This is a genomic window from Streptomyces sp. NPDC006393 (assembly GCF_040628575.1).
Taxonomy (GTDB): domain Bacteria; phylum Actinomycetota; class Actinomycetes; order Streptomycetales; family Streptomycetaceae; genus Streptomyces.
The window spans coordinates 1-45,129 of record NZ_JBEXZD010000063.1; the positions used below are offsets into that span (position 1 = coordinate 1).

Here is a 45,129-nt window from a genome sequence, read left to right on the forward strand (position 1 = left end):
CCAGTTTATGAACCTAGGGACTGGTGATGTGTGGTGTGCTGTTCCGAGACCCCGGCGGGGACTCCGTCCCCTGCACCCCTGCCCCCTGCGTGCCCGAGGGCCGGTCGCCCCTTGGCGGCCGGCCCTCTGATCGTGCGGTGGGTTTCTCAGCGCAGGGCCCGCAGGGCCTTGTCCGCTCCCTTCGCGCCCAGTTTCACGAAGACCGGGGTGGTGCCCAGGGGCGTGGCGTAGGACGTGAGGGTCCTGCCGCCGTGGACGGCTCGGCCGTGGGCCACGTCGTACCAGGTGCCCGGGGGCAGGTGGATGCTTCTGGTGGGGGCGTCGGTGAGCTGGGGGGCCGCCAGGACGGCCGGGCCCAGCATCCACTCGTCGGTGATCGTGTAGGCGGGCTTGTCCTCCGGGAAGTCGAAGAACAGGGGGCGCATGATCGGGTCGCCGGTCCTCAGGGTCTGCTGGACCTGGTCCCAGATGTACGGGGCGAGGCGGGCGTGGCGGGCGATGGCCTCGCGGTAGAGGGCGATCGTCTCCTCGTCGTACACCACCTTCTGGCCCGTTCTGGGGTCGATCGTGTCCACGGGGGACGTGGAGGCGTACATCAGCGGCATCAGGGCGGCCGACTGCGCCCAGCGGACCAGGACCTGCTTCGTCGGCGCGGGCTGGGCGCTGGAGCCGCCGATCATGTCGGTGGTGACGAAGGGATAGCCGATGGTGGAGATGGCGAGGTTCTGGGTGACGGAGGCGCGCAGGGAGTTCCAGCCGGTGCCCTTGTCGACCTGGCGGGTGACGAACCCGGCCTGGTGCGCGGCGCTGTCCCAGTGGACGCGGATGCCCACGCCCTGGAGGTCGTAGGTGTCGGCGAGTTGGGCGCCCAGGCGCTGGTAGTCCGTGGGCTTGTAGCCCTCGTGCGGGGCGCACTTCTCGTCGAAGAAGCGGGTGTCGAACTTCAGGCCGTCGACGTCGTAGGTGTCCATGAGGGACTTCAGCCGGCCCTCGTACCAGGCCTTCGCCTCCGGGTTGCCGAGGTCGACGATGCCCGCGGTGCCGTTCCACCAGGTGACCGTGCAGGGCTTGGCGGTGTCGGTGGCGTCCTTGAGCAGGTAGCCGTGGTCGGCGGCGTACTGGTACTGGTCGGAGTCGAGGTTGATCCACAGGGTGACCCAGAGGCCGAAGTCGAAGCCCAGGTCGTGGATCTTCCGCGACATCGCCTTGGGGTCGGGGTACGCCTTCGGGTCGAAGGTCATGTTCCCGTAGTTGGACTCCCACTTGTCGTCGAGCTGGAGGGCGTGGCCGGTGATGCCGTTGTCGTGCAGGTCCTGGGCGTAGTCGAGGAGCTTGGCCTGGTCGACGTGGGTGTAGAACTGCGCCCAGGAGTTCCACACGGGCTCGGCGTACTGCCGGTAGCCGGCGTCGCTCTTCGTGGGCTTGCCCACGATGCCGACGTAGTCGCGGTAGACGTCGAGGGGGGTCCGCTCCACGAAGACCGTCGCCCGGTACGGGTCCGCCGACTCGATGTCGAAGCGGCCGACACCGTCCGTGTTCTGGTTGATCGCCACGTCCATGACGTGACCGGTGTCCACACGCAGTCCGGTCGCGGCGGAGGTGTACCAGAAGGGGTCGATCATGTAGTACGAGGCCGGGCCGAAGGCGGGGTGGACGACCTGGCCGGTGTCGAGCGGCCAGGGCTGGTCGGTGCCGGGGCCGCCGTTCGGCGTCTGGGCCTCGCCGTGGCCGTACCAGTGGCCGGCGGACTTCAAGTCGTAGGCCAGGCCGAGGCGTTCGGGGGTGAGGCCGCTGACCTGCCAGTCGAGCTGGTAGCGGTCGGCGGAGGGGGTGACGCGGGCCTGGACCGTGGCCCCGGGCGCGGTGGTGGCGGCGGTGAGGGTCAGGACGCCGTTCTTCCAGGACCAGTCGGTGACGCGGGTGGCGTGCTGCCAGGTCCCGGCGGTGCGGAAGCGGAGGGCTCCGGTGTCACCGGGCGCGGTGGCCAGGACGGTGGTTCCGGAACGGCGGGTGGTGAGGGCGAGTTGATCCGTCGCCACATGGAGGGTGTAGCCGGGTGCGGTGCGGTCCGGGGGGACGGTCAGGGTGAGTTCGGCGGCGGACGTGGCGAGTTGGGGGGTCCGGGGGGCGGGGGCGGCCTGTGCGCGGTTCTGCGCGGAGAGGCCGACGGGGAGGGCGAGAGCCAGGGCGAGGGCGGCGAGGAGCACTCGGGGTCTGCCTGTTGGTCTGCGCACGACGCATGTCCTTCGACGGTGGGAGTCCGGAGCAGCAAGTCATGGTCAGGAGGTGCGGGAGCCCGTGCGTCATCGTGCGTGCCTGCAAGATGACGGCAAAATCGCGCTTGACTGCAAAATCGTGCTTGATTCAGCCGATAATTGAGCAGCAAACGTCAACTGTCAATGCCGTGCTCCGGCTCGGGCCCGGCCCGGCGCCATGACCTGGTGTGCCTGCGGGCGAGGGGCGGTCCGGTGGGCGGCCCCGTACGTCAGCCCGGTATGTGCAGCGGGCGGTCGAGCGACCGGCGTCGTTGGGCGCGGCCGGTCACGCGGACCTGCCGAAGCCGATGGTGGGTACGGCCCTGCGCCGCGGCCACGGCTGCGCGCACGTCTCCGGCACCAGGTCCCCCAGGAAGGCGTACCGCCGCAGGGCCGCCGGGTCCTGGGCGTCCACCGACTGGACCTTGCGCCACCAGGCCGCGACCTCGGACCAGCCGGGCGCCGACAGCGAGCCGCCGAACTCCTGCACGGACAGCGCGGCGGTGAGGCCGGCGAAGGCGAGGCGGTCGGCCAGCGGCCAGCCGGCCAGCGTGCCGGTGACGAAGCCGGCCACGAAGACGTCGCCCGCGCCCGTGGGGTCCAGCGCCTCCACGGCGATGGCGGGCACCTCGGCGGTCTCCCCGGTGCGCCGGTCGACGGCGTAGGCGCCCTCCGCGCCGAGGGTGACCACCGCGACCGGCACGAGGGCGGTGAGCGCGCGAGCGGCCGTACGCGGGCAGTCGGTGCCGGTGTAGCGCATGGCCTCCTGGGCGTTGGGCAGGAACGCCTCGCAGTGCTCGAGGTCGGGCAGGGCCGCCAGGTCCCAGGCGCCGGTCTCGTCCCAGCCGACGTCCCCGAAGATGCGTGTGCCCCGGTGCGCGGCCTCGGCGATCCAGGGCGAGCGCCTGCCGGGGATCAGGGAGGCCACGGCGGCTCGCGCGCGGGGCGGGCAGGTGAGCGCGCCCTCCTGCGCGAACTCGGCGTCGGGGGGTGGCTCGTGGCCGTGCGAGACCATCGTGCGCTCGCCCTCGTAGGCCATGGAGACGGTGACCGGGGAGTGCCAGCCGGGCACGGTGCGGGACGGCGAGAGGTCGATGCCCTCGCCCTGCTCCAGCGCGTCCCAGCAGTACTCGCCGTAGTGGTCGTCGCCGAAGGCCGCGGCGAGCGCCGTGCGCAGGCCGAGGCGGGCCAGTGCGGTCGCCATGTTGGCCACGCCGCCCGGGCTCGACCCCATGCCGCGCGCCCAGGACTCGGTCCCGCGCACCGGTGCGGAGTCGAGCCCGGTGAAGATGATGTCCAGGAAGACGGTGCCCGTGAGGTACACGTCCCAGGGCGGGTCGCCCGTGGCCCGCAGCCCGGCCAGCGGATCGAACTGCGGACCGAGGTGGGCGTGCGGCGCCCCGACGATGTACTCCCGGCCCCCCGGTCCCTGGTCCTGGCGGTGTCCCTGGTCCTGGCGGTCCGGCCCCTTTCCGGCGGGTGTGCTGGACGCGGTCACGGTGCGCTCCCTGACGTGGTGCGGATCAGGCCAGTGTGCACCAGAGGGCTGACAACGCGTCGGCGGTCACGCCGGGGCGGGGCGGCCCCGGCGGGGCGGCCGGGGCCGGTGGGCGCCTACCAGCGGGGCACCGCGGGCGTCGCCCAGCCCGGTTCGGCGACCCGCATCGCCGCCGCGTCGTCGCGGTCCCTGAGCGAGCCGTCGTCCGCGGCCCACCGCCGGTGCAGCCGGGCCAGTTCGTCGCGGTCGAGTCCGACACCGAGGCCGGGGGCGTCCGGGACGGCGACCCGGCCGCCCTCGAAGGCGAGGCGCTCGGTGAGGACGTCCTCGGACTGCCAGGGGTAGTGCGTGTCGCAGGCGTGGTGCAGGTTCGGCACGGTGGACGCCACGTGGGTCATCGCGGCCAGGCTGATCCCCAGGTGCGTGTTGGAGTGCATGGACACGCCCACGCCGAAGGCGTCGCACAGCGCCGCCAGGTGCTGGGTGTTGCGCAGGCCGCCCCAGTAGTGGTGGTCGGAGAGGACCACCTGCACCGCGTCCTTGGCGACCGCCTCCTTGATCTCGGCGAACGTCGTCACGCACATGTTGGTGGCCAGCGGCACCCCGGTGCGCGCCGCCACCTCGGCCATGGCGGGTGTGCCCAGCGCCGGGTCCTCCAGGTACTCGAGCAGGTCCCCCAGCTCCCGCGCCACCCTCACCGACGTCTCCACCGACCAGGCCCCGTTGGGGTCCAGCCGCAGCGGGTGCCCGGGGAACGCCTCCGCCAGGGCCCGTACGGCGGCGATCTCCTGCTCCGGCGGGAAGACCCCGCCCTTGAGCTTGAAGGAGGTGAAGCCGTGGCGCTCCTTGAACCGGCGGGCCTGCTCCACCACTCCGGCCGGGTCGAGGGCGGTGCCCCAGTCGTCCTTCTCGGACGGCACGCCCTCGGGGTGAGCGCCCCACTTGTAGAAGAGGTAGGCGCTGTAGTCGACCGAGTCCCGCACCTTTCCGCCGAGCAGCGCGTGCACGGGCAGGCCGAGCGCCTTGCCGAGGGCGTCGAGGCAGGCGACCTCGAAGGCGGACAGCACGGACAGGCGCAGCTTGTCGGCGGTCTGGACCCCGCGCAGTCCGCCCGCGTCCACCTTCCCGCTGACCCGGGACTCGTCCACGCCGAGGTCGGTCGCGAACAGTCGGTTCACGTCCATGACCGGCCGTCCGGTGAGTCGCTCGGCGAGCGGTCGGGCGAGCTCCAGGTACTTGGTGTCGCCGTAGGTCTCCCCGAGCCCGGTGATCCCGTCGGCGGTGACGACCTCCACGATCAGCCGGGGGGTGTACGGCTGGTGGACGCCTTGCGTGTTCAGCAGCGGCGGGTCGGCGACCAGGATCGGCGTCAGCCGCACCTCGGCGACGGTCAGATCACGGGCAGCGTCGGCGGCACGGGTCACAGGGAGGCTCCTACGAGGTCGGTCCGGCGGTGAAGGAGGGCCTTGCGGCCGAGGGGTCGGCGGGTCGAGGGATTGCGGTCGGCGAGGCCGGCGGGGGCGCGCCGCCCACCAGACTATCCCTCCCCATCCCTTCTTATGAATAGCGTCCACATACAGGAACAACGAGTGCCACCTCCTACCCGCGCCCCCACCCCGCAAACCAAAACGTGACGCAGATCGCACCGCCCGCTGCTCTTCACCGAACCACGTGCTTGATACAACTTGTTCGCGCGGGCACGTCCGTCGACGACCGTCGCCCCTCCCCCTCTTTCCGAATCTCGTTGTACGAGCCGTTTTCTGGGAACGCCCGTGTCCGCCCGCCGCCCCCTGCCCTGGCCCCTCGTCGCCCTTTTCACGGCCGGGAACCTCGCCCCCTACCTGCTGCCGACCACCGTCGGAAGGCTCGACAGCGGCCTTCCGCTCTCCGCCACCCAGGCGGGCGCCATCGGCAGTGCGCTGCTGCTGAGTTCGGCGACGGCGGGTTTCCTGCTGGCTTCCCGGGTCGACCGGACCGGGACGCGCCCGCTCGCCCGCCTCGGCCTCGTGCTCGCCTTCCTCGGCTACGGCGGTGCCGCCCTCACCACCGTCGTACCCGCGGTCGTCGCCGGTGCGGTGGCCGGCGGGTTCGGCTCGGGCACGCTCACCGCGGTCGCCGTGAGCGGCTTCGCCGCCCATCGCGACCCGCACCGCGTCACGACGTACGGCCTGCTCTGCGTCTCCGCCCTCGCCGGAGCCCTGTATCTGACGCTGCCTCACCTCGGGCCGGGCCACGGCCTCCCCCTGGCCGCGCTCGCCCTGACCGCGCTCGCCGTCTGGCCGCTCACCGGCCGCCTGGCCGGCCCCGCGGTCCCGGACCGGTCCGTGGCCGGCGAGCGGCGGCTTCCCCACCGCCGCGCCGGGCTGCTGCTGGCCGCGACCATGCCCTGCTGGTCCCTGGCGCAGAACGCCCTGTGGGGCGTGAGCGGCCGGCTCGGGCTCACCCAGGCGCACCTCACCGAGGTCACCGTCGGCGCGGTGTTCGCGGTGGCGCTCGGCGCCGGACTGGCCGGGGTCGCCGGTGCGGGCGCGCTCGGCACACGGCTCGGCCGGGCGCTGCCCATAGGCGGCGGCACGGTGCTGATCGCGGGCTGCATCGCGCTCAGCGCCTCGGCCACCGACCTGCCGGCGTTCGCGGGCGGGGAGATCGCCTGGAACCTGTTCTATCCGGTGGTGCAGACGTACGTCATCTGCCTCGCCGCCTCACTCGACCCGCGCGGCCGCTGGGCGGTGTTCGTCGGATCGGCGTGCTCCCTGGGCACGGCGGCGGGCCCGCTGACCGGGAGCCTGCTGGCGGAACGGGCGGGCTACCCGGTGATGGGCGAGGTGCTGGCCCTCGTCCTGCTGCTGACCGCCGTGCCGTTGGCGGCGGTGGCACTGCGCGCGGGCAGGCGGCTCCTGCCGGTCGTGGACGTCCCGGTGGAGGCGCCCGCCGCGGCCGTGCGCAGCGCCTACGACACCGCGTCCCCGAACTGGTACGCCTCGACCTCGGCGAGGTAGCGGGCGCGCCGCTCCTCGTCGTCCTCCAGGAAGGAGGCGAGGAAGGAGTTGCGGGCCAGCTCGCGCAGCCGCTCCCCGGTCAGGCCGAGGGTGCGGTGGACGGCTGCGAAGTTGTCACCGGCGTAGCCGCCGAAGTAGGCCGGGTCGTCGGAGTTGACCGTGCACAGCAGACCGGCGTCGAGCATGGCGGGCAGCGGGTGGTCGGCCAGGGTGTCCACGGTGCGCAGCCGGACGTTCGACAGCGGACACAGGGTCAGCGGAACCCGCTCGCTGACCAGCCGCTCGACCAGCGCGGGGTCCTCCAGGCAGCGCAGCCCGTGGTCGACGCGCTCCACGCCGAGCACGTCCAGCGCCTCGGTGATGTACTCCGGCGGGCCCTCCTCACCGGCGTGCGCCACGCGGCGCAGCCCGAGGGCGGCGGCGGCCTCGTAGACCGCGCGGAACTTCGTCGGCGGGTGCCCGACCTCGGCGGAGTCGAGTCCGACACCGGTGATCCGGTCGAGGTACGGCTTGGCCGCGTCCAGCGTCGCCAGGGCCGACTCGGCGGACTCGTCGCGCAGGAAGCACATGATGAGCCGGGTGGAGACGCCGTGGTTCTCCGCGCTGCGGCCGAGCGCCCGCCACAGACCCTCGACGACCGTGCCCATGCCGACCCCGCGCACGGTGTGGGCCTGCGGGTCGAAGAAGATCTCGGCGTGCCGCACGCCCTGTGCGGCGGCCCGCGCGAGATAGGCGTTCGCCAGGTCCTCGAAGTCCCGCTCGGTGCGCAGGACGGCCATCAGCTCGTAGTACAGGTTCAGGAAGGACTGGAGGTCCTCGAACCGGTAGGCCTCGCGGAGCGCGTCGGTGTCGGCGTACGGCAGCGTCACGCCGTTGCGCGCGGCCAGCTCGAAAGCCAGCTCGGGCTCCAGGGTGCCTTCGATGTGCAGGTGCAGTTCTGCTTTGGGCAGGGGCATCAGAGCATCGTACGGCCTGGTCACCGTCGTTTCGGAAGCGGCACCCGGAGCAGGTCGTACGCCACGGTCAGCTCGCCCTCGAACCCGGCCGCACGCGCCTGCCGCTCGAACTCCTCGGGCTCGGTGTAGCGCTGGCTGAAGTGCGTCAGGACCAGGTGCCGTACGCCCGCGTCCCGCGCCACCCGTGCCGCCTGACCGGCCGTCAGGTGGCCGTACTCCTCGGCCAGCCCCTCGTCCCCGTCGAGGAAGGTGGACTCGATCACCAGCAGGTCGCAGCCCTCGGCGAGGGCGTGCACCCCCTCGCACAGCCGGGTGTCCATGACGAACGCGAACCGCTGTCCGCGCCGCACCTCGCTCACCGCCTCCAGCGGGACGCCGTTCAGCGCCCCCTCCCGCTGGATGCGGCCCACGTCCGGGCCCTTGATCCCGTGCGCGGCGAGCCGGTCGGGCAGCATGCGGCGCCCGTCGGGCTCGACGAGCCGGTAGCCGTAGGACTCCACGGGGTGGGAGAGCCGGCGGGCCTGAAGGGTGTAGTTCTCCGTGGTGGCGAGGGTGCCGTCGGCGTCGACCGGGGCCTCGGAGAGCGAGACGGTCTCACGGTAGGCGGTGGCGTACCGCAGACGGTCGAAGAAGCGCCGGCCGGAGAGCGGGTAGTGCGCGGTGATCCGGTGCGGCACCTTGTCGAGGTTGATGCGCTGGATCACCCCGGCCAGGCCGAGCGAGTGGTCGCCGTGGAAGTGGGTGACACAGATCCGGTTCAGGTCGTGCGCCGCGACCCCGGCGCGCAGCATCTGGCGCTGGGTGCCCTCGCCGGGGTCGAACAGGATGCCCTCGCCGTCCCAGCGCAGCAGATAGCCGTTGTGGTTGCGGTGGCGGGTCGGGACCTGGCTGGCGGTGCCGAGGACGACGAGTTCACGCACGGACATGTCTCCTGCCGGGTCCTAGCCGGGGGGCCACTGGAGGCCGCGGCCGCCCAGGACGTGGGCGTGGGCGTGCCAGACGGTCTGGCCGGCGCCGGGGCCGGTGTTGAAGACGATGCGGTAGCTGTCGAGCTTGTCCTCGTCGGCGATCGTCCGGGTCTCGCGCAGCACGTCCGCGGCGAGTTCCGGGGCGGCGGCGGCGAGGGTGGCGGCGTCCTTGTAGTGCGCCTTCGGGATCACCAGGACGTGGGTGGGTGCCTGGGGGTTGATGTCGCGGAAGGCGACGGTGGTGTCCGTCTCACGGACGATCGTCGCCGGGACCTGCCCCGCGACGATCTTGCAGAACAGGCAGTCGTCCTGGGGTTCCCCTGCCATGGGTGCTCCTCCGGAGTGATCGAGTACTAGGGCATGTTAGCGAGGGATGCTTTCCTGGTGCCCGGAGTTGTGCTGGGGGCGGGTTGCGCAGCCCGGCTTTGCGGGGTGCCGCCCGCGCCCACCCGTGCCGCCCTGGGGGTACCTCCCAGGCGTCAAGCACTGGGGGAGGCACGTATGCCCGCGGGTTACGGACACCGCTGCCCGCAGCTAGGGCAGGGACGGCGGGGTCTTCGCCGGGGTGGTCTCCAAGGCTTCCAGGGCGAGCCGGATCGCCTCGTCGAGCTGGGTGTCGCGGCCCGCCGCGTGGTCCTGCGGTCGCTGGACGACCTCCACGTCCGGATCCACGCCGTGGTTCTCGACGCCCCAGCCGTAGCCCTCCAGCCAGAAGGCGTACTTCGGTTGGGTGATCAGGGTGCCGTCGACCAGGCGGTAGCGGCTGTCGATCCCGATGACGCCGCCCCAGGTGCGGGTGCCGACGACCGGACCGATGCCCAGCGCCTTGATCGCCGCGTTGACGATGTCGCCGTCGGAGCCGGAGAACTCGTTGGCGACGGCGACGACGGGGCCGCGCGGCGCGTCGCGCGGGTAGCTCTCCGGGCCCATGCCGCGGGGCAGGTCCCAGCCCACGATCCGCCGGGCCAGCTTCTCCACCACGAGCTGGGAGGTGTGGCCGCCGCGGTTCTCCCGGACGTCCACGACCAGGCCCTCGCGGGCCACCTCGACGCGCAGGTCGCGGTGGATCTGCGCCCAGCCGGGGGCCTGCATGTCGGGCACGTGGAGGTAGCCGAGCCGGCCGCCGGACTTCTCGTGGACGTAGGCGCGGCGGTCGGCGACCCACGCGTGGTAGCGCAGCGGCTCCTCGTCGGCGAGGGGCACGACGACGGCGTGGCGCACCTCGCCGCCGCCGGACGGGGAGATGGTCAGCTCGATGGGCTTGCCCGCCGTGCCGACCAGCAGCGGGCCGGGCCCGGTCACCGGGTCGACCGGACGGCCGCCGACCGCGACGATCGCGTCGCCGGCGCGCACCGCGACGCCGGGCGCGGCGAGCGGACTGCGCGCCTCGGGGTCGGAGGTCTCCGAGGGCAGGATCCGGTCGATGCGCCAGCTGCCGTCCTCGTGCCGGGAGACGTCCGCGCCGAGCAGGCCCTGCCTCGGGCCGTCGCCGAAGCTCCCGTAGGGGGTGACGTAGGCGTGCGAGGTGCCCAGTTCGCCGTGCACCTCCCACAGCAGGTCCACGAGGTCGTCGTGGGTGGCGAGGCGGTCCAGGACGGGCCGGTAGCGGTCGAGGACGCCGTCCCAGTCCACGCCGCCCATGTCCGGCCGCCAGAAGTTGTCCCGCATGACGCGGCCGGTCTCCTCGTACATCTGCCGCCACTCGGCGGCCGGGTCGACGGTCTGCCGGACCCGGCCGAGGTCGACGGTGATGTTGGAGTCGCTGTCCTCGTCGCCGGAGGCGCGCCGGTCGCTGGGGACGACCTTCAGCTTGTCGTCGGTCCACAGCAGGACGCGCTTGCCGTCTCCGCTGACCTCGAAGTGGTCGGCGTCGGCGGCCAGATGCTCGATGCGCTGCTGGGCGAGGTCGTAGCGCTCCAGCTCGGTCTTCGGGTCGGGATCGTCGGGGGTGGCGCGGGAGGCGCCGAGCACTCCGGTGACCGGGTGCCGCAGCCACAGCACGCCGTCACGGGCGGCGCGCAGGTTGGAGTAGCGGGCGGCCTCGACCGGGAAGGGCACGATGCGGTCGGCGAGGCCGTCGAGGTCGATCCGCGTCGTCGGGGTGCCCTCGCTGTCCGGGGTCTCCTCCTTCTCGGAGACCTCGAAGGGGCGGCCGTGCCGTTGCGGCCCGAACGGGGAGGGCGTGGTCGCGGCCAGGGTGATCAGATGGGGGCGGGAGCTCTCCACGAACGCCAGGTCGAAGACGTGTTCGTCGTAGACGGGGTCGAAGGAGCGGTGGGAGAGGAAGGCGAGGTGCTTGCCGTCCAGGGTGAACGCGGGGGCGTAGTCCTGGAAGCGCAGCGGGGTCGCGTCGGTGACCGACAGGTCGGTGGTGTGGGCCAGCCGGATCTGGCTGAGCGGGCGCGGTCCGGGGTGGGACCAGGCCAGCCAGGTGGAGTCGGGGGAGAACGCGAGGTCGGTGACGTCGCCGTGCTCGCTGCGGTCGACCTCGCGGACCTCGCCGGTCTCGCGTTCGACGAGCAGCAGCCGCCCGTCGTGGGAGGCGACCGCGGCCCGGCCGCCGTCGGGGGCCATGGCCAGTTCCAGGACCCGGCCGAGCCGCCCCGCGGCCAGCCGGCGCGGGGTCGCGCCGGGGGCCGGGCCGGTGGCGGGCGCGAACTCCAGGGCGTCGTCGCCCTCGGCGTCCGTCACCCACACCACCCACTCCTCGCCCTCGGCGCGGAAGGTGCGCGGCAGCCGGGCCCGTACGCCGGGGTCGGCGGCCAGCGCGCGGGCGGGGCCGGAGCGGTGGGTGACCCAGTGCACGGCGCCGCGCACGGCGACGGCGCTGCCGCGCGCGGTGTGGTCGGGGGCGGCGGAGCCGAACCAGCGGGAGGCGTTCACCGGGTAGGGCTGGAGGTCCACGCGCGGGCCGCCGAGCCGGATGTCGAGCCGGCGCGGTTCGGCGCCGTCGAGGTCGTCCAGGAGCCAGAGTTCACCGGCACAGGAGTAGACGACCCGGGTGCCGTCGGTGGCGGCGTGGCGGGCGTAGAAACCGTCGAGGGGGGTGTGCCGGCGCAGGTCGGAGCCGTCGGCGAGGGAGGAGTACAGCGCGCCGGTGCCCTCGTGGTCGGAGAGGAACGCGATCCTCTCCCCCACCCACAGCGGGTACTCGAGGTTGCCGTCCAGTTCCTCGTGCAGCCGTACGAACTCGCCGGTGTCCTCCCGGTCGATCCACAGCCTGCCCGCCGTGCCGCCCCGGTACCGCTTCCACCAGGCCGCCTCGCGGCCCATCGGCGCGGACAGCAGCACGGTGTGCGGCCCGTACGCGATGTCGCCGACCGGGCCGTACGGCAGGGTGGTGGCCGGTCCGCCGTCCAGCGGGACGGCACGGGCCCAGCTGCGGCGCAGGCTCGCCTGGCCCTGCGTGCTCAGCGCGAGCACCCGGCCGTCCGGGGTCCAGCCGCGCACCTGGGTGCGCCAACTCCCCCAGTGGGTGAGGCGCTTGGCCGGGCCGCCGTCGGCCGGGGCGATGTGCACCTCGGGGGCGCCGTCCCGAGTGGAGGTCCAGGCGACGGTGGTGCCGTCGGGCGAGACACGGGGGTGGTTCACCGGCACGTTGTCGGCGCTGACCCGCCAGGCGCGCCCGCCGTCCAGCGGCGCGAGCCACACGTCGTCCTCGGCGGTGAAGGCGACCGACTCGCCGTGCAGATGGGGGAAACGGAGGTACGCCGCCGTCGACACGGACAGCACAGACGATGCGGACTGAGTCACCCGATCACCCTACGCAGCGGCGGCGGCCGCGGACAGGGGTCCGGATCACTTGGCCCTGCCTCCTTCGCACGTCACGCCGTGGACAGGGCACCTCACTTGCCCTGGACCGGCCAGCAGGTCGGGTCGCCCTGGCACCAGATGGTCCGGGTGACGGTGACCGTGACCGTCGGCCCCGGCTGCCCGTGGGTGCCGGGCGGCCGGTAGGTGGGGCCGGTGGTGGCGTCGCAGTCGCCGAGCCCGCTGACGTGGAAGACCACCCTGCCGCCCACCTTCGCGGTCAGGTTCCCCCGCACACAGGCGCCGCTGACGGCCCGGGTGACCTTGCCGGTGACGGTGATCTTCCGGCCGTCCTTGGTCTCCCCCTGGCAGTCGACGGAGGCGACGGTGGCGCGGGACGCCGACGGCGTCGGCTTCCCGGGCGTGGCGGTCCTGCCGCCGTCGTCGTAGTGGGCCGTGCAGCTGAGCCGGCGCACGGAGATGTGCCGCCGGTTCAGCTCGGCGGTCGCCGTGCGGTCGGTCGTATAGGACACCGACGCGGTGCTCAGCCCACCCGGATCACATGCGACGGCCCCGCCCGCGGCGAGCGCCACGAGCCCCGCCGCGGCCATCGTCCGCCGCCCGCGCGGCAGTTGCCGCATCCACCTCGACACCCCCATGCACGCCAGCGTGCCACCGGCCCGCCCCCCGTGGAAGAGCGCATACGGCCACACACGCGCCGCACGCGCCCGCACCACCGGCCACATGTCCGACCCACACGTCCGGCCACACGTCCGGCCGCACGTCCGGCGGCACGTCCGGCCGCCGTCGTCGTCAGCCGCGCAGCAGCAGCCACTCCTGGAGCTCCACGAGGTTGCCCTCCGGGTCCTTGAGGTGGGCGACGCGCATGCGGTCCGTCATGGGGGCCGGGCCGTGCAGCAGGGTCGCGCCGCGGGCGGTCAGCTCGGCACAGTAGGCGTCGAGGTCGTCCACGCGCAGGACCACCAGGGAGCGGTGGCCGCTGGCCTCGTCGCCCAGCTCGCCCAGCACCTCGGCCATCATCGTCCGGTCCTGCAAGGCGATGCCCGCGGACCCGGTGGCCGGGCTGAACTTCTCGTACGGCCCCTCGGCCGCCCCGGACTGCGGCTTGAGGCCCAGGATCTCGGCGTAGAAGCGGTAGGCGGCGGCGAAGTCGGTGACGAGCAGCCGGACTTGGGCGAGTTCCACGGCATCCCTCTACGGTTCGGGACCGGCGGTTGTCAGGACCAGCGGCCGGTCCGGCCCATCAGCAGGGCGGCCGCCGCGGTCCCCGCGGTCGATGTACGCAGCACCGTACGCCCGAGGACGTACGCCTTCGCTCCCGCCTCCTCGAACGCCGCCAGCTCTTCCGGGGAGACACCCCCTTCGGGGCCGACGACGAGCACGATCTCGCCGTCGGTGGGGAGTTCGGCGCGGGCCAGGGGTTCCTCGCCGCTCTCGTGGAGGACGGCGGCGAAGTCCGCTTCGGCCAGAAGTGCGGCAACCTGTCGGGTCGTCGCCGCGTCCGCGACCTCCGGGAAACGGACCCGGCGGGACTGTTTGCCGGCCTCGCGGGCGGTCGCCCGCCACTTGCCGAGCGCCTTGAGGCCGCGCTCGCCCTTCCACTGCGTGATGCAGCGGGAGGCCTGCCAGGGCACGACGGTGTCGACGCCGACCTCCGTCATCGTCTCCACCGCCAGCTCACCGCGGTCGCCCTTGGGGAGGGCCTGCACGACGGTGATGCGGGGGGACTCCGGGGGCTCCTCGTGCAGGGTCTCCACGTCCATGACGACCAACCGGTCCTTGCCCTCGGCGGCCTTGACCACGCCCTCGGTCCAGCGACCGCGCCCGTCGGTGAGCACCACGTCCTCACCGGGCCGCAGCCGCTTCACCGACACCGCGTGCCGCCCCTCGGGGCCGTCGAGCACGAACTCCGGTCCGATCCCGGCCAGCTCGTCGACGACGAACACCGGTGCGGTCATCGCACGTCACCTCCCGTCGACGGACGGGCGGACAACGCCGCCCGGGCGGCGTCGAGTTCGGCCGCCAGCAGCTCCACCAGCTGTCCGGCGGGCAGCTCGCGGGCCATGCGGTGGCCCTGACCCGCCCACAGCGCCATGCCCTGCGGGTCGCCCGCCTCGGCGGCGGCCTTGCGCAGCGGGGCGGCGAGGTGGTTGATCTCCGGGTAGGCGGCCGGCGCGTACGGGCCGTGCTCGCGCATGAACCGGTTGACCAGGCCGCGGGCGGGCCGGCCGGTGAACGCGCGGGTCAGCTCCGTGTGCGGGAAGAGGGGGTCGGTCAGGGCCTGCTTGTGCAGGTCGTGCGCGCCGGACTCGGGGGTGGTCAGGAACGCGGTGCCCAACTGGGCGGCGCTCGCCCCGGCCGCGAGGACGGCGGCGATCTGGCCGCCGCGCATGATGCCGCCGGCGGCGACCACCGGGAGGTTCACCGCCTCGCGGATCTGCGCGACCAGGGAGAGCACGCCGATGCCGGAGCCGTCGTTCTCCGGCAGGTCGCGGTGGGTGCCCTGATGGCCGCCGGCCTCCACGCCCTGGGCGACCACCGCGTCCGCGCCCGCCCGCTGCACGGCCAGCGCCTCCTCGACGGTCGTCGCGGTGACCAGGGTGAAGGTGCCGGCCCGGTGCAGGGAGTCGACCACCTCGCGGGTGGGGACGCCGAAGTGGAAGGAGACCACCGGCACCGGGTCGTCGAGGAGCACGGCGAGCTTGACGTCGTAGCCGTCGTCCCGTCCGCACTCCGGGTCGCCCAGCTCGGTGCCGTACCAGGTGGCCTCGCCTGCCAGCTGCTGGGCGTAGAGGTCGACGGCGCCGGACTCCGCATGCTCGGCCTGGGGTACGAAGACGTTCACGCCGAAGGGGCGGCCGGTCAGCCCGCGCAGCTGCTTGATCTCCTGGTACATCCCGTCGGCGGTCTTGTACCCGGCGGCGAGGAACCCGAGCCCGCCCGCGTCGGACACCGCGGCAGCGAGCCGCGGCCCGGAAGGACCGCCCGCCATCGGGGCCTGCACGATCGGGTGCGGGAAGAGATCGGTCAGTGCGGAGGACATGAGCGAATGGTGTCACGTCCTGCTCAAGGCTCCGAATCGGGCCGACTTCCGGCATATGCGAGAGGCGCCCACTGCCGGCAGCGGACGCCTCCCTTCGATCATGAGCCCAGGTCAGCGACCGTTGAACGCATCCTTCAACCGCGAGAACAGCCCTTGCTGCCCGGGCTGGAACTGCCCCTGTGGCCGCTCCTCGCCGCGCAGCTTGGCCAGCTCGCGCAGCAGGCGCTCCTGCTCGGGGTCGAGCTTGCTCGGGGTCTGGACCTCGACGTGGACGACGAGGTCGCCCCGGCCGCCGCCGCGCAGATGCGTGACGCCCCGGCCGTGCAGCGGGATCGACTGGCCGGACTGCGTGCCCGGTCGGATGTCGACCTCCTCCAGGCCGTCCAGGGTCTCCAGCGGCACCTTGGTGCCGAGGGCCGCCGCGGTCATCGGGATGGTGACCGTGCAGTGCAGGTCGTCGCCGCGCCGCTGGAACGTCGGGTGCGGCAGCTCGTGGATCTCGACGTACAGGTCACCGGCCGGGCCGCCGCCGGGGCCGACCTCGCCCTCGCCCGCGAGCTGGATGCGCGTGCCGTTGTCCACACCGGCCGGGATCTTCACCGTCAGCGTGCGCCGGGCGCGGATGCGGCCGTCGCCCGCGCACTCCGGGCACGGGGTGGGCACGACGGTGCCGAAGCCCTGGCACTGGGGGCAGGGGCGGGACGTCATGACCTGGCCCAGGAAGGACCGGGTGACCTGCGAGACCTCACCGCGGCCACGGCACATGTCGCACGTCTGGGCGGAGGTGCCCGGCGCGGCGCCCTCGCCGTTGCAGGTGTTGCAGACGACGGCCGTGTCGACCTGGATGTCCTTCGTGGTGCCGAAGGCGGCCTCGTCCAGCTCCACATCCAGCCGGATCATGGCGTCCTGGCCCCGGCGGGTGCGCGAGCGCGGTCCGCGCTGCGACGCCGTGCCGAAGAACGCGTCCATGATGTCGGAGAAGTTGCCGAAGGCGCCGGCGCCGAAGCCGCCCGCACCCGCCGCGCCCGACTGCGAGAGCGGGTCGCCGCCGAGGTCGTAGACCTGCTTCTTCTGCGGGTCCGACAGCACCTCGTAAGCGGCGTTGATCTCCTTGAACCGCTCCTGGGTCTTCGGGTCCGGGTTGACGTCCGGGTGCAGCTCGCGCGCGAGCCGCCGGAAGGCCTTCTTGATCTCTTCCTGCGACGCGTCGCGACGCACGCCGAGAACGGCGTAGTAGTCCGTGGCCACTTACGACTCCGCCAGGATCTGTCCGACGTACCGTGCCACTGCGCGTACCGCTCCCATCGTTCCCGGGTAGTCCATGCGGGTCGGTCCGACCACGCCGAGCTTGGCGACTGCCTCGCCGCCCGAACCGTAGCCCACCGACACGATGGACGTGGAGTTGAGTCCTTCGTAGGCGTTCTCGTGACCGATGCGCACGGTCATGCCCGGATCCTGTGTCTCACCGAGCAGCTTCAGCAGGACGACCTGCTCCTCCAGCGCCTCCAGGACGGGCCGGATGGTGAGGGGGAAGTCGTGTCCGAAGCGGGTCAGATTGGCGGTGCCGCCGATCATCAGCCGCTCCTCGTTCTCCTCCACCAGGGTCTCCAGGAGCGTGGACAGCACCGTGGAGACCGTCCCGCGGTCCTCGAGGTCGAAGCCCTCGGGCAGGTCCTCCACCAGCTGCGGCACGTCCGTGAAGCGGCGGCCGGCGACCCGGCTGTTCAGCCGCGCCCGCAGGTCCGCGAGCGAGGCCTCCCCGAACGGGGCCGGGCAGTCCACCATCCGCTGCTCGACCCGCCCGGTGTCCGTGATCAGCACCAGCATCACGCGCGCGGGCGCGAGCGACAGCAGCTCCACGTGGCGCACCGTCGAACGGGTCAGCGACGGGTACTGCACCACGGCGACCTGCCGGGTCAGCTGCGCCAGCAGCCGCACCGTGCGGGCCACCACGTCGTCGAGGTCGACGGCGCCGTCGAGGAAGTTCTGGATGGCGCGCCGCTCCGGCGCGGTCATCGGCTTGACCCCGGCGAGCTTGTCGACGAAGAGGCGGTAGCCCTTGTCGGTGGGGATACGGCCCGCGCTGGTGTGCGGCTGGGCGATGTAGCCCTCGTCCTCCAGGGCCGCCATGTCGTTGCGGACCGTGGCCGGTGAGACGCCGAGGTTGTGCCGCTCCGTGAGGGCCTTGGAGCCGACCGGCTCCTCGGTGCCGACGTAGTCCTGGACGATGGCACGCAGCACCTGAAGCCGTCGCTCACTGAGCATCGCGCGCACCTCCAGAATCTTCCTCGGCTCCCGCCTGGCACTCGGCGCATACGAGTGCCAGCATTCCCGCGCCCAGTGTACGGCCGTCGGGTATACCGGCGGCAAGGCTGGTGCCGACAGGCCGATGCCGGGAGGGCTAGCGTCGCGGCATGACGGTGACTTGGGAAGAGCTGGGGTGGGAGCGACTGGCGGAGGGGGTCGGCCGGGTGCGGCTGCCGGTGTGGGACTGCACGGCGGGACTGGTCGTCGGCGCGGGGGCCGCTCTGCTCGTGGACCCCGGGGCGAGCCTCGCGGAGGGTGCCCGGTTGCGGGCGCAGGCGCGGGAGCTCGCCGGTGGCCGTGTGACACTTCTCGCGCTGACCCACCCGCACTTCGACCACGTGCTCGGAGCGGCGGCGTTCCCGGACGCGGAGGTCTTCGCCGCCGAGGGGTCGTCCGCCGTGTACGACGACGACCGCGAGCGGGCGGAGCTGCGCGCGGACGCCGTACACCACGGGCTGGACGAGCGGGCGGCGGACGAGGCTGCCGCGGCACTGGTACGGCCCGGCCACGAGGTCTCCGACCGACTGGCCCTCACGCTGGAGGGTGGCCGCGATGTGCTGCTGGTGAACGTGGGGCCGGGCCACACCGCGTACGACCTGGCGGTGGTGGTGCCGGGCGACCGACCGGTGGTGTTCTGCGGCGACCTGGTCGAGGAGTCCGGCGAACCCCAGGCCGGCCCCGACGCCGTGCCGTCCGGATGGCCCGCCGCCCTGGACCGGCTGCTGGAGCTGGGCGGCGAGGACGCTCTGTACGTCCCCGGTCACGGAGCGGTGGTGGACGCGGCCTTCGTCCGGGCCCAGCGGGACGCCCTGGCGGCACGCTTCGGCGTGTCGCGATGATCGGCGCCTTGCTTCTCCTATCGTCACTCGAATGCGCCAGTATTCCGCCGACCTGACCCCTCCCTGGAAGAAGCCGAAGGCCGTGCCGGAGGTACCCGCGGAACCGGGCCTGGTGGTGGAGGAGCCCGACACCGGTTTCTGCGGGGCGGTGATCCGCTGCGAGGCGGGCACGGTGACCCTGGAGGACCGCTTCGGCAAACACCGGGTGTTCCCCATGGAACCGCGCGGGTTCCTGCTGGAGGGTCGGGTGGTGACGCTCGTACGGCCGTCCGCGCCGGCTCCGCTACGGCCCACCCGCACCGCCTCCGGCTCGGTCGCCGTCCCCGGCGCACGCGCGCGCGTGGCCCGCGCCGGGCGGATCTATGTGGAGGGCCGGCACGACGCCGAGCTGGTCGAGAAGGTGTGGGGCGACGACCTGCGCGTCGAGGGCGTGGTCGTGGAGTACCTGGAGGGCGTAGACCACCTGCCGTCGATCGTCGAGTCCTTCGCTCCGGGCCCGGACGCGCGGCTGGGCGTCCTGGTGGACCATCTGGTGCCGGGCACGAAGGAGTGGCGGATCGCGGAGTCGGTGACCAGCGAGCACGCGCTGGTCGTGGGCCACCCGTACATCGACATCTGGGAGGCGGTGAAGCCGTCCGCGCTGGGCATCCCCGCCTGGCCCACGGTCCCGCACGGCCAGGACTGGAAGACGGGCGTGTGCCGTGCGCTGGGGTGGCCCTCGGAGAACACCGGGGCGGTGTGGCAGGCGATCCTGAAGCGGGTGGGGTCCTACAAGGACCTGGAGCCGGAGCTGCTGGGAAGGGTGGAGGAGCTGATCGACTTCGTCACGGCAGCGGAAAGCGGTGGGGCTTGACGTCGGGGAGCGTGCCGAACCCGCTGGTGTCCAGGTCGACGCCCAGCGCCTCGATCCGCAGCGGTTCGCCGAATTTCCTCTTGGTCTGCCCCTTGTAGTCGGCGCTCTCACCCTTGCCTTCGGGCCACGTCAGCAGGACGCACTGCGCCATGACCGGATCGACGATGAGGTAGATGGGAATCCCGCCCGCTGCGTAGATGGAACGCTTGACGCAGTAGTCCCTCTCGACGCTGGTCTTCGACACCACCTCGACGACCATCGTGACGAGACTGGCCGGGAGGAGCCGACCCGAAGCGGGCAGGATTTCGGGAGCGACGACCACAAGATCCGGGACAGGCTCGCTGGCTTCGTCGATGATGTCGACGTCCTGGGTCTGAAGGCTGTACCAGTGCTCAAGAGGAATCTGCCTCCCGAGCAGCATCACGATCAGGTTGTGCACCGGATCAGGGCTCGCCGTCATCACGATTTGCCCCCGCAGAAGCTCCACCGTGAGTCCGTCGGGCGGCTCGAACCCCTCGAAGAACTCTGCGACTCCGCGTTCGTCCACAGCGGTCATCTCCGTGGCCTCCACATTCGCCGCGTACTGTCAGCGGCAGACTACGAACCAGGTTAGGGACCGAATCGGGGTTCCGGGGGCATTCACCCGCCGGAGTGATCAGTCCACCAGGTCCCGCACCACCGCGTCCGCCAGCAGCCGCCCGCGCAGCGTCAGTACGGCCCGCCCCGCCTCGTACGGCCCCTGCTCGAGCAGCCCGTCGGCCAGGGCGCGCCGGGACGCCGCCAGGCCCTCGGGACGCAGCAGGTCCAGCGGCACCCCCTCCCGCAGTCGCAGCTCCAGCAGGATCCGCTCCACGCGCCGGTCCTCCTCCGACAGGACCTCACGCCCTGCCCCCGGCGACCGGCCCTCCGCGAGCGCCGCCGCGTACGCCCCCGGGTGCTTGACGTTCCACCAGCGCACCCCGCCCACGTGCGAGTGCGCCCCCGGGCCCGCGCCCCACCAGTCGGCGCCGCGCCAGTACAGCTCGTTGTGCAGGCAGCGGCCGGCCTCGGAGGTGGCCCAGTTGGACACCTCGTACCACTCGAAGCCCGCTGCCGAGAGCGCCTCTTCCGCGATCAGATAGCGGTCGGCGTGCACGTCGTCGTCCGTCGTCGGGATCTCGCCGCGGCGGATCCGCCGGGCGAGTTGGGTGCCCTCCTCGACGATCAGCGCGTAGGCGCTGATGTGGTCCGGGGCCGCGCCGAGCGCCGCGTCCAGCGACGCCCGCCAGTCGTCGTCGGACTCGCCGGGGGTGCCGTAGATCAGATCGAGGTTGACGTGCTCGAAGCCCGCCGCTCGGGCCTCGGCCACACACGCCTCGGGGCGGCCGGGGGTGTGGGTCCGGTCGAGGATCTTCAGCACGTGCTGTCTCGCGCTCTGCATGCCGAAGGAGATCCGGTTGAAGCCGCCCTCCCGGAGGGTCGCGAGGTACGCCGGGTCGACCGACTCCGGGTTCGCCTCCGTGGTGATCTCCGCGTCCGCCGCCAGGCCGAACTCGTCCCGGACGGCCCCCAGCATCCGTACGAGGTCGCCGGCGGCCAGCAGGGTCGGCGTGCCGCCGCCGACGAAGACCGTGCGGACCTCGCGCGGGTCGTCGCCGAGCACCTTGCGGGCGAGGCGGATCTCGTCGATCAGCGTGTCCGCGTAGTTGTCCCGGGAGGCCAGGACTCCGCCCGTGCCGCGCAGCTCGGTCGCCGTGTAGGTGTTGAAGTCGCAGTACCCGCAGCGGGTCGCGCAGTACGGGACGTGAAGGTAGAAGCCGAGCGGGCGGTCGGCCGCCCCGGCGAGCGCCTGCGCGGGCAGTGCGCCGTCGGCGGGGACGGGCTCGCCGTCGGGGAGTGCGGAAGGCATGTCCTCCATTGTCCAGCACCCGGGCGGTTGCCCCGCCGGGCCGGCCCGGGGCGGTGGCCCGCCATCGCTGCGTCTACTGCCGCCTACTGCGCCTGGAGCACCATCAGGGCCAGATCGTCCTCGGGCGGGCGCTCTCCGAACTCGTGCACGAGCAGCCGGATGCGCTCGGCGATCGAGCCGGCGTCCAGCCCGGCGCAGTCGGCGAGGGCGGCGGCGAGCCCGTCGCCGTCGTCGAACTGACGCGAGCCGCAGCGCCGCTCGGTCACCCCGTCGGTGACGCACAGCAGCGTGTCGCCGGGCTTCAGCTCGAAGGCGTCGCTGGTGTACGTCTCGTCCTCGATGACGCCGAGCAGGGTCTGCGGGCGCGCGACCGGGCGGACGTCCCCGGTGCGGGTGAGCCGCAGCGGCAGCGGGTGCCCGGCGCTGGCGAGGGTGCAGCGGACGCCTCCGTCGAAGGGGACGAGTTCGCCGTAGAGCAGGGACAGGAAGCGGGTCTGGGGGCCGTCGCCGGGGTTGACGGGGCCCACGAGGGCCCGGGCGGCGGCGTCGGCGGCCTCGGTGGCGTCGTCGAGGAGGAGCTGGTTGAGGCGGTCCAGGACGTCGGCGACGCCGTAGCCCTCGCGGGCCAGCAGCCGCAGCCAGGGCCGGGCGAGTCCGATGACCACGGCGGCCTCCGGGCCCTTGCCCTGGACGTCGCCCACCGCGAAGCACCAGCGGCCGTCGCCCGCCGGGAAGAGGTCGTAGAAGTCTCCGCTGGGACCGCCCTGGTCGCAGGGCTCGTAGACGAGGGCGCTGTGGACTCCCGGGATCTCGGCGACCGCGCCGGGCAGCAGTCCGCGCTGGAGCACGGCGCTGATCGTGGCCTGGCGGGCGTACTGCCGGGCCGCGCCGATGCCGAGCGCCACCCGTCGGCTCAGGTCCTCCACCAGCCCGGTGATCTCGTCGGGGAAGCGCGTCAAGCCGGCCCGGCCGATGACGAGTGTGCCCAGCGGGCGGCCGCCGGCGATCAGGCGGTAGGCGAGCGCGGCGCCGTCGGCCGCGCGGGGGCCGAGGGCCTGCGCGGGCCAGGGGTAGGGGACCGGGCCGGAGCGTAAGTCCTCGGTGGGCTGCGGAGGGTCCTTCTCCAGGGCGCGGCGCAGCTCCTCGAGGTGGTTCTCGCTGCCGTGCCAGACGCGGGCGAGGCGCGGCCCGGCGGCGCCCGTGCCGTCGCTCCAGCCGCCCCGGACGGTGGCCTCGTCCTCCAGCCACACCGCGCACCAGTCGGCCAGCCGGGGCACGAGCAACTGTCCGGTGAGCGCGGCGACCAGGTCCTCGTCGAGCTGCCCGGCGAGCAGGTCGGAGGCCTCGGCGAGAAAGGACAGGGCGCCACGGCCCAGCCATTCGCGGTCGCGTTCGGCGCGCTGCGGGTCGGGGGCGAGGATCTCGGCGACGCCGAGGCCGGGCTCCGCGCCGTACGCCTCGGTGTCCCGCTCGTCGCCCTCGGCGGGCAGCCGGGCCCACACCGTCTTGGCTCCGGTCCGGTAGGTGATGCCCCACTCCTCGGCGAGCGCGGCGACCAGCCGCAGCCCCCGGCCGTACTCCGGGGGTGCGTACGGCACCTCGCTGGCATGGTCGCGGGGGGCGCGCGAGGGGTGCTGGTCGGACACCTCGACGACGCACGCGCCGGTCTCCGGCTCCAGGCGGCAGACCAGCTCGACATCGGTGCCCGCGTGCACGACGGCGTTGGTGACCAGCTCGCTGACGACCACCAGGACGTCGTCGGCCAGGCGGTCGGGAACGGTCAGGCCGAGTTCCCGCCACTCCGTGAGCGCCGCGCGCGCCAGCGCACGGGCGGAGCCCGGCGCGAGGGGGCTTCCGGGCAAGGTCGCGTGCGCCTGGGTACGCGCCTGAGCGCGCTGCTGCGCAGCCGTGTCACCGCCGCGGGAGAGCGTCTCCCGTTGCGTCGGAATGGCCACCATGACGGCTCCCCGGACAGTGCGGACGCGCGCCCTCGGCACGCACGACGCGGACAGGGTGACAGAAAGACCGCGTCCATGAGCACCGAGTAACCGAAATGAGCCAGCCAGGACAAGAACCGGACGCGATCCGCATACGAAGACGGACAGATCCGATCAACGGATCCGTCCGCTTCGTTCGTTCGGTTGATTCCGGTTCGTTTCGGCCCCGGTCAGGCCTCGCGGGTGCCCGCGTACATCTCGTCGATCAGATGCCTGTACTCGCGCTCCACCACCGGCCGCTTCAGCTTCAGGGACGGGGTGATCTCGCCGTGCTCCACGTCCAGGTCGCGCGGGAGCAGCCGGAACTTCTTGACGGTCTGCCAGCGCTGGAGGCCCTCGTTGAGCTGCCTGACGTAGCCGTCGACCATCTCCACCGTCTGCGGCGCGGCGACGACGTCCGCGTACGACCTGCCCTCCAGGCCGTTCTCCTTGGCCCACTCCAGGATCGCGACCTCGTCCAGGGCGATGAGGGCGGTGCAGAAGTTCCGGTCGGCGCCGTGGACCAGGATGTTGGAGACGTACGGGCACACCGCCTTGAACTGGCCCTCGACCTCGGCGGGCGCGATGTACTTGCCGCCGGAGGTCTTGATCAGGTCCTTCTTGCGGTCGGTGATGCGCAGATAGCCGTCCGGGGAGAGTTCGCCGATGTCGCCGGTGTGGAACCAGCCGTCGGACTCCAGCACCTCGTCGGTCTTCTCGGGCAGCTTGTGGTAGCCCTGCATGATGCCGGGGCCGCGCAGCAGGATCTCGCCGTCGTCGGCGATACGGACCTCGGTGCCGGGCAGCGGCTTGCCGACCGTGCCGGTGCGGTAGGCCTCGCCCGGGTTGACGAAGGAGGCCGCGGAGGACTCGGTGAGGCCGTAGCCCTCCAGGATGTGGATGCCGGCGCCGGCGAAGAAGTAGCCGATCTCGGGGGCGAGCGCGGCGCTGCCCGACACACAGGCGCGCAGCCGCCCGCCGAAGGCCTCGCGGATCTTGGCGTAGACGAGCCTGTCGGCGACCTTGTGCTTGGAGGCCAGGGCGAAGGGCGCGGAGTGGACGCCGGTGCGCTTGAAGTTGTCCTGGGTGACCTTCGCGTACTCGCGGGCGACCTCGGCGGCCCACTGGAAGATCTTGTACTTGGCCGCGCCGCCCGCGCGGGCCTTGGCGGCCACGCCGTTGTACACCTTCTCGAAGATACGCGGGACGGCCGCCATGTAGGTCGGCTGGACCACCGGCAGGTTCTCGATGATCTTGTCGACCCGGCCGTCGACGGCGGTGACGTGGCCGACCTCGATCTGGCCGGAGGTGAGGACCTTGCCGAAGACGTGTGCGAGCGGCAGCCACAGGTACTGCACGTCGTCGGGGCCGATCAGGCCGGTGGAGGCGATCGCCTTCGCCATGTACGACCAGTTGTCGTGCGGCAGCCGGACGCCCTTGGGGCGGCCCGTGGTGCCGGAGGTGTAGATGAGGGTGGCGAGCTGGTCCTTGGTGAGCGCGCCGACCCGCTCCTTGATCAGCTCGGGGTGCTTGTCCAGGTAGGCGGCGCCGCGCTGCTCCAGCTCGGCCAGGGTGAGCACCCAGTCGCCGGTCTCGGCGCCGGCCGGGTCGATCACGACGACGTGGTGCAGGTCGGGCAGCTCCGCCCGCTTCTCGAGCGCCTTGGCGAGCTGGTCGGCGTTCTCCGCGACGAGGACCTTGCTCTCGGAGTCGGAGAGGATGAAGGCCGACTCCTCGGCGTTGGTCTGCGGGTAGATCGTGGTGGTGGCCGCGCCCGCGCACATGATGCCGAGGTCGGCGAGCAGCCACTCCACCCGTGTGGAGGAGGCGAGCGCCACCCGCTCCTCGGGCCGCACGCCCAGCTCGATGAGCCCGGCGGCGATCGCGAAGACCCGCTGGGCGGCCTGCGCCCAGCTCAGCGACTTCCACTCGTCCGGGCCCTCGCCGGAGGCAGAGGGCACGGGGTACCGGTAGGCCTCGGCGTCCGGTGTGGCCGCCACACGCTCCAAAAAGAGTGCCGCCACGGACGGCGGACGGTTCTCGATCAGGGTCTGTGCGTCGCTCACGACATCCTCCGGGGCCCGCGACAGTGCGGCGGCTGGCTCAGGTGCGGCTGGGGTGGATCAGGTGCGGCTGGGCTGGATCAGGTAGGGGTGGGTGGGCTGGATCAGGTGCGCTGGGGTGGCTCACGGGCTGTGGCTCGCGGCCGTTGTTTAACTCGCGAGTAACTATCGAGCAGGGACAGATTAAGGGGCCTTCCGCCACCGCGTAAGGGGCTGCGGCCTGTCACTTCCTACAGAGCGCGACCGCCCCCATGCACAGGGGCCCGCCGCACTTTCGCGCGACGGGCCCCTTTTCACCCGGTTCGCCGGGGCGCCGGCTGCCCGCTTCGGGCTACCGACGGTTACTTCTTGCCCTTGGCCGATCCCGCGCTGTCATCGCTGGAGAGCACCGCGATGAAGGCCTCCTGCGGAACCTCCACGGAACCCACCATCTTCATGCGCTTCTTGCCCTCCTTCTGCTTCTCCAGCAGCTTCCGCTTACGGGAGATGTCACCGCCGTAGCACTTGGCGAGGACGTCCTTGCGGATGGCGCGGATGGTCTCGCGGGCGATCACGCGCGAGCCGATGGCGGCCTGGACCGGCACCTCGAAGCTCTGCCGCGGGATCAGCTCCTTGAGCTTGGCGACGAGCCGCACGCCGTACGCGTACGCCTGGTCCTTGTGGGTGATCGCCGAGAAGGCGTCCACCTTGTCGCCGTGCAGCAGGATGTCGACCTTGACCAGGGAGCTGGTCTGCTCGCCCGTGGGCTCGTAGTCCAGGGAGGCGTAACCGCGGGTCTTGGACTTCAGCTGGTCGAAGAAGTCGAAGACGATCTCCGCGAGCGGGAGCGTGTAGCGGATCTCGACCCGGTCCTCGGAGAGGTAGTCCATGCCGAGCAGGGTGCCGCGCCGGGTCTGGCACAGCTCCATGATCGCGCCGATGAACTCCGTGGGCGCCAGGATCGTGGCCCGCACGACCGGCTCGAAGACCTCGTTGATCTTCCCCTCGGGGAACTCGCTCGGGTTGGTGACGACGTGCTCGGTGCCGTCCTCCATGACCACGCGGTAGACCACGTTGGGCGCGGTGGCGATCAGGTCGAGGCCGAACTCGCGCTCCAGCCGCTCGCGGATCACGTCCAGGTGGAGCAGGCCGAGGAAGCCGACGCGGAAGCCGAACCCGAGGGCGGCGGACGTCTCCGGCTCGTAGACCAGCGCGGCGTCGTTGAGCTGGAGCTTGTCCAGGGCCTCGCGCAGCTCCGGGTAGTCGGACCCGTCCAGCGGATACAGGCCCGAGAAGACCATCGGCTTCGGGTCCTTGTAGCCGCCGAGCGCCTCCTCGGCGCCCTTGCTCTGGCTGGTGACGGTGTCACCGACCTTGGACTGGCGGACGTCCTTCACACCGGTGATCAGGTAGCCCACCTCGCCGACGCCCAGGCCGTCGGCCGGGAGCATCTCCGGCGAGTTGGTGCCGATCTCCAGCAGCTCGTGGGTGGCGCCGGTGGACATCATCCGGATCCGCTCGCGCTTGTTGAGCTGGCCGTCGATGACACGGACGTACGTCACGACGCCCCGGTAGGAGTCGTAGACCGAGTCGAAGATCATCGCGCGGGCGGGGGCGTCCTTGACGCCGACCGGGGCGGGGATCTGGTCGACCACCTTGTCCAGCAGCGCCTCGACGCCGAGGCCGGTCTTGGCGGAGACCTTCAGCACGTCGTCGGGGTCGCAGCCGACGAGGTTGGCCAGCTCCTCGGCGAACTTCTCCGGCTGGGCGGCCGGCAGGTCGATCTTGTTGAGGACCGGGATGATCGTGAGGTCGTTCTCCATCGCCAGGTAGAGGTTGGCGAGGGTCTGCGCCTCGATGCCCTGGGCCGCGTCGACGAGGAGGATGGTCCCCTCACAGGCGGCGAGCGACCGTGAGACCTCGTAGGTGAAGTCGACGTGCCCCGGGGTGTCGATCATGTTGAGGATGTGCGTGTTGCCGGGGTCGTGGGTGGGGGCCCACGGCAGACGCACCGCCTGGGACTTGATCGTGATGCCGCGCTCGCGCTCGATGTCCATGCGGTCGAGGTACTGAGCGCGCATCTGCCGCTGCTCGACCACACCGGTCAGCTGGAGCATCCGGTCGGCGAGCGTGGACTTGCCGTGGTCGATGTGCGCGATGATGCAGAAATTGCGGATCAGAGCCGGGTCGGTACGGCTCGGCTCGGGCACATGGGTAGGGGTCGCGGGCACGCAGGGTCCTGATTCTTGAGGCGTCCGCATACGTGTGCTTGTCCGTCTGCGGTCTCGGGTCGGATCGATACGTAGTCTCCATGGTCCCACGGACGGCGACCTGCGACGGGTTTGGGCCACTCGATGGGCCGCTGGTAGTGTGGGGGGCTGTGTCTCATGCCCTCTCAGCGCGAGGCACATCGGAAAATTTCGAAAGAGAAGGCTCATTCGTGGCGAACATCAAGTCCCAGATCAAGCGGATCAAGACCAACGAGAAGGCTCGGCTGCGCAACAAGGCCGTCAAGTCCTCCCTGAAGACCGCGATCCGCAAGGCCCGCGAGGCCGCTGCCGCGGGTGACGTCGAGAAGGCCACCGAGTACCAGCGCGCTGCCGCGCGTCAGCTCGACAAGGCCGTCTCGAAGGGCGTCATCCACAAGAACCAGGCCGCCAACAAGAAGTCGGCGCTTGCTACCAAGGTCGCGTCCCTCAAGGGCTGAACTTCCTGACTTGACGCCGGGAGGACCAGAGCGGGCCCTCTCTCATCCGCTACCGACCGGCACCCAGGATCCATGCGCGGCCTGCGTTCGCCACGCGGGCATGGATCCACGAGCGTGACCGAAGGCCCCGACCGCCTCCCTTCCCCAGGGAAAGCGGCCGGGGCCTTCGGCTTGGCAGTCCCTGACTCGTCGCCCAGGGCCTGTCCGGCGGATCAAGGCGCAGGTGAACGGCGGCGCCGATCGACCCGGGTGAGCGGGGGCTGGTGCGTCCAGATGCAAGGCGGAGTAGGGCGGCGACGCGATGGGGGTGCCCCCGCGCGAGCTCGTTCGAGCGTGGGCGAGTCGGCAACCGACGACAACGCCGCTGGGTGTCCCCCCACGCCGTCAAGGCAGTGGCGGAGGGCGTGCCGGCCCCCGCGTCTGCGCCATGATCCGCCGGACAGGCCCTAGGCGCGTCCCCGTGAGCGTGCGGCTCGGGCGATGGTCACGACGGCTTTCTCCAGGGCGTACTCGGGATCGTCGCCGCCGCCCTTCACCCCGGCGTCCGCCTCGGCCACCGCCCGCAGAGCCACCGAGATCCCGTCCGGCGTCCAGCCGCGCATCTGCTGCCGGACCCGGTCGATCTTCCACGGCGGCATGCCGAGCTCCCGCGCCAGGTCGGCGGGGCGCCCGCCGCGCGCGGACGCCAGCTTCCCGATCGCGCGCACGCCCTGGGCCAGCGCGCTGGTGATCATCACCGGCGCCACGCCCGTGGCGAGCGACCACCGCAGCGCCTCCAGGGCCTCCGCGGCCCGGCCCTCCACCGCCCGGTCCGCGACGGTGAAGCTGGAGGCCTCGGCCCGCCCGGTGTAGTAACGCCCGACGACGGCCTCGTCGATCGTCCCCTCGACGTCGGCGACCAGCTGCGACACCGCCGACGCCAGCTCGCGCAGATCACTGCCGATCGCGTCCACCAGCGCCTGGCACGCCTCCGGCGTGGCCGAACGCCCGAGCCCGCGGAACTCGCCCCGCACGAAGGCGAGCCGGTCGGCCGGCTTGGTCATCTTCGGGCAGGCCACCTCCCGCGCCCCCGCCTTGCGCGCGGCGTCCAGCAGCCCCTTGCCCTTCGCGCCGCCCGCGTGCAGCAGCACCAGGGTGATCTCCTCGGCGGGCGCCCCCAGATACGCCTTCACGTCCTTGATCGTGTCGGCCGAAAGGTCCTGTGCGTTGCGCACGACCACGACCTTGCGCTCCGCGAAGAGCGACGGACTGGTCAGCTCGGCGAGCGTGCCGGGCTGCAACTGGTCCGGGGTGAGGTCTCGTACGTCCGTGTCGGCGTCGGCGGCCTTCGCGGCGGCCACCACCTCCTGCACGGCACGGTCGAGCAGGAGGTCCTCCTGCCCGACGGCGAGCGTCACCGGGGCGAGAGGGTCGTCATTCGCAGTCTTCCTGGCCATCGCGACAAGCATCCCACGCGGCACTGACAACGGGCGGCGGCGGGCGGCGGGCGGCGGGCGGCGGGCGGGCCTACGGCTCCTCGCGCCAGCCGTCCCACTGCGCCGCGAACTCGTCCAGCTCCCCGGGGTCCAGCCGTTCCTCCTCATCCCGCAGGACGACGAGCCACTGGGCGTCCTCGGCATCGTCCTCACCGGCCAGAGCATCCCGTACGAGCTGCGGCTCCTCCCGGATCCCGAACCGTTCCCCCAGCGCCTCCGCCGCCTCCTCCGCCGCGTCGCGGTCGGGCAGCACCAGCACATGCCTCACGTCACTCACGCAGGCCATTGTCCGGCACCCGGGCCGCGGCGAGGCACCCGCCCCGGCCGGCCGCACGTGCGGCCGGCCGGGGTCACCGCCCTTCCGGATGTCAGGCGTAGGTCTCGAACTCGGCCACCTTCGGGGTGGTGTTCGAGCTCGTGATCTCGAAGGTGACCTTCTTCAGCGAGGTGGGCGCGAAGGAGATGACGCCCGCTCCGCTGCCCGAGGTCAGCACGGCCCCGGTGTCACCGTTGAGCACCCGCCAGGAGCCGATGTCGCCGGTGGCGCCGGAGGCCTCCCGGACGTTGATCCTGGAGATGGTGGTCGCCGAGCCCCACTTGATCGAGATGGAGCCGGTCGAGCCGGCCGGCGACCAGTAGGTGCTCATGTCGCCGTCGCGGACGTTGCCGTAACTGGTGCCGCTCGCCTTGCTGGAGCCGTCGGAGCCGGCGCCGATGCTCAGATTGGTGCCGGCGGGCGTCGTCGGGGTGGGCGTCGGCGAGGCGGTGGCGGTCGGCGTGGGAGACGAGGTGGCGGTCGCGGTGGGTGTCGTCGCCGTGCAGTTGCCGTCCGACACCTTCAGGCCGTTGTTGGCGCCCGCCGTCGCGGTCACGATCGACGGCACGCAGGACGCGGCGTCGAGGCTGTAGGAGTAGGGGATGCCGACGGTTGTGTTCGACGTCGGGTTCGGACCGGCGGGGTTGTTGTCCTCGCCCGGCTCCGACCAGGTCACGTTGTCGAAGACGTTCCCGCTGACCTGCCAGTAGCCGGGCAGGTCGGTGTAGAAGGTGCCGAGGACGTCCTGGGAGTCCTTGAAGTAGTTGTTTTCGACCTTGGCCTTGCCGCCGGCTCGGGAGTTGATGCCCGACTTGTTCAGGCTGACGTAGTAGTTGTCGTAGATGTGGGCGGTGGCGCCGCGCAGCAGGGGCGTGCGGGAGTCGATGTTCTGGTACAGGTTGTGGTGGAAGGTGACCGGCCCGTTGGCGAGGTCGCTGTCGCTGGAGCCGATGAGGCCGCCGCGGCCGGAGTTGCGCAGGATGCTGTAGGACAGGGTCACGTACCGGGTGTTGTCCTTCATGTCGATCAGGCTGTCGAAGCCCTCCGACTCACCGCCCGAGGCGCTCAGCGTGGCGTGGTCGACCCAGACGTTGTGCACGTCGGTCTCCATGCCGATGGCGTCACCGCCGTTGGAGGTGGGCGAGCCCGACTTCTTCACGTTCTGGACGGTCACGTTCTGGACGATGATGTTGCTGGACTCGCGGATGTGGATGCCGATCTGGTCGAACACGGCCCCACTGCCGACACCGACGATGGTGACGTTGCTGATGTCCTTCAGCTCGATCACACCGGCGGCGGTGTTGCAACTGTCGCCCGACACCTTCGCGGTGTTGCCGACGGTGATGGTCCCCTCCACCTGGATGGTGATCGGGGTGCTGCTGCCGGCCCGGCTGCACAGCGCCTGGTGGATCTGGGTGCCGGTGGTGGCCTTGACCGTCGTCCCACCGGCGCCGCCGGTGGTCCCGCCGTTCTGGGTGGCGAACCCGGTCGCGCCGGCGGTCGCCGCCGCCGCGGTCGGCATCGTCAGGACCACGCCTGTCGCCGCCGCCACGGCCAGCGTGCCGAGTGCCGCGGAAAGTCGCAGTGCGACTGGCTTTCTCATCCTCGCCTCGTCTTTCGTCATCGCGCGCAGGGGGTGCCGCGCGCGTCCGTGTTCGGGTCGACGGGCCACTGAAGTGCTGAATCCGCCGAGATAGTCATGCTCATGTCATAACCATCCCGAGGGGACCCCGCCGGCCCGGTGCGGGTGCCGCTCCCGCCAGGAACTGAGCGGGAACGGTGGTGCCGGTGTGGTACGGGTGGTACGGCTCTGATGTCAGTGGTGCGGCAGTCGTGCGGGTGGCGCGGCCGGACACCGGCCCCGGGGGTGCGCGGATGCCGCGGCGACGGAGGTGCGGACACCGCCGAAGGCGCGACGGCCCGGGGGCCGGGGGTAGCGGGGCGGTGCCGGCGTCCCGGCCGCCCCCTGGTGCGGGTGTCCGCCGCCGTGGCCCCGGCGACGGGCGGCACGACGCGCCCGCGGCCCGGAACACCTTCCGGACTTCTGACGCGTCGACACCTCGGTGCGGTCAGCCGCGGCCGGCCCCGCACCGGATGTGCTGCGGCCCATGGGCCCGGCCCGCGTCCGATACCGCGGGCCGCTTCCGCGGGAAAGCGCTTTCTCCGTGTGAGGGTAGAGCGATCCCGGCCGGGCTGACAAGTATGTGAACGGTGACCGGCTTCCTGATTTTTGCCATGCCCCCGTCGCCCTGGAGGTTCCGCAAACCCACAGGGACCGCACCGGAGATCCCGCCTTCCCCACGGCCGCGCAATCCCGTCATCGGTTCACGTACACGAACAACATGTTCGGTGCCCGCGATGCCTTGCCCCGGACCACTTCGCCCGCAGACCGCCACCCACCGTGCCCAGGAGTCCTTGCCCTCAGTCCCGCACCACCCGCAATCGGGCACCGTCCCCGGTGACCGCGAGGGCCCCGTCCCGGTCCGTCCGCAGCACTCTCGCACCCTCCGCCCGTAGCGCCGCGACCGTGCTCGGAGCCGGGTGTCCGTACATGTTGCCCGCACCGCAGGAGATCAGCGCCAGCCGCGGAGCCACCACCCGTATCAGGTCCGGGTCCTGGTGGGCGGAGCCGTGATGGGCGACCTTGAGCACGTCCACACCGACCAGCCGGGCGAGGCCCGGCGACCGCAACAACTGCTGCTGTGCCGGGGGTTCCAGGTCACCCAGCAGCAACAGCCGCAGCCCGCCGGAGCGGACGAGCAGCGTCACACTGGCGTCGTTGGGCCCGTCGGGATCCAGGGACGGGCTCGGCGGAGGCCACAGGACCTGCCAGCTCAGCCCGCCGATCCGACGCTCCTCCCCGGCGGCGGCGTGGGTGAGCGGAATGCCCCGCCCGGCCGCCTCCCTCCGTACGAACTCCGCCTGGTCCGCGGGCTCCTCGTACCCGGTCGTCTCGATGGCGCCCACCGAGCGTCCCCGCAGGACACCGGGCAGTCCGGTCACGTGGTCGGCGTGGAAGTGGGTCAGCACGACCAACGGGATCCTGGTGATGCCCAGCGCGCGCAGACAGTGATCCACCGGCTTCGGGTCGGGCCCGGCGTCCACCACCACTCCGGTGCCCGGACCCGCGGCGAGCACCGTCGCGTCACCCTGGCCGACGTCGCACATCGCGAACCGCCAGCCCGGCGGCGGCCAGCCGGTGATCACCCGGGTCAGCGGCGGCGGCTGCACCAGCACCAGCAGGAGCAGCACCCCGCACAGGGCGCACAGCCACGGGTGACCCAGCAGCCGCCGGCCCACCAGTACGACCACCACCGTGGCCAGGCCCAGCAGCAGCGCCCCGGTCCAGCTGCCCGGCCAGTCCACTCCCCCGCCGGGCAGCGCCGCCCCGGTCCTGGCCACGTCCGCGATCCACCCGGTGGGCCAACTCGCGCACCACGCGAACACCTTCGCCACCGGCATCACCGACGGCGCGGTCACCAGCGCCGCGAATCCCAGCACCGTGGCGGGCGCGACCGCGACCTCCGCGAGCAGGTTGCACGGCACCGCCACCAGACTGACCCGCGCCGACAGCACGGCGACCACCGGCGCGCACAGCGCCTGCGCCGCTGCCGCGGCGGCCAGCCCCTCGGCCAGGCGGACGGGCACCCGGCGCCGGCGCAACGCCGCGCTCCAGCGGGGCGCCAGCGTGAGCAGGGCGCCGGTGGCCAGCACCGACAGCAGGAAGCCGTAACTACGGGCGAGCCACGGGTCGTAGAGCACCAGCAGCAGTACGGCCGTCGCCAGGGCCGGGATCAGCGATCGGCGGCGGCCGGTCGCCAGGGCGAGCAGCGCGACCGACCCGCACGCCGCGGCGCGCAGCACGCTCGGATCCGGCCGGCACACGACGATGAATCCGAGGGTGAGCACTCCGCACAGCAGCGCGGTGGCCCGCAGCGACAGACCGAGTCTCGGCGCCAGGCCACGGCGTTCGACGTGCTGGGCCAGTCCGGGCGGGCCGATGAGCAGGGCCAGCAGGACCGTGAGGTTGCTTCCGGAGACGGCCAGCGTGTGGGCGAGGTCCGTCTCCTTGAACGCCTCGTCCAAGTCGGGTGTGACCCGGGAGGTGTCTCCCACGACCAGCCCCGGCAGCAGCGCCCGGGCGTCCCCCGGCAGTCCGTCCGTCGCCGCGCGCAGCCCGGCCCGCAGCCGGCCCGCCAGCCGTTGTGGCGCCGACGGTCCCCCGATCACCTCGGGCGCCGCCCGGCCCCGGACCCGCAGTACTGCCGCGATCCGGTCGCCGTCGGCGAGCGGGGGCGCCAGCCGCGCGGTCACTCTCAGCCGCGTGGAGGGCAGCAGCCCCAGCCAGGGCGAGGGCCGAGCGTCGGCTCCGTGCCCGTGCGCCTGCCCGGCGGTGTTCACCAGGATCAGCACGGGCGCCCGGGTCTCCGCGGCCGCCGCGGCCCCCGCGTCGCCCACCCGCTCCACGCGCCGTACCTCGGCGTCGATCAGCACCGAGTCCGGCGCCATGTGGTCGCCGCTGACCCGGGGCCGGGTGAGCCGCGGGTCTGCGGTCAGCTCCACCTCGGCGATCACGGTGGCGTACTGCCGGGCCAGCCCGGGCACGGGTCCTCGGCGCACGTCGGCTCCGTGCAGCCCCGCGGAAGCGGCGGCCGCGGCGGCGGCGAGCAGCACCGCGGCGACGGAGGTGCGCGCCCAGCCACGGGAGCCGGTGGACGAGGCTGGGGGTGTGGGCGGGAGTGGGGACGGCGGTGGCGAGGGGGTGGGGACGGGTGCAGGTTCGTGTGTGGGTGCTGTCCTGCTCCGCCTGGCTCGTCCTCGTTGCCGCCGGGTGGCGAACAGGAGCATGGCGGCCGCGGCGAGGCACACGGCCACGAAGCCGGTCACCCATCCGGCCGGGGCCGCCAGAGCCACGGCCGCCGTGGCCCAGGCCGCGAGCGCGGGAGGGACGAGCCGTAAGTCGGCCGGTCCTTCCTGTCGGGGGTGGGCGGCTCCGAGCCGTTTGCCGGAGGCGGCGTGCACCGCGGGGCGCGTGCGGGGCACGGTGAGGGCGGGGGTCCGGCTCATGACCTCACCAGGCTTCGCAGGTCGGCGAAGCGGCGGTCACCGATGCCGCTGACCTGGCGCAACTCGTCCACCGAGCGGAAACCGCCGTGCTGTGTGCGGTAGTCGATGATGTGCTGGGCCAGCACGGGACCGACACCGGGCAGGGTCTCCAACTGCTCGGCGGTGGCGGTGTTCAGAGAGACCGGGGCTGCGGGCAGCCCCGCCGCACCCGCTCCGGCCGCTCCCCCGGCAGCCGTTCCCCCGGCGGCCGTTCCGGCCACGGCGGATCCCGTCGCCGGGGCGGGCCCGCCGACGACCACCTGTTCACCGTCCACGAGGAACCTGGCCCGGTTGAGACCGTCGAGGTCGGTGCCGGGGCGCACTCCGCCCGCCGCCCGCAGCGCGTCGGCGACCCGTGAACCCGCCGGGAGCCGATGGATCCCGGGGTGACGGACCTTGCCGCTGACGTCCACGACGATCTCGGGGCCGGCCGAGGCAGTGGTGCCCGGTGAAGGCGCCGAGGCGCCGAAGGCGGTGGGCTTGTCCTCTTCTCGGCCCGGGGCGGGGGCGACGGCCCGCACCACCTCGGGCGCCCGGATCTCCTCGCCGCGGCCGGCCCAGAAGTGCTGCAAGGCGAAGGCCCCGGCGACGACGAACACCACCGTGAGGGCGATCACGCTCCTGCGCTCGAGGCCACACCGCGTCTGCACCCACATCGGCATCCGCTCACGCAGCGCGAGCCGGGCCCTGTCCCGCCAGTCCGCCCGCACGCCCACGCCCGTGCGCACGGCGGCGACGCCCGGACCGGCCTCACCCTCGGCGGCCGACTCCGCTTCGCCCACGTCGGCCGACAGCACGTCGCTCGTGGCAGCCGGCCCCTTGCCGGTCACAGCAGTGGTGCTCGCGCCGGGCGGAAGGGAGTTCTGCTCCCTCGGCCTGGCGGGGTTCACCGTCACCGGCCACGGTGGTCCGTTCTCCGACTCCGCCGGCCGATCGGTGTGTCGCCACTCCCCCAGCCGTTCCGTGTGTTCCGACTCCCCCAGCCGCCCGGTGTGTTCGACGAACAGTGCTCGAGCGCGTCGGCGCAGGTCCTCGGCCTGCGCGTGGCGGTGCCGGGGGCCGCGCCGGGCGGGCGGGCGGCGGTGGCGGGTGCGGCCGTCCGAGTCGGGGCCACGGCCGGGGCCACTGGTTGCCGTCGCTGTGCGTGAGTGTGCTCGAAGTGCCATGCGACGAGCATCAGGCAGTTCGGCACATTCACGATGATCTTGCTTGATTCCCGGGGATTACTCCCGGGTTGTGGACAACTCCGTCACCCGCACGAGGTATCGAGAGAGGCGACGCCTCATCGAGACGCCTCATCGAGGGGAGACCACAACCCCCAGCAACCCCGGCCCGGTGTGCGCCCCGATCACGGCCCCGACCTCGCTCACATGCAGCTCGGCCAGCCCGGGCACCCGCGCCCGCAGCCGGTCCGCGAGGGCCGACGCCCGTTCCGGAGCCGCGAGATGGTGGACGGCGATGTCGATGCCGGCCCCGCTCGCGCGCTCGGCCGCGATCTCCTCCAGGCGGGCGATCGCCTTCGAGGCCGTCCGTACCTTCTCCAGGAGCTCGATGCGGCCGCCTTCCAGCTGGAGCAGCGGTTTGACGGCGAGCGCGGAACCGAGCAGGGCCTGCGCGGCGCCGATGCGGCCGCCGCGGCGCAGATAGTCGAGCGTGTCGACGTAGAAGTGGGCGGAGGTGCCCCCGGCCCGCTTCTCCGCGGCGGTGACCGCGTCGTCGATGGTGCCGCCGGACCCGGCCGTCTCCGCGGCGGCCAGGGCGCAGAAGCCGAGTGCCATCGCGACCATTCCGGTGTCCACCACGCGCACCGGCACGGGTGCCTCGCGGGCCGCGAGCACCGCCGCGTCGTACGTGCCCGACAGTTCCGCGGACAGGTGCAGGGAGACGATGCCGGACGCACCGGATTCGGCCACCTTGCGGTAGGTCTCGGCGAAGAGTTCGGGGCTGGGCCGCGAGGTGGTGACGGGCCGGCGCTTCTGCAGGGCCTGGGCCAGGGAGCGGGTGGAGATCTCCGTGCCCTCTTCGAGCGCCCGGTCGCCGAGGACCACGGTCAGCGGGACCGTGGTGATGCCGTGGCGCGCCATCGTCCGCGGCGGCAGGTAGGCCGTTGAATCGGTGACGATCGCGACATGGCGGGACATGAGCTGGAGGTTACCTGCCGTAGCGCCCGGACGGCAGCCCGGGCCCGCTGACCGGGTGTGCCACTGGCCGGATCAAGCCGATCAAGTGGTGCTCTCGGGGCGGGGTTTCTTCTGCCAGGAGTGGACGGGGCGACGTCCCGGCGGGGTGATGGCGGGAGGGGCGGCCTCCGGGGCGGAGCCCGGCCGTGGGGTCTGTGGCGCGCTTCGCCGGTCCTGGCCGTCGGCCGGGGTCTCGGGCCACGGCTCGGATGCGGCCGCGGGCTCCGGGCCGGTCCAGTGGCGCAGGGCCCCGGCCTCCACGTCGATCTGGGCGCTGAGCATGTCCAGGTCGTCCTCGGCGAAGCGGCGGGCACGGTCATGGGCCGCCCAGCGCAGGGAGTCGGCCGAGTCCGTGATGCGCAGCGTCCTCTCGCGCAGGCCCGGGAGCCGCTCGGCGAGCGTCGCCCGATTGGGCTCGCCCTCCAGGCGCTTGAGTTCGGCGTCCAGTTGGTGCCCGTACGCGCTGAGCCGCTCGAACAGGGCGACGGACTCCTTCAGGGAGTCGTCCTCGGCCGCGCCCGCGTACAAGGCGTCCTGGGTGGCGCGCATCGAGGTGCGCAGGGTGAGCCGGAGCTCGGCCAGCTCGCCGGCGGGGCCGGACCGGCCGAGGGACTTGGCGCGCAGGGTCTGGTCCTCCACCGCGCGGCGGGCCTGGCTGATCGTGCGGTCCACGCCACGCTTGGCGGCGCCGACGGCCTTGACCGTGGCGTAGGCGCCGAGCACCAGGCAGAGCACGAAGAGCACGGCGAAGACTGCGACGACTGCTTCCACGGCGCTCCTCCTCGGCTCGGGCGGCGCAGGCCGCGCCGCTCTTCCACGGTAAACGCAACGGGCAGGCCCGGGGTTCCGGAAGAACCCCGAACCTGCCCGTAGGGGACTACCCGGAGCCGCTCATGCCCCGGCCGTCACGACATCCCCTCCGTCACGACACCGCGCCCTCACGCCGGGACGATGTTCACCAGCTTCGGCGCCCGCACGATCACCTTGCGGATGCCCGCGCCACCCAGTGCCGCGACGACCTTCTCGTCGGCCAGCGCCACCTTCTCCAGCTCCTCCCCGGAGATCGTCGGCGGGACCTCCAGACGCGCCTTGACCTTGCCCTTGATCTGGACGACGCAGGTCACGGACTCGTCCACGACGTACGCCGGGTCGGCGACCGGGAAGTCCTGGTGGACGACGGAGCCGGTGCGGCCCAGCTTGCGCCACAGCTCCTCGGCGATGTGCGGGGCCAGCGGCGCGACCATCAGCACCAGCGACTCGGCGACCGGGCGCGGCACCGCCCCGCCGGCCTTGGTCAGGTGGTTGTTCAGCTCGGTGACCTTGGCGATGGCGGTGTTGCACCGCATCCCCTCCAGGTCGCCGCGCACGCCGTCGATCGCCTTGTGCAGGGCGCGCAGCGTCTCCTCGTCCGCCTCGGCGTCGGAGACGGTGACCTCGCCGGTGGTCTCGTCGACGATGTTGCGCCACAGCCGCTGCAGCAGCCGGAACTGGCCCACCACCGCGCGCGTGTCCCACGGCCGGGAGACGTCCAGCGGACCCATCGCCATCTCGTACAGACGCAGTGTGTCCGCGCCGTACTCGGCGCAGATCTCGTCCGGAGTGACGGCGTTCTTCAGGGACTTGCCCATCTTGCCCAGCAGGCGGCTGACCTTCTCGCCCTGGTAGTAGTAGGCGCCGTCGCGCTCCTCCACCTCGGCGGCCGGCACCGCGATGCCACGGCTGTCACGGTAGACGTAGGCCTGGATCATGCCCTGGTTGAACAGCTTGTGGAACGGCTCCGCGGAGGAGACGTGGCCCAGGTCGTACAGGACCTTGGACCAGAAGCGCGCGTACAGCAGGTGCAGCACGGCGTGCTCGGCGCCGCCGACGTACAGGTCGACGCCGCCGTGCGGCATGCCCTGGCGCGGGCCCATCCAGTAGCGCTCGATCTCCGGGTCGACCAGCTGCTCGCTGTTGTGCGGGTCCAGGTACCGCAGCTCGTACCAGCAGGAACCGGCCCAGTTGGGCATGGTGTTGGTCTCGCGGCGGTACTTCTTGGGTCCGTCGCCCAGGTCCAGGGTGACGTGGACCCACTCCTCGTTGCGCGACAGCGGCGTCTCGGGCTGGGTGTCGGCGTCGTCCGGGTCGAAGGTGCGCGGCGAGTAGTCCTCGACCTCGGGCAGCTCCAGCGGCAGCATCGACTCGGGCAGCGCGTGGGCGACGCCGTCCTCGTCGTAGACGATCGGGAAGGGCTCGCCCCAGTAGCGCTGGCGGCTGAACAGCCAGTCGCGCAGGCGGAAGTTGACGGTGCCCTCACCGATGCCCTTGCGCTCCAGCCACTCGGTGATGCGTGCCTTGGCCTCGACGACGCCCAGTCCGTCCAGCGTCAGGTCGTCGGCACCGGAGGAGTTGACGATCCGCGCGTCGTAGGACACGAAGGCGTCGTCCCACGTCGACGGGTCGGTGCCGCGGTCGTCGGACGGCTCCACGACGCAGCGCATCGGCAGTTCGAAGGCGCGGGCGAACGCGAAGTCGCGGCTGTCGTGCGCCGGGACGGCCATGATGGCGCCCGTGCCGTAGCCCATCAGGACGTAGTCGGCGATGAAGACGGGGACCTTCTCGCCGTTGACGGGGTTGGTCGCGAACGCGCCGGTGAAGACGCCCGTCTTGTCCTTGGCCTCGGCCTGGCGTTCGACGTCGGACTTCGAGGCGGCCTGCGCGCGGTAGGCGGCGACGGCCTCGGCGGGGGTGGCGTGGCCGCCGGTCCACACCTCGTGGGTGCCCTCCGGCCAGGCGCCCGGGGTGAACTTCTCCACCAGCGGGTGCTCGGGGGCCAGCACCATGTAGGTGGCGCCGAACAGGGTGTCCGGGCGGGTGGTGAAGACGGTGATGTGCTCGCCGTCGATGGGGAAGTCGACGCGGGCGCCCTCGCTGCGGCCGATCCAGTTGCGCTGCTGCAGCTTGATGGCCTCGGGCCAGTCCAGCTCCTCCAGGTCCTCCAGCAGCCGGTCGGCGTAGGCGGTGATGCGCATGTTCCACTGGCGCAGCTTGGCCTTGAAGACCGGGTAGTTGCCGCGCTCGGAGCGGCCGTCGGCGGTGACCTCCTCGTTGGCCAGCACGGTGCCCAGGCCGGGGCACCAGTTGACCGGCGCGTCGGAGGCGTAGGCCAGGCGGAACTGGCCCAGGACGTCGGCGCGCTCGGCCTGGTTCAGCTGGTGCCATCCGCGCGTGTGTCCCGGTACGGCACGCTCACCGGACTCGAACTGGGCGATCAGCTCCGAGATGGGACGGGCCCGCCTGGCCTCGTCGTCGTACCAGGAGTTGAAGATCTGCAGGAAGATCCACTGGGTCCACTTGTAGTAGTCCGGGTCGATCGTGGCGAACGACCGGCGCTTGTCGTGGCCCAGGCCCAGCCGGCGCAGCTGGGCCTTCATGTTCTCGATGTTGGCCTCGGTGGACACGCGCGGGTGCGTACCGGTCTGCACGGCGTACTGCTCGGCGGGCAGGCCGAAGGCGTCGAAGCCCAGGGTGTGCAGGACGTTGTGGCCGGTCATCCGCTGGAACCGGGCGTATACATCGGTCGCGATGTAGCCCAGGGGGTGGCCGACGTGCAGGCCCGCACCGGACGGGTACGGGAACATGTCCATGATGAACTTCTTGGGCCGGGCGGCCAGCTCGGGGTCGCCGGCCAGGTCACCCTTGGTGTTCGGTGCCGCGTAGGTGCCCTCGGCGTCCCAGAAGTCCTGCCAGCGTGCCTCGATCTCGGCCGCCACGGCGGCCGTGTAGCGGTGCGGCGCCGCCTCCGCCGGGGTGGCGGCGGTGGCAGCGGAGTTCGTCTCGCTCATGATCCTCAAAGCTCCATCGATCGTCTCTGCCGGCGGCTGCGACTTTCAAGAAACGAAAAATCCCCTCGCACAGGAGGGGACGCCGCGCCGATTCCGACCGCCCGATTCACCGGCGGTCGGGACTGATCAGCGCGGCTCGCTAAGCAGAAGGCGTACGGCACGCATGGCGTCAGGGTACCGCAGCCGTCGAGCGCGCCGCGACGAGCCTCCGTCCGGCCACCCGCCCAGGGCCGTCGAACCTCACAGGAACGTATCAATCCGCTTGTGAAGGTTCGGAAAAGTTGAACACAGTTCAAAGATTTCCCGGCGTAACGGACGCTATAGGGACAACAGGAGTGCAGAACGTTCCGTTGATAACAACGCAATAACTCAAACGGCGTACTGCTCGGTTTGGGGCCACTTAGAGTTCGTCCCCGGGACCGCTCACCCGAACCGCTCGGAGTTGCCCCCATGAACCCTCGTCGCAGTAACAGCTCGCTCCCCAAACCGGGCCGGTCGGCCTATGGGGTGGCGTCCGCTGTCGTCCTGCTCCTGATACCCGTGGTCGTGCTGGTGGGAGGCAGCCAGTTCCGCCAGTTCCTGAACTTCGGCGCGGGCGTCCTCTCCCTGGTCTCCCTCAGCTGCTCGGTGATCTGGGGCCTGGTCGCCCAGGACCGGATCTTCCTCAACACGCGCCAGCGGATCGTGGGCCAGGCGGTGCACCGGACCACCGCGGTCGCCTCGATCGCGTTCCTCCTGCTGCACATCACCACCAAGATCGCGCTGGACCACACCCAGGTGATCGCCGCGGTTCTTCCGTTCTCGCTCGGCGTCACCGGAAGCGGCGGGCTGATCGGCCTCGGCTCCCTGGCCGGGCTGCTGATGATCTTCGTCGGCATCACGGGCGCGCTGCGCAGCAACTTCGCCACGCCCGCCCCGGTCGCGGCGCGCTGGCGGGCCATGCACATGCTGGCCTACCCGGCCTGGTGCGCGGCGCTGGTCCACGGCCTGTACGCCGGCCGCCAGGCCAAGCCGATCTTCGTGATCCTCTACAGCCTGTCCCTGCTCGGCGTCATGGGGGCCCTGGCGCTGCGCGCGGCACCGCGCCCGTACAAGCGCAAGGTCGCCGACCGGCTGGTGACGCTGCTCGGCGGCGGTGAGCGGCCGGAGCTGGACGACCTCGACTCCAGCCGGGCCAGGGTGGCGGAGTCCGTACTGCCGGGCTACGAGAACACGCGGGCGGAGCGGCCCCCGCGCACCGGCACGACCGGCTCCCTGCCGCGTGTCGCGGCCCCCTCCGCGCCGCTCTACGAGGCCCCCGCGGCCGGCGCCGCCCAGGAGGACACCTCCGGCTTCGCGGCCGCCTACCGGGCCGTCGCGCCACCGCGGCAGCCCTTCGCCGCCGACCGGACCGCGCGCATGGACCTGCCCTTCGACATGCAGGCCACCGGGGCGATGCCGCGCATGGAGAGCACGGCGGGCGCCTCGGGCAGCTGGCCGATCCCGTCGCCGCCGCCCGTCGGCGAGGCGCCTCCATCGGCCTACGACCCGCTGAACGACACGGGACACACCATCCCGCCCTACGGCAATCCGGGCACGAACGGCTACGGCGGACGTGATGTGTACGACACCGGTGAGACGAACCCGGTCCACGGCACGTACAACTCGAACGACACGTACATGAGCGGTCCCGCAACTGAAACACACCCCGGCGCCCCCTTCGACGCGCCGGGTTCGGGGGAACCTTGGAACACCCCTTCCGGAGGCCATAGGTGAACGAGGCCCTGCCCGACGTCCCGGAGGTCCGCGTCGTCGGACTCCCGCAGCTCACGTCGGGCTTCGACCTTGTGGAACGACTCGACCTGCCCATGCACCTGAAGGTGCACGGTCCGCTCGAACCGCTGGGCGGCGAGCAGCTCGCGCAGCTCGCCGAGGCGATCAACCTCAGGGGCCGCGGCGGCGCGGGCTTCCCCTTCCACAAGAAGCTGCGGTCGGTCGCCGAGTCGGCCATCCGCCGCGGCGTACGGCCGGTCGTCGTCGTCAACGGCAGCGAGGACGAGCCGGCCTGCCGCAAGGACACGGTGCTCATCAACCGTGCTCCGCACCTCATCCTGGACGGTGCCCTGCTGTGCGCGGAGGCCCTCGGTGCCCGCACGCTCGTGGTGGGGGTCACCCGCGAGTCCACCCAGCGCTCCATGGAGGCCGCCCTGGCCGAACGGGGCCTGAGCAACGGCCGCAGATCGGCACTCCGCGCGCGCGTGCAGCGCAATCCGGTGCGCATGGTCACGGGCGCGGCGGCGTCGCTGATCCGCTCCATCGACGGCGGTCCGGCGATCCCGCCCGGCCGCAAGGTGAGCGCCTCGCAGACCGGCGTCGGCGGTGCGCCCACCCTGCTGTCCAACGCCGAGACCTTCGCGCAGATGGCCATCGCCGCTCGCATCGGACCCGAGCGCTACGGCAACACCGGCCTGTACGACGAGCCGGGCACCGTCATGCTGACGGTCTCCGGCGCCGTCGCCCGCCCTATGGTGATCGAGGTCCCCACGGGCGTGCCGCTGCGCTACGTCCTTCAGCTGGCCGGTGCCCCGCCCGTGCCGCAGGGCGTGCTGACCGGCGGCTACCACGGCAAGTGGATCGACGCGGCCACCGTCAACGAGGCGATCGTCTCGCGCAACTCCCTGGACGCGGTGGGAGGTTCGCTCGGCGCCGGGGCGATTCTGCCGATCAGTCAGAACACCTGCCCGCTGGGCGAGTCGTTGCAGGTGGCCAAGTGGCTGGCCGAGGAGAGCGCCGGCCAGTGCGGCCCCTGCTACCTCGGGCTGCCGGCCGCCGCGCGCGGCATGGAGGACATTCTCAACGGCGGCGGACCGGCCGCTCTGGAGGCGCTCAAGCAGGTCGCCAAGAACGTCAAGCGGCGCGGCGCGTGCTCGCACCCGGACGGCTCGGCGATGTTCCTGGAGTCCACCATCAAGGCGTTCACGGACGACCTGGCCGCCCATGTCCTCGGCAACGGCTGCGGACGGCCCGTGGAGGGCGTGCTGCCGCTCTTCGAGGACGGCAGGGTCCCGACGGGCGTCCCCGGCGGCGGCGCGGCCGAGGAGATCGGTCCCAGCCGCCAGAAGATCTACGTCGACTGGACCCTGTGCCGGGGGCACGGCCTGTGCGCGGACATCCTCCCGGAGGTGTTCGAACTGGGTGCCGACGGCTTCCCGACCGTCGCCCAGGCGCAGGTGCCGCGCTACGCGGAGGCCAAGGCGCTGCGCGCGGTGCGCCGCTGTCCGGCGCTGGCCCTGCGCCTCGAGGAGGACACCCGCTCGCAGGCCCCGTCGCGCAACCTGCCGGTCCTCTCGCAGGGCCGCGGTCGCCGCGCCCTGGGCCGCTGAGCACACCGTCGGCGGGTCACCCTTCCAGGAGTGGCCCGCCGCTTCGCCGCGCGCCCCGGGAACGCCGAAGGCGGGCCACCCTTTCGGATGACCCGCCTTCGATCCCTGTGGAGCTAAGGAGAATTGAACTCCTGACCTCCTGCATGCCATGCAGGCGCTCTACCAACTGAGCTATAGCCCCTTGTTGTGTGCCTCCCGGTTTCCCCGGCGGCGACGCCAACATTACACGGTCCAGGGGGTGCTTCACCAAATCGGTTTCCGCTCTGCCCGATATGACCGTTGTTCACGCCCGTTGGTCCCGCGAGCCGGCCGGGGCCCCGCGCGAGCCCCCCGGCCGGTGCCACGCCACCACGGTCAGGTCCTGCCGGTCACGCCGTGACGAAGGAGTAGAACCGCTTGAGGGTGCAGTGCTCCTCCAGGAGGCGGCCGTAGATCGGCTCCCCCTCCAGTTCGCGGTACGTCTCGATCGGGTCGCCCTTTATGATCAGCGCCCGCGCGCACTCCTCGCACCAGTACTGGTAGTCGGGGTTGATCGGCTCCATGTCACGGACGATCGGCGTACCGCTGCCGCACCAGTCGCACTTTCGCCTGTGTGCACCCATCGATCAGCTCCAGCTGTGGCCGCAGGCCGTGCACACGTACGAGATCCCGCCGTTGTCGCCGAGGACTTGCGCCACGTGGAGGGAGCCGCAGGAGGGGCAGACGAGGCGGGTGACCGTGTCCCGTGTCAACGCCGCATCGAGGAGGCGACCGACCTCCTCGAG

Annotated in this window: 33 protein-coding genes and 1 tRNA gene; 6 read left to right on the plus strand and 28 right to left on the minus strand. The window is 72.2% G+C overall.

Annotation, left to right across the window (positions count from 1 at the left end):
• Positions 1-146 precede the first annotated feature (146 nt).
• The 3 genes from ABZ484_RS24015 to ABZ484_RS24025 all read right to left on the minus strand — a co-directional run bounded on the left by ABZ484_RS24015 (position 147) and on the right by ABZ484_RS24025 (position 5,177).
• Positions 147-2,207, minus strand: a complete 2,061-nt coding sequence (locus ABZ484_RS24015) for a glycoside hydrolase family 31 protein (RefSeq protein ID WP_358868000.1) — start codon at positions 2,205-2,207, stop codon at positions 147-149.
• A 334-nt stretch (positions 2,208-2,541) separates the two neighbouring features.
• The gene (locus tag ABZ484_RS24020) at positions 2,542-3,663 is read right to left on the minus strand and encodes a PfkB family carbohydrate kinase (RefSeq protein WP_358868001.1); all 1,122 of its coding nucleotides are present in this window, start codon (positions 3,661-3,663) and stop codon (positions 2,542-2,544) included.
• Positions 3,664-3,869: 206 nt separating this feature from the next.
• On the minus strand, positions 3,870-5,177 hold the full coding sequence (locus ABZ484_RS24025; RefSeq protein ID WP_358867971.1) for a glucarate dehydratase family protein: 1,308 nt from the start codon (positions 5,175-5,177) through the stop codon (positions 3,870-3,872).
• Positions 5,178-5,525: 348 nt separating this feature from the next.
• On the opposite strand from ABZ484_RS24025, the gene ABZ484_RS24030 reads away from it, so the two are divergent.
• On the plus strand, positions 5,526-6,752 hold the full coding sequence (locus tag ABZ484_RS24030; protein ID WP_358867972.1) for an MFS transporter: 1,227 nt from the start codon (positions 5,526-5,528) through the stop codon (positions 6,750-6,752).
• Here ABZ484_RS24030 and ABZ484_RS24035 read toward each other — a convergent pair.
• The 10 genes from ABZ484_RS24035 to hrcA form a co-directional block, all read right to left on the minus strand.
• The gene (locus ABZ484_RS24035) at positions 6,704-7,708 is read right to left on the minus strand and encodes an adenosine deaminase (protein ID WP_358867973.1); all 1,005 of its coding nucleotides are present in this window, start codon (positions 7,706-7,708) and stop codon (positions 6,704-6,706) included. The two genes, ABZ484_RS24030 and ABZ484_RS24035, sit on opposite strands and share 49 nt — an antisense overlap.
• Before the next feature lie 20 nt (positions 7,709-7,728).
• Entirely contained in the window at positions 7,729-8,634 is a 906-nt protein-coding gene (locus tag ABZ484_RS24040) for a ribonuclease Z (RefSeq protein WP_358867974.1), read from the minus strand.
• Positions 8,635-8,649: 15 nt separating this feature from the next.
• On the minus strand, positions 8,650-9,003 hold the full coding sequence (locus ABZ484_RS24045) for a histidine triad nucleotide-binding protein (protein WP_358867975.1): 354 nt from the start codon (positions 9,001-9,003) through the stop codon (positions 8,650-8,652).
• A 207-nt stretch (positions 9,004-9,210) separates the two neighbouring features.
• Positions 9,211-12,429 carry a PDZ domain-containing protein gene (locus ABZ484_RS24050; protein WP_358867976.1) on the minus strand — a complete coding sequence of 1,073 codons (3,219 nt, stop codon included), beginning with the start codon at positions 12,427-12,429 and terminating at the stop codon, positions 9,211-9,213.
• Positions 12,430-12,521: 92 nt separating this feature from the next.
• Positions 12,522-13,085: a hypothetical protein gene (locus ABZ484_RS24055; protein WP_358867977.1), complete on the minus strand. Its 564-nt coding sequence runs from the start codon at positions 13,083-13,085 to the stop codon at positions 12,522-12,524.
• Between the two features lie 154 nt (positions 13,086-13,239).
• On the minus strand, positions 13,240-13,632 hold the full coding sequence (locus ABZ484_RS24060; RefSeq protein ID WP_358867978.1) for a VOC family protein: 393 nt from the start codon (positions 13,630-13,632) through the stop codon (positions 13,240-13,242).
• A 32-nt stretch (positions 13,633-13,664) separates the two neighbouring features.
• Entirely contained in the window at positions 13,665-14,405 is a 741-nt protein-coding gene (locus ABZ484_RS24065) for a 16S rRNA (uracil(1498)-N(3))-methyltransferase (protein WP_358867979.1), read from the minus strand.
• Positions 14,402-15,490 carry a nitronate monooxygenase gene (locus ABZ484_RS24070; RefSeq protein WP_358867980.1) on the minus strand — a complete coding sequence of 363 codons (1,089 nt, stop codon included), beginning with the start codon at positions 15,488-15,490 and terminating at the stop codon, positions 14,402-14,404. Before ABZ484_RS24070 ends, ABZ484_RS24065 begins: the two co-directional genes overlap by 4 nt.
• 111 nt (positions 15,491-15,601) lie before the next feature.
• A complete protein-coding gene (gene dnaJ, locus ABZ484_RS24075; RefSeq protein ID WP_358867981.1) occupies positions 15,602-16,738 on the minus strand; it encodes a molecular chaperone DnaJ in 1,137 nt (378 codons plus the stop codon).
• Positions 16,739-17,755, minus strand: a complete 1,017-nt coding sequence (hrcA, locus tag ABZ484_RS24080; protein WP_358867982.1) for a heat-inducible transcriptional repressor HrcA — start codon at positions 17,753-17,755, stop codon at positions 16,739-16,741.
• 149 nt (positions 17,756-17,904) lie between these two features.
• Here hrcA and ABZ484_RS24085 point away from each other — a divergent pair, with 149 nt between their 5' ends.
• Positions 17,905-18,636 carry an MBL fold metallo-hydrolase gene (locus tag ABZ484_RS24085; RefSeq protein WP_358867983.1) on the plus strand — a complete coding sequence of 244 codons (732 nt, stop codon included), beginning with the start codon at positions 17,905-17,907 and terminating at the stop codon, positions 18,634-18,636.
• Between the two features lie 31 nt (positions 18,637-18,667).
• Complete coding sequence (locus tag ABZ484_RS24090; protein WP_358867984.1) at positions 18,668-19,489, plus strand: DUF3097 domain-containing protein; 822 nt, start codon at positions 18,668-18,670, stop codon at positions 19,487-19,489.
• On the opposite strand, the gene ABZ484_RS24095 is transcribed toward ABZ484_RS24090, so the two are convergent.
• From ABZ484_RS24095 to lepA, 5 genes are all read right to left on the minus strand, one after another.
• Positions 19,461-20,045 carry a Uma2 family endonuclease gene (locus tag ABZ484_RS24095; protein ID WP_358867985.1) on the minus strand — a complete coding sequence of 195 codons (585 nt, stop codon included), beginning with the start codon at positions 20,043-20,045 and terminating at the stop codon, positions 19,461-19,463. The genes ABZ484_RS24090 and ABZ484_RS24095 overlap by 29 nt on opposite strands.
• 99 nt (positions 20,046-20,144) lie before the next feature.
• The gene (gene hemW, locus ABZ484_RS24100; RefSeq protein WP_358867986.1) at positions 20,145-21,377 is read right to left on the minus strand and encodes a radical SAM family heme chaperone HemW; all 1,233 of its coding nucleotides are present in this window, start codon (positions 21,375-21,377) and stop codon (positions 20,145-20,147) included.
• 83 nt (positions 21,378-21,460) lie between these two features.
• Positions 21,461-23,335, minus strand: a complete 1,875-nt coding sequence (locus tag ABZ484_RS24105; RefSeq protein ID WP_358867987.1) for an ATP-binding SpoIIE family protein phosphatase — start codon at positions 23,333-23,335, stop codon at positions 21,461-21,463.
• Between the two features lie 209 nt (positions 23,336-23,544).
• On the minus strand, positions 23,545-25,419 hold the full coding sequence (locus ABZ484_RS24110) for a long-chain fatty acid--CoA ligase (protein WP_358867988.1): 1,875 nt from the start codon (positions 25,417-25,419) through the stop codon (positions 23,545-23,547).
• 338 nt (positions 25,420-25,757) lie between these two features.
• Positions 25,758-27,626, minus strand: a complete 1,869-nt coding sequence (lepA, locus tag ABZ484_RS24115; RefSeq protein WP_358867989.1) for a translation elongation factor 4 — start codon at positions 27,624-27,626, stop codon at positions 25,758-25,760.
• Positions 27,627-27,835: 209 nt separating this feature from the next.
• On the opposite strand from lepA, the gene rpsT reads away from it, so the two are divergent.
• Complete coding sequence (gene rpsT / locus ABZ484_RS24120; RefSeq protein ID WP_030172934.1) at positions 27,836-28,102, plus strand: 30S ribosomal protein S20; 267 nt, start codon at positions 27,836-27,838, stop codon at positions 28,100-28,102.
• 446 nt (positions 28,103-28,548) lie between these two features.
• Here rpsT and holA read toward each other — a convergent pair whose 3' ends face one another.
• The 8 genes from holA to leuS form a co-directional block, all read right to left on the minus strand.
• Positions 28,549-29,538 carry a DNA polymerase III subunit delta gene (gene holA / locus ABZ484_RS24125; protein ID WP_358867990.1) on the minus strand — a complete coding sequence of 330 codons (990 nt, stop codon included), beginning with the start codon at positions 29,536-29,538 and terminating at the stop codon, positions 28,549-28,551.
• A gap of 70 nt (positions 29,539-29,608) precedes the next feature.
• A complete protein-coding gene (locus ABZ484_RS24130) occupies positions 29,609-29,854 on the minus strand; it encodes a hypothetical protein (RefSeq protein WP_358867991.1) in 246 nt (81 codons plus the stop codon).
• Between the two features lie 91 nt (positions 29,855-29,945).
• Positions 29,946-31,496: a pectate lyase gene (locus ABZ484_RS24135; RefSeq protein ID WP_358867992.1), complete on the minus strand. Its 1,551-nt coding sequence runs from the start codon at positions 31,494-31,496 to the stop codon at positions 29,946-29,948.
• 818 nt (positions 31,497-32,314) lie between these two features.
• Positions 32,315-34,960, minus strand: a complete 2,646-nt coding sequence (locus tag ABZ484_RS24140; RefSeq protein ID WP_358867993.1) for a ComEC/Rec2 family competence protein — start codon at positions 34,958-34,960, stop codon at positions 32,315-32,317.
• Positions 34,957-36,165 carry a ComEA family DNA-binding protein gene (locus tag ABZ484_RS24145; RefSeq protein ID WP_358867994.1) on the minus strand — a complete coding sequence of 403 codons (1,209 nt, stop codon included), beginning with the start codon at positions 36,163-36,165 and terminating at the stop codon, positions 34,957-34,959. The genes ABZ484_RS24140 and ABZ484_RS24145 overlap by 4 nt, the downstream gene beginning before the upstream one ends.
• A 129-nt stretch (positions 36,166-36,294) precedes the next feature.
• Positions 36,295-37,140, minus strand: coding sequence for a DegV family protein (locus ABZ484_RS24150; RefSeq protein WP_358867995.1), 846 nt, complete (start codon positions 37,138-37,140; stop codon positions 36,295-36,297).
• An 81-nt stretch (positions 37,141-37,221) separates the two neighbouring features.
• Entirely contained in the window at positions 37,222-37,950 is a 729-nt protein-coding gene (locus ABZ484_RS24155; protein ID WP_358867996.1) for a hypothetical protein, read from the minus strand.
• 167 nt (positions 37,951-38,117) lie between these two features.
• The gene (leuS, locus tag ABZ484_RS24160) at positions 38,118-41,003 is read right to left on the minus strand and encodes a leucine--tRNA ligase (RefSeq protein WP_358867997.1); all 2,886 of its coding nucleotides are present in this window, start codon (positions 41,001-41,003) and stop codon (positions 38,118-38,120) included.
• Between the two features lie 450 nt (positions 41,004-41,453).
• Between leuS and ABZ484_RS24165 the strand changes: the two genes are divergently transcribed.
• Together ABZ484_RS24165 and ABZ484_RS24170 are read left to right on the plus strand one after the other, a co-directional pair.
• Positions 41,454-42,758 carry a cytochrome b/b6 domain-containing protein gene (locus ABZ484_RS24165; protein ID WP_358867998.1) on the plus strand — a complete coding sequence of 435 codons (1,305 nt, stop codon included), beginning with the start codon at positions 41,454-41,456 and terminating at the stop codon, positions 42,756-42,758.
• Positions 42,755-44,365 carry an NADH-ubiquinone oxidoreductase-F iron-sulfur binding region domain-containing protein gene (locus tag ABZ484_RS24170; RefSeq protein WP_358867999.1) on the plus strand — a complete coding sequence of 537 codons (1,611 nt, stop codon included), beginning with the start codon at positions 42,755-42,757 and terminating at the stop codon, positions 44,363-44,365. The genes ABZ484_RS24165 and ABZ484_RS24170 overlap by 4 nt, the downstream gene beginning before the upstream one ends.
• A gap of 108 nt (positions 44,366-44,473) precedes the next feature.
• Here ABZ484_RS24170 and ABZ484_RS24175 read toward each other — a convergent pair.
• Together ABZ484_RS24175 and ABZ484_RS24180 are read right to left on the minus strand one after the other, a co-directional pair.
• Positions 44,474-44,546: transfer RNA gene (locus ABZ484_RS24175), tRNA-Ala, on the minus strand.
• Positions 44,547-44,733: 187 nt separating this feature from the next.
• Positions 44,734-44,967, minus strand: coding sequence for a hypothetical protein (locus tag ABZ484_RS24180; RefSeq protein ID WP_006136074.1), 234 nt, complete (start codon positions 44,965-44,967; stop codon positions 44,734-44,736).
• Positions 44,968-45,129: the final 162 nt, after the last annotated feature.

What these genes read in the sequence shown, in the direction of transcription:
- ABZ484_RS24035 (WP_358867973.1), bottom strand. Translation starts at nt 7,708, where the DNA reads ATGCCCCTGCCCAAAGCAGAACTGCACCTGCACATCGAAGGCACCCTG.
- ABZ484_RS24040 (WP_358867974.1), bottom strand. Translation starts at nt 8,634, where the DNA reads ATGTCCGTGCGTGAACTCGTCGTCCTCGGCACCGCCAGCCAGGTCCCG.
- ABZ484_RS24045 (WP_358867975.1), bottom strand. Translation starts at nt 9,003, where the DNA reads ATGGCAGGGGAACCCCAGGACGACTGCCTGTTCTGCAAGATCGTCGCG.
- ABZ484_RS24055 (WP_358867977.1), bottom strand. Translation starts at nt 13,085, where the DNA reads ATGGGGGTGTCGAGGTGGATGCGGCAACTGCCGCGCGGGCGGCGGACG.
- ABZ484_RS24065 (WP_358867979.1), bottom strand. Translation starts at nt 14,405, where the DNA reads ATGACCGCACCGGTGTTCGTCGTCGACGAGCTGGCCGGGATCGGACCG.
- ABZ484_RS24070 (WP_358867980.1), bottom strand. Translation starts at nt 15,490, where the DNA reads ATGTCCTCCGCACTGACCGATCTCTTCCCGCACCCGATCGTGCAGGCC.
- hrcA (WP_358867982.1), bottom strand. Translation starts at nt 17,755, where the DNA reads ATGCTCAGTGAGCGACGGCTTCAGGTGCTGCGTGCCATCGTCCAGGAC.
- ABZ484_RS24085 (WP_358867983.1), top strand. Translation starts at nt 17,905, where the DNA reads ATGACGGTGACTTGGGAAGAGCTGGGGTGGGAGCGACTGGCGGAGGGG.
- ABZ484_RS24090 (WP_358867984.1), top strand. Translation starts at nt 18,668, where the DNA reads ATGCGCCAGTATTCCGCCGACCTGACCCCTCCCTGGAAGAAGCCGAAG.
- ABZ484_RS24095 (WP_358867985.1), bottom strand. Translation starts at nt 20,045, where the DNA reads ATGACCGCTGTGGACGAACGCGGAGTCGCAGAGTTCTTCGAGGGGTTC.
- hemW (WP_358867986.1), bottom strand. Translation starts at nt 21,377, where the DNA reads ATGCCTTCCGCACTCCCCGACGGCGAGCCCGTCCCCGCCGACGGCGCA.
- ABZ484_RS24105 (WP_358867987.1), bottom strand. Translation starts at nt 23,335, where the DNA reads ATGGTGGCCATTCCGACGCAACGGGAGACGCTCTCCCGCGGCGGTGAC.
- holA (WP_358867990.1), bottom strand. Translation starts at nt 29,538, where the DNA reads ATGGCCAGGAAGACTGCGAATGACGACCCTCTCGCCCCGGTGACGCTC.
- ABZ484_RS24135 (WP_358867992.1), bottom strand. Translation starts at nt 31,496, where the DNA reads ATGAGAAAGCCAGTCGCACTGCGACTTTCCGCGGCACTCGGCACGCTG.
- ABZ484_RS24140 (WP_358867993.1), bottom strand. Translation starts at nt 34,960, where the DNA reads ATGAGCCGGACCCCCGCCCTCACCGTGCCCCGCACGCGCCCCGCGGTG.
- ABZ484_RS24145 (WP_358867994.1), bottom strand. Translation starts at nt 36,165, where the DNA reads ATGGCACTTCGAGCACACTCACGCACAGCGACGGCAACCAGTGGCCCC.
- ABZ484_RS24150 (WP_358867995.1), bottom strand. Translation starts at nt 37,140, where the DNA reads ATGTCCCGCCATGTCGCGATCGTCACCGATTCAACGGCCTACCTGCCG.
- leuS (WP_358867997.1), bottom strand. Translation starts at nt 41,003, where the DNA reads ATGAGCGAGACGAACTCCGCTGCCACCGCCGCCACCCCGGCGGAGGCG.
- ABZ484_RS24165 (WP_358867998.1), top strand. Translation starts at nt 41,454, where the DNA reads ATGAACCCTCGTCGCAGTAACAGCTCGCTCCCCAAACCGGGCCGGTCG.
- ABZ484_RS24180 (WP_006136074.1), bottom strand. Translation starts at nt 44,967, where the DNA reads ATGGGTGCACACAGGCGAAAGTGCGACTGGTGCGGCAGCGGTACGCCG.